Origin of the sequence: Nocardiopsis yanglingensis, assembly GCF_045809185.1 — a bacterium.
Taxonomy (GTDB): Bacteria; Pseudomonadota; Gammaproteobacteria; order Xanthomonadales; family Xanthomonadaceae; genus Stenotrophomonas; species Stenotrophomonas yanglingensis.
In genome coordinates, this window is record NZ_JBJNRH010000009.1 from 111,465 (window position 1) to 169,135 (window position 57,671).

The 57,671-nt window shown below is 66.8% G+C and carries 45 protein-coding genes and 1 riboswitch (1 of these 46 only partly in view); of the genes, 23 read left to right on the forward strand and 22 right to left on the reverse strand.

Going from position 1 to position 57,671, the window contains the following annotated elements; genetic code table 11:
* Positions 1-468: 468 nt before the first annotated feature.
* From ACJ7C5_RS13520 to ACJ7C5_RS13530, 3 genes are all read right to left on the reverse strand, one after another.
* Positions 469-936 carry a hotdog fold domain-containing protein gene (locus ACJ7C5_RS13520; protein WP_412704191.1) on the reverse strand — a complete coding sequence of 156 codons (468 nt, stop codon included), beginning with the start codon at positions 934-936 and terminating at the stop codon, positions 469-471.
* Positions 937-1,011: 75 nt separating this feature from the next.
* Positions 1,012-3,489 carry an acyl-CoA dehydrogenase gene (locus tag ACJ7C5_RS13525; RefSeq protein ID WP_093999689.1) on the reverse strand — a complete coding sequence of 826 codons (2,478 nt, stop codon included), beginning with the start codon at positions 3,487-3,489 and terminating at the stop codon, positions 1,012-1,014.
* Positions 3,486-4,403 carry an alpha/beta fold hydrolase gene (locus ACJ7C5_RS13530; protein WP_412704192.1) on the reverse strand — a complete coding sequence of 306 codons (918 nt, stop codon included), beginning with the start codon at positions 4,401-4,403 and terminating at the stop codon, positions 3,486-3,488. Before ACJ7C5_RS13530 ends, ACJ7C5_RS13525 begins: the two co-directional genes overlap by 4 nt.
* 153 nt (positions 4,404-4,556) lie before the next feature.
* Here ACJ7C5_RS13530 and ACJ7C5_RS13535 point away from each other — a divergent pair, with 153 nt between their 5' ends.
* Positions 4,557-5,159, forward strand: coding sequence for a TetR/AcrR family transcriptional regulator (locus tag ACJ7C5_RS13535; protein WP_006464233.1), 603 nt, complete (start codon positions 4,557-4,559; stop codon positions 5,157-5,159).
* A gap of 149 nt (positions 5,160-5,308) precedes the next feature.
* Here the strand turns inward: ACJ7C5_RS13535 and ACJ7C5_RS13540 are convergent, their stop codons facing one another.
* The 3 genes from ACJ7C5_RS13540 to hslO all read right to left on the reverse strand — a co-directional run bounded on the left by ACJ7C5_RS13540 (position 5,309) and on the right by hslO (position 10,459).
* Positions 5,309-8,203, reverse strand: coding sequence for a TonB-dependent receptor domain-containing protein (locus tag ACJ7C5_RS13540; protein WP_412704193.1), 2,895 nt, complete (start codon positions 8,201-8,203; stop codon positions 5,309-5,311).
* 397 nt (positions 8,204-8,600) lie between these two features.
* Complete coding sequence (locus tag ACJ7C5_RS13545) at positions 8,601-9,449, reverse strand: XOO1806 family protein (RefSeq protein WP_088026828.1); 849 nt, start codon at positions 9,447-9,449, stop codon at positions 8,601-8,603.
* A gap of 116 nt (positions 9,450-9,565) precedes the next feature.
* Positions 9,566-10,459 carry an Hsp33 family molecular chaperone HslO gene (gene hslO, locus ACJ7C5_RS13550; protein WP_093999692.1) on the reverse strand — a complete coding sequence of 298 codons (894 nt, stop codon included), beginning with the start codon at positions 10,457-10,459 and terminating at the stop codon, positions 9,566-9,568.
* Positions 10,460-10,536: 77 nt separating this feature from the next.
* Between hslO and mtgA the strand changes: the two genes are divergently transcribed.
* From mtgA to ACJ7C5_RS13565, 3 genes are read left to right on the forward strand one after another with little or no spacing between them, the layout of a single operon-like run.
* Positions 10,537-11,286, forward strand: a complete 750-nt coding sequence (gene mtgA, locus ACJ7C5_RS13555) for a monofunctional biosynthetic peptidoglycan transglycosylase (RefSeq protein ID WP_088026826.1) — start codon at positions 10,537-10,539, stop codon at positions 11,284-11,286.
* 48 nt (positions 11,287-11,334) lie between these two features.
* The gene (locus ACJ7C5_RS13560) at positions 11,335-12,354 is read left to right on the forward strand and encodes a glycosyltransferase family 2 protein (RefSeq protein WP_093999693.1); all 1,020 of its coding nucleotides are present in this window, start codon (positions 11,335-11,337) and stop codon (positions 12,352-12,354) included.
* Positions 12,314-12,745: a CBS domain-containing protein gene (locus ACJ7C5_RS13565; RefSeq protein ID WP_088026824.1), complete on the forward strand. Its 432-nt coding sequence runs from the start codon at positions 12,314-12,316 to the stop codon at positions 12,743-12,745. The genes ACJ7C5_RS13560 and ACJ7C5_RS13565 overlap by 41 nt, the downstream gene beginning before the upstream one ends.
* 492 nt (positions 12,746-13,237) lie before the next feature.
* Here ACJ7C5_RS13565 and ACJ7C5_RS13570 read toward each other — a convergent pair whose 3' ends face one another.
* From ACJ7C5_RS13570 to ACJ7C5_RS13585, 4 genes are all read right to left on the reverse strand, one after another.
* Positions 13,238-15,211: an AsmA family protein gene (locus tag ACJ7C5_RS13570; RefSeq protein ID WP_412704194.1), complete on the reverse strand. Its 1,974-nt coding sequence runs from the start codon at positions 15,209-15,211 to the stop codon at positions 13,238-13,240.
* Between the two features lie 75 nt (positions 15,212-15,286).
* A complete protein-coding gene (gene trhA, locus ACJ7C5_RS13575; RefSeq protein ID WP_005410682.1) occupies positions 15,287-15,925 on the reverse strand; it encodes a PAQR family membrane homeostasis protein TrhA in 639 nt (212 codons plus the stop codon).
* A gap of 212 nt (positions 15,926-16,137) precedes the next feature.
* Positions 16,138-17,742, reverse strand: a complete 1,605-nt coding sequence (locus ACJ7C5_RS13580; RefSeq protein ID WP_097049596.1) for a peptide chain release factor 3 — start codon at positions 17,740-17,742, stop codon at positions 16,138-16,140.
* Between the two features lie 66 nt (positions 17,743-17,808).
* Positions 17,809-18,693 (reverse strand): M23 family metallopeptidase, encoded by an 885-nt coding sequence (locus tag ACJ7C5_RS13585; RefSeq protein WP_412704195.1) that lies wholly within the window; start codon positions 18,691-18,693, stop codon positions 17,809-17,811.
* Between the two features lie 149 nt (positions 18,694-18,842).
* A riboswitch (SAM riboswitch) is annotated at positions 18,843-18,961 on the forward strand.
* Between the two features lie 76 nt (positions 18,962-19,037).
* Between ACJ7C5_RS13585 and metX the strand changes: the two genes are divergently transcribed.
* The 3 genes from metX to ACJ7C5_RS13600 are packed head-to-tail and all read left to right on the forward strand — an operon-like array spanning position 19,038 to position 22,365.
* Positions 19,038-20,069, forward strand: a complete 1,032-nt coding sequence (metX, locus tag ACJ7C5_RS13590) for a homoserine O-succinyltransferase MetX (protein WP_412704196.1) — start codon at positions 19,038-19,040, stop codon at positions 20,067-20,069.
* On the forward strand, positions 20,066-21,301 hold the full coding sequence (locus ACJ7C5_RS13595; protein WP_412704197.1) for an O-succinylhomoserine (thiol)-lyase: 1,236 nt from the start codon (positions 20,066-20,068) through the stop codon (positions 21,299-21,301). The genes metX and ACJ7C5_RS13595 overlap by 4 nt, the downstream gene beginning before the upstream one ends.
* Entirely contained in the window at positions 21,298-22,365 is a 1,068-nt protein-coding gene (locus tag ACJ7C5_RS13600) for a homoserine dehydrogenase family protein (protein ID WP_412704198.1), read from the forward strand. The genes ACJ7C5_RS13595 and ACJ7C5_RS13600 overlap by 4 nt, the downstream gene beginning before the upstream one ends.
* A 102-nt stretch (positions 22,366-22,467) precedes the next feature.
* Here the strand turns inward: ACJ7C5_RS13600 and ACJ7C5_RS13605 are convergent, their stop codons facing one another.
* Entirely contained in the window at positions 22,468-23,463 is a 996-nt protein-coding gene (locus ACJ7C5_RS13605; RefSeq protein WP_412704199.1) for an alpha/beta fold hydrolase, read from the reverse strand.
* Positions 23,464-23,556: 93 nt separating this feature from the next.
* A complete protein-coding gene (locus ACJ7C5_RS13610) occupies positions 23,557-24,939 on the reverse strand; it encodes an L-serine ammonia-lyase (RefSeq protein ID WP_093999701.1) in 1,383 nt (460 codons plus the stop codon).
* Positions 24,940-25,039: 100 nt separating this feature from the next.
* Here ACJ7C5_RS13610 and ACJ7C5_RS13615 point away from each other — a divergent pair, with 100 nt between their 5' ends.
* Entirely contained in the window at positions 25,040-25,270 is a 231-nt protein-coding gene (locus ACJ7C5_RS13615; RefSeq protein WP_088028444.1) for a glutaredoxin family protein, read from the forward strand.
* 72 nt (positions 25,271-25,342) lie between these two features.
* Here the strand turns inward: ACJ7C5_RS13615 and ACJ7C5_RS13620 are convergent, their stop codons facing one another.
* From ACJ7C5_RS13620 to ACJ7C5_RS13630, 3 genes are read right to left on the reverse strand one after another with little or no spacing between them, the layout of a single operon-like run.
* Positions 25,343-25,915, reverse strand: coding sequence for a YceI family protein (locus ACJ7C5_RS13620; protein WP_088026817.1), 573 nt, complete (start codon positions 25,913-25,915; stop codon positions 25,343-25,345).
* Between the two features lie 3 nt (positions 25,916-25,918).
* Positions 25,919-26,491: a cytochrome b gene (locus tag ACJ7C5_RS13625; protein ID WP_093999702.1), complete on the reverse strand. Its 573-nt coding sequence runs from the start codon at positions 26,489-26,491 to the stop codon at positions 25,919-25,921.
* A 10-nt stretch (positions 26,492-26,501) separates the two neighbouring features.
* Positions 26,502-27,134 (reverse strand): YceI family protein, encoded by a 633-nt coding sequence (locus ACJ7C5_RS13630; RefSeq protein ID WP_110713196.1) that lies wholly within the window; start codon positions 27,132-27,134, stop codon positions 26,502-26,504.
* Between the two features lie 165 nt (positions 27,135-27,299).
* Here ACJ7C5_RS13630 and ACJ7C5_RS13635 point away from each other — a divergent pair, with 165 nt between their 5' ends.
* Together ACJ7C5_RS13635 and ACJ7C5_RS13640 are read left to right on the forward strand one after the other, a co-directional pair.
* Positions 27,300-30,845, forward strand: a complete 3,546-nt coding sequence (locus ACJ7C5_RS13635; RefSeq protein WP_412704200.1) for a hybrid sensor histidine kinase/response regulator — start codon at positions 27,300-27,302, stop codon at positions 30,843-30,845.
* A gap of 95 nt (positions 30,846-30,940) precedes the next feature.
* Positions 30,941-34,468: a hybrid sensor histidine kinase/response regulator gene (locus ACJ7C5_RS13640; RefSeq protein ID WP_412704201.1), complete on the forward strand. Its 3,528-nt coding sequence runs from the start codon at positions 30,941-30,943 to the stop codon at positions 34,466-34,468.
* Between the two features lie 509 nt (positions 34,469-34,977).
* Here the strand turns inward: ACJ7C5_RS13640 and mdtD are convergent.
* From mdtD to ACJ7C5_RS13665, 5 genes are all read right to left on the reverse strand, one after another.
* On the reverse strand, positions 34,978-36,387 hold the full coding sequence (gene mdtD / locus ACJ7C5_RS13645) for a multidrug transporter subunit MdtD (RefSeq protein ID WP_010482759.1): 1,410 nt from the start codon (positions 36,385-36,387) through the stop codon (positions 34,978-34,980).
* Between the two features lie 92 nt (positions 36,388-36,479).
* The gene (gene hemE, locus ACJ7C5_RS13650) at positions 36,480-37,553 is read right to left on the reverse strand and encodes a uroporphyrinogen decarboxylase (RefSeq protein WP_412704202.1); all 1,074 of its coding nucleotides are present in this window, start codon (positions 37,551-37,553) and stop codon (positions 36,480-36,482) included.
* 35 nt (positions 37,554-37,588) lie between these two features.
* Positions 37,589-37,828 carry a WGR domain-containing protein gene (locus tag ACJ7C5_RS13655; protein ID WP_032127800.1) on the reverse strand — a complete coding sequence of 80 codons (240 nt, stop codon included), beginning with the start codon at positions 37,826-37,828 and terminating at the stop codon, positions 37,589-37,591.
* A 122-nt stretch (positions 37,829-37,950) separates the two neighbouring features.
* On the reverse strand, positions 37,951-39,063 hold the full coding sequence (gene aroB / locus ACJ7C5_RS13660; protein WP_412704203.1) for a 3-dehydroquinate synthase: 1,113 nt from the start codon (positions 39,061-39,063) through the stop codon (positions 37,951-37,953).
* On the reverse strand, positions 39,060-39,602 hold the full coding sequence (locus ACJ7C5_RS13665) for a shikimate kinase (RefSeq protein ID WP_412704204.1): 543 nt from the start codon (positions 39,600-39,602) through the stop codon (positions 39,060-39,062). Before ACJ7C5_RS13665 ends, aroB begins: the two co-directional genes overlap by 4 nt.
* Positions 39,603-39,700: 98 nt before the next feature.
* Here ACJ7C5_RS13665 and ACJ7C5_RS13670 point away from each other — a divergent pair, with 98 nt between their 5' ends.
* Positions 39,701-39,904, forward strand: a complete 204-nt coding sequence (locus ACJ7C5_RS13670) for a dodecin family protein (protein ID WP_032127803.1) — start codon at positions 39,701-39,703, stop codon at positions 39,902-39,904.
* Positions 39,905-39,910: 6 nt separating this feature from the next.
* On the opposite strand, the gene ACJ7C5_RS13675 is transcribed toward ACJ7C5_RS13670, so the two are convergent.
* On the reverse strand, positions 39,911-40,711 hold the full coding sequence (locus ACJ7C5_RS13675; protein ID WP_412704205.1) for a hypothetical protein: 801 nt from the start codon (positions 40,709-40,711) through the stop codon (positions 39,911-39,913).
* Positions 40,712-40,778: 67 nt separating this feature from the next.
* On the opposite strand from ACJ7C5_RS13675, the gene pdxH reads away from it, so the two are divergent.
* The 3 genes from pdxH to ACJ7C5_RS13690 all read left to right on the forward strand — a co-directional run bounded on the left by pdxH (position 40,779) and on the right by ACJ7C5_RS13690 (position 42,370).
* Positions 40,779-41,378: a pyridoxamine 5'-phosphate oxidase gene (gene pdxH / locus ACJ7C5_RS13680; RefSeq protein WP_412704206.1), complete on the forward strand. Its 600-nt coding sequence runs from the start codon at positions 40,779-40,781 to the stop codon at positions 41,376-41,378.
* A 9-nt stretch (positions 41,379-41,387) separates the two neighbouring features.
* Positions 41,388-41,747, forward strand: coding sequence for a YqfO family protein (locus ACJ7C5_RS13685; protein ID WP_093999710.1), 360 nt, complete (start codon positions 41,388-41,390; stop codon positions 41,745-41,747).
* 161 nt (positions 41,748-41,908) lie between these two features.
* Positions 41,909-42,370, forward strand: coding sequence for a DoxX family protein (locus ACJ7C5_RS13690; protein ID WP_088026807.1), 462 nt, complete (start codon positions 41,909-41,911; stop codon positions 42,368-42,370).
* Between the two features lie 90 nt (positions 42,371-42,460).
* Here ACJ7C5_RS13690 and prpR read toward each other — a convergent pair whose 3' ends face one another.
* On the reverse strand, positions 42,461-44,044 hold the full coding sequence (prpR, locus tag ACJ7C5_RS13695) for a propionate catabolism operon regulatory protein PrpR (protein ID WP_412704207.1): 1,584 nt from the start codon (positions 44,042-44,044) through the stop codon (positions 42,461-42,463).
* Between the two features lie 153 nt (positions 44,045-44,197).
* Between prpR and prpB the strand changes: the two genes are divergently transcribed.
* The 9 genes from prpB to pbpC form a co-directional block, all read left to right on the forward strand.
* Entirely contained in the window at positions 44,198-45,091 is an 894-nt protein-coding gene (gene prpB / locus ACJ7C5_RS13700; protein ID WP_412704208.1) for a methylisocitrate lyase, read from the forward strand.
* Positions 45,092-45,127: 36 nt separating this feature from the next.
* On the forward strand, positions 45,128-46,285 hold the full coding sequence (prpC, locus tag ACJ7C5_RS13705; RefSeq protein WP_010482770.1) for a bifunctional 2-methylcitrate synthase/citrate synthase: 1,158 nt from the start codon (positions 45,128-45,130) through the stop codon (positions 46,283-46,285).
* Between the two features lie 97 nt (positions 46,286-46,382).
* Positions 46,383-49,001, forward strand: a complete 2,619-nt coding sequence (gene acnD, locus ACJ7C5_RS13710) for a Fe/S-dependent 2-methylisocitrate dehydratase AcnD (protein WP_097049347.1) — start codon at positions 46,383-46,385, stop codon at positions 48,999-49,001.
* Between the two features lie 100 nt (positions 49,002-49,101).
* Positions 49,102-49,359 (forward strand): type II toxin-antitoxin system ParD family antitoxin, encoded by a 258-nt coding sequence (locus ACJ7C5_RS13715; RefSeq protein ID WP_097049348.1) that lies wholly within the window; start codon positions 49,102-49,104, stop codon positions 49,357-49,359.
* Positions 49,346-49,672, forward strand: coding sequence for a type II toxin-antitoxin system RelE/ParE family toxin (locus ACJ7C5_RS13720; protein ID WP_006384132.1), 327 nt, complete (start codon positions 49,346-49,348; stop codon positions 49,670-49,672). Before ACJ7C5_RS13715 ends, ACJ7C5_RS13720 begins: the two co-directional genes overlap by 14 nt.
* A 23-nt stretch (positions 49,673-49,695) precedes the next feature.
* Complete coding sequence (gene prpF / locus ACJ7C5_RS13725; protein WP_412704209.1) at positions 49,696-50,874, forward strand: 2-methylaconitate cis-trans isomerase PrpF; 1,179 nt, start codon at positions 49,696-49,698, stop codon at positions 50,872-50,874.
* Positions 50,875-51,026: 152 nt separating this feature from the next.
* Complete coding sequence (locus tag ACJ7C5_RS13730) at positions 51,027-52,487, forward strand: bifunctional 2-methylcitrate dehydratase/aconitate hydratase (RefSeq protein WP_412704210.1); 1,461 nt, start codon at positions 51,027-51,029, stop codon at positions 52,485-52,487.
* A 178-nt stretch (positions 52,488-52,665) separates the two neighbouring features.
* Positions 52,666-57,573 (forward strand): alpha-2-macroglobulin family protein, encoded by a 4,908-nt coding sequence (locus tag ACJ7C5_RS13735; protein ID WP_412704211.1) that lies wholly within the window; start codon positions 52,666-52,668, stop codon positions 57,571-57,573.
* A 49-nt stretch (positions 57,574-57,622) separates the two neighbouring features.
* Positions 57,623-57,671: the 5' portion of a penicillin-binding protein 1C gene (gene pbpC, locus ACJ7C5_RS13740; protein WP_412704212.1), read on the forward strand. Its footprint extends 2,333 nt past the window's final position; the window shows 49 of its 2,382 coding nt (coding positions 1-49); it begins with the start codon at positions 57,623-57,625; the stop codon falls past the right edge of the window.

A 57,671-nucleotide genomic window follows, 5' to 3' on the forward strand; every position in this document is an offset into this window, starting at 1 on the left:
GGGTGGGGGGGGGGGGGGGGGGGGGGGGGGGGGGGGGGGGGGGCCCCCCCATGTCCGGGGGGTGGGGGGGGGGGGGCCCCCCCCTCCCCGCCCCCCCCCCCCCCCCCCCCCCCCCCCCGACCCCTGACAGGTTCCGCGCGCGGCCAGCCCACGGAGAAGAAAAAGAAGATCAAGAGCAACAGCGGGTCGCTGCGCTCGTGGGTTCTGCGCGCATGAAAAAAGCGGCCGATGGGCCGCTTTTGCTTTTGCTCTTCTTTTTCTCTTCCGTGGGTGGACGCCGCAGGAATGTGTCCGTGGCCGGGCAGGTGGGCTGCGCAGGGGCGTGAGCCGCATGGATGAGGCGACCGAGCTTACAGGGATGTACTTGCAGCGGCCCCTGCGCGGTCTACCTGCCCGGCCAGACCGATCAGTCGAGCAAGCTCGACTCTACCCGTCCACCCACGAGGGGCTGCGCCGTTCGCAGGAACACTACTTCGCCGGCGACATCCACATGTCGATGACCGCGCTGAACACCTCGGTGCCCGCACGGTCGCGCACGCTCACCGTCACCGGCAGCGCATAGCCCTCGGCCGCGACGACAATCGGCTGCGCCGGCAACGCCACCGCCCGCAGCGTGCCACGCGCCTTGGCCAGGTACTGCACCTGCATTCCCTTCGGGATCCAGCGCATGCCCTTCGGCAGCGAGGCATCGACCATCAGCCCGGCGGTCAGCTCGGCCAGGTTGCACATCGCGATCGCGTGCACCGTGCCGATGTGGTTGCGCACCTTGCGGCGGTCGGCCAGCGTGCCTTCACAGCGGCCGTGTTCCAGGCGGGTGATGCGCGGCGCGATGCTGGCGAAGTAGGGGGCCTTGAAGCACACCGCGCGCGAGAACAGCCAGTTGCCGGCGGGCCAGCGCTGCAGGCGGTGGTAAAGCGAGAGCAGGGGCGTGGACATGAGGGGTGTTCCGGTCGGCGGATAAAGCGACGGCGGGCCGAGGCCCGCCGTCGAGGCAACGCGTGTCGCGGGCGATCAGGCGGCCTGCGAGTGCGGGTCCTTGTGCTGGCGGTCGTAGTAGCTGGCCGCGCGCAGTTCGTGGGTGTCGAAGTCGTCCACGGTGATGGTGTCCAGGGTCAGCGTACGCAGCTCTTCCAGCAGGCTGCGCTCGTCCTGGGTAATCACGCCTTCGGCCACGGCTTCGTCCAGCTGACTGTTGAAGTCCAGCGCTTCGATGCCCTTGCTCTTCAGTGCCTTCAGGAACTTGCGCTCCACCGGCTCGGCCATGATCGCCTTGCTCAGGTAGCTGTTGATGCGGCCGCCCGGGTTGTTCTCGCACGGGGTCAGGAACACGCCGCTGGCCAGGCGGTCGCGGGCTTCATTCGGCGCCATCAGCAGGGCGGCGACGCGGCGGCTCAGGCGATCGCCCGGGGCCTCGGCACGACGGCCCAGCGGGAAGATCAGCGCCCACATCAGCCAGCCGATCGGACGGATCGGGAAGTTGCGCAGCGCGGCCGACAGCGACTCTTCGATCTTGTGCACGCTGTCATGGAAGGCCCAGGCCAGCAGCGGCTGGTCGGCCTGCGGCGCGCCTTCGTCGTGGTAGCGCTTGAGCATGGCGCTGGTCATGTAGACGTGGCTCAGCACATCGCCCAGGCGGCCGGACAGCGATTCCTTGAACTTCAGCTTGCCACCGAGGGTCATCATCGAGATGTCGGCCATCAGCGCCAGGTTGGCCGAGTAACGGTCCAGCTTGCGGAAGTAACGGCGGGTGTAGGCGTCGCCCGGGGCGGCGCCGAAGCGTGCACCGGTCAGGCCGAACCAGAACGAACGCACGGCATTGGAGATGCCGAAGCGGATGTGGCCGAACAGGCTGCGGTCGAAGTCCTGCAGGCCGGCACGGGTATCCGGGTCCTGCGCGGCCTTCATTTCCTTCAGCACCCACGGGTGGCAGAGGATTGCACCCTGGCCGAAGATCAGCAGGCTGCGGGTCATGATGTTGGCGCCTTCCACGGTGATCGCGATCGGCGCGGCCTGCCAGCTGCGACCGGCGAAGTTGCGCGGCCCCAGGATGATGCCCTTGCCGCCGATCACGTCCATCATGTCCGAGATCACTTCACGGCTCATGTTGGTGCAGTGGTACTTGGCAATGGCGGACGGCACCGACGGCACATCGCCACGGTCCACCGCAGCGGCGGTGGCCTGCGACAGCGCGCTGATCTTGTAGGCCTTGCCACCGATGCGGGCCAGCGCTTCTTCCACGCCCTCGAAGCGACCGACCGACAGGCCGAACTGCTTGCGGATGCGCGCATAGGCGCCGGTCACTGCGGCACCGGCCTTGGCACCGCCGCTGGCGGTGGACGGCAGGGTGATCGAGCGGCCCACGGCCAGGCACTCGTTGAGCATGTTCCAGCCCTTGCCGGCCATGGCAGCGCCACCGATCAGCTGGGTCAGCGGAATGAACACGTCCTTGCCGCGGATCGGACCGTTCTGGAAGGTCGAGTTCAGCGGGAAGTGGCGACGGCCGATTTCAACGCCGGCGGTGTCGCGCGGCAGCAGGCCCAGGGTGATGCCGATGTCGCGGGTATCGCCGATCAGGCCATCCGGGTCGTACATGCGGAAGGCCAGGCCGATCAGCGAAGCAACCGGGGCCAGGGTGATGTAGCGCTTGTCGAAGGTCAGCTTGACGCCGAGCACCTGCTCGCCGTTCCACTCGCCCTTGCAGACGATGCCGTAGTCCGGAATGGAGGTGGCGTCGGAGCCGGCGAACGGACCGGTCAGGCCGAAGCACGGCACTTCGCGGCCATCGGCCAGGCGCGGCAGGTACTGGTCCTTCTGTTCCTGGGTGCCGTAATGCACCAGCAGTTCACCCGGGCCCAGCGAGTTGGGCACACCGACGGTGGAGCTGACCACCGAAGACACCGACGCCAGCTTCTGGATCACCTTGTGGTGGGCCAGCGCGGAGAAGCCCAGGCCGCCATATTCCTTCGGGATGATCATGCCGAAGAACTTGTTCTTCTTGATGAAGGCCCACAGCTCCGGCGGCAGGTCAGCGTGGACGTGGGTGATTTCCCAGTCGTTGACCATCGTGCACAGCTCTTCCACCGGGCCATCGAGGAAGGCCTGTTCTTCGGCGGTCAGCTGCGGCTTCGGGTAATTGAGCAGGATGTTCCAGTCCGGATCACCGGTGAACAGTTCGCCCTCGAAACCGACCGAACCGGTTTCCAGCGCAATGCGCTCGGTCTGCGACAGCGGCGGCAGCACCTTGCGGAACACCTTCATCATCGGGCCGGTCAGCAGCGGCTTGCGGATGAACGGCAGCAGCAGCGGCACGGCGATCACCGCCAGCACGGCGGCCGCGACGATCGTGGCGGTCTGGTTGACGTAGGGAATGAACCAGCAGGCGGCCAGCAGGGCCACGCTGATCAGCGTCCAGGTAACCAGCCGCATGCGGTGGTAGGCGACGAACGCGCCTGCCAGCAGCAGGGCGAGGAAGGGAAGAACGATGCTCATGAGCGTGCTCCGGTGACGTGCTCGTTTGTGGCGGACGAAGCCGCAGCATCCGCTGCGGGCAACACGTCCAGATAGTCCAACACAGTAGCGGTAAAGGCGTCGTTGTCATCGCCGGCGACCATATGCGTGGCCTGCGGCAGCTGTACATGGCGCGCGTGCGGCGCCAACGCCAGGAATTCGGCCACGGTCTGTGGCGTGACCAGGTCACTGCGACCGCCGCTGACCAGCAGCAGCGGGCACTTCACCTGGCGTGCGGCCTCGGCCAGTGCGTCCTGGTGCTGTTCGCTGTCGCGGGCCAGTTCGGCTACCAGGCGCGGGTCCCAGTGCCAGCGCCAGCGGCCGTGGCCGTCCTCGCGCAGCAGCGCACGCAGCGACTGCTCGGATTTGCGCGGACGGTGCGGCATGTAGGCCGAGATCACGTCGGCGGCCTGGGTCAGCGACGCGAAGCCGTCGGGATGGGCGGTCATGAAGGCCAGGATGCGTTCGACACCGGCGGTATCCCAGCGCGGGGTGATGTCGACCAGCACCATCGCCGAGAACAGACCCGGCCAGCGCGACTCGGCCAACAGGCCGAACAGGCCGCCCATCGATGCCGCGACCAGCACCGGCGGGCGCGGCTGTTCACCGGCCAGCACGATCAGGTCATCGGCGAACTGTTCGCCGTGATAGGGCAGGTCGGCGGCATTCCAGTCCGAGTCGCCGTGGCCACGCGCATCGTAGGCCAGGGTCTGCAGACCCGCTGCAGACAGGGCGCGGGCGGTGGCAATCCAGGCGTGGCGGGTCTGGCCGAAACCATGTGCGAACAGCACCCGGCCGCGCCGGCCATGGTCGCTGGCGGTGGCTGCCAGGCGGGCGCCATGGGCGGCGTCCAGGCGCAGGTCATGGAACGCAACGGGAGGTGGGGACGTAACCATACTTGCTAGTATGGATTGCTTCGAGGGGAAGTCAATACTGCACGGTATGGTGCGCTGCGGAACGCGCCTGGATGGACCGCCCCGGGGGCCCTGCGACGGTTTCGACCGCAACCGCGTACTGCAACGAACCCCGGCGTATGGTTAAATCAGCGCATGAATCAACCTGACGCTTCCGCCGGCGAACCGCGCGCCGGCCGCAACAGCCGCCTGAGCGCCGAAGACTGGGCCCAGGCGGCCCTCGACCTGATTGCTGAACAAGGCGTAGGCGCCGTCGCGGTGGAGCCGCTGGCACGGCGGCTGGGCGTGACCAAGGGCAGTTTCTACTGGCATTTCCCTTCGCGCGACGCCTTGCTGCAGGCCGCACTGGAACGCTGGGAACTGTTCGAACAGGAACAGGTGTTCGGCAGCCTGGAAGACGTGCCGGATCCGCGTGTGCGCCTTCGCCAGCTGTTCCAGATGGTGGCGCATGAAGTGCAGCCGCACATCATCTACAGCGAGCTGCTGAAGGCGCTGGACCACCCGATGGTGCGCCCGGTGATCGACCGGGTGTCGCAGCGCCGCCTCGACTATCTGATCGCCTCGTTCCGCCAGGCCGGACTCAGTTCGACCGATGCACGCCATCGCGCGCGCCTGGCCTACGCGGCCTATGTCGGCTTCCTGCAGCTGTCGCTGCAGTTGCAGCAACCCAAGCAGGCGCGCGAGGATTTCGAGGCCTACGTCGAGCACCTGATCGAGACGCTGATTCCGAACGGCTGAGTCCGCCGCGCGGGAGCGTGCGAAAGGCCGCAGCCCTGCTGCGGCCTTTTTGTTTTGTGTTGCCGTGATGGCGTGCGCCGGTCCTGCAACAGAAACGGGGCCCCGAAGGGCCCCGTACTGTCGTTCTGCTGCTTACACCGGTGCTTCCATCAGAAGCGCTGGCGGTACTCCATGTACATGTAACGCCCCGGGGTGTCGTACTGGTAGTCGAAGGAGTTGGCGAAGGCCTGCGTGGCCACCGGCGGTTCCTTGTCGAATACGTTGGTCAGACCGACCGAGACGGTGCCGTTCCACGGCAGGTTATAGCGGACCTGCAGGTCGTGGTAGGTGGTGGCGGCCAGGTGGTTTTCCGGGTCCGGACGGCCTTCCAGGCCGATCTTGTCCGGGTTGCTGCACAACTCAGCCACGCCCGGGAACTTGCAGTTCTCGTTCAGGCCCGAGAAGTAACGCACGGTCCAGCTCACACCGAAATCACCATAGGTCCAGTTGGCGGTCAGGTTCGAGCGGATGCGCCAAATCGGGGAGTCGCGGGTGTAGCCGCCGACTTCGGACGGATCCCATTCCGATTCCGGGGTGGCCTTGGTGCGGTACTTGCTCATGTAGACGCTGTCCCACACGAACGAGAACGAACCATAGCGGGTATCCGGCAGCTGGTAACGCATGGTCAGGTCGTAACCTTCCACTTCCAGCTCACCCAGGTTCTGCAGGTAGCGGGCCATGTAGGTGATCTGGCCGAGGGCATTGCGGGTCAGGCCCGAGTTGCCCAGCACGTCACACCAGCCGGCGTTGCCCTGCACATAGCACTGCTCGAGCATGTAGTCGGCGGTCGGGCGGCTGATCACGTCCTTGATGTTGATCTTCCACCAGTCCAGCGACACGTCGAAGCCGCGCATGAAGCTGGGGCTGTAGACGATGCCCAGGCTCTTGGAGGTCGAGGTTTCCGGGCTCAGCTCCTGGTTCGACTTCCACTCGAACGGCCATGCGGTCTGGCCGCCGTAGCCCTCGCGCTGCTGGTAGCTGGCGGGAATGCCTGCCGCCGCGCAACGGGAGGCAACGGCGGCATTGCCGATGTACGGGCTGCCGATCGAGCACGGATCTCCATAGCTGTCGTAGGCCTCACCGGCACCACCGAACAGGTTGGAAATGGACGGAGCACGGAAGCCCTCGGCCCAGTTGCCGCGGACCATCAGGTCTTCGATCGGCTTCCACTTGAATCCGAACTTGCTGTTCAGCGTCGAACCGAAGTTGCTGTAGTCCGAACGACGGGTGGCGGCGCTGAGTTCCAGCGACTTGGCGCCCGGCAGGTCCTTCAGCAGCGGCACGGCCACTTCCAGGTAGACGTCGGTCAGGTCGTAGGCACCGGAGGTCGGCTTGCGGCCATTGCCCGAGCTCAGACCGGCCGACACGAACGCGTCAGGCATGTCGTAGCCCGATTCCTTGCGCCTTTCCACACCGGCGGCGAAGCCCATCATGCCGCCCGGCAGTTCGACGATGTCGCCGGACAGGTTGGCGGTGAACGACTTGGACTTGTTCTGGAACTTGTCCTTGGCGTTGAACAGGATGTAGTCCAGCTGGTCCTGCGGCATGGTGCCGGCGCTGGTAAACGGGTTGAACGGTACGCAGCCGGCGATGACAGCACCCGGCGCACCGCACTTGACCACGCCGTCGGTGTCCAGGAAGGACGCACCGGTGGCCTGGTACAGGTTGCCCATGTTCACGTCGCCAACCTGGGTGTCGACCTGGTCGGAGACGTTGTAGGCGGCACCGGCATCCCAGTTGAAGTAGCGGCCGGCCACTTCGAACGAACCTTCAAGGCCACCATACCAATGGAAGGTCTTGACGTCCTGTTCGTAGTAACGGTCCTGTTCGACCAGGCGGCGGTTCCAGTTCAGTTCGCGCGGATTGTCGGTCAGGCGGGTCGGGTTGTAATAGCTGTCGGCCGACAGGCCCTGGTTGCCACCGAGGTAGCTGCCCGCGCTCAGCGGGTAGCCGGCCAGCTGCTGGGCCGACAGACGCTGGTTGTACAGCGCGTCGGTGCGCAGGGAGATCGAATCAGTCAGGTCGTAACGCCCCTGGATGTAGATCGACTTGCGCTCCTGCGGCGTGCGCAGGTAGTTGTCCTTTGCGTAGTTGTAGGCGTCGGCGCTGCTGAAGTCGTGGTAGTTGTTGATGTCGGTGCCGGCGGCACCCGGGTTGATCACGCGGCGGTTGAGCCCGGCACGTGCAGCAGTTGCCGGGTCGTCGCTGCCTGCCAGGTCGCTCCACGCATCGTAATCGTCGGTACCGACGTCATCGATGGTCAGGTCCCAGTAGCCGCCCGACGAGGTCTGACCGCTGTACTGCGAAGCGCCCAGGCCGTACACCGGATCGCGCGAGATCTTGCGCGCGCCGGCCATGACGGCCTTTTCCTTCACGTAGCTGGCGCCGAACACCAGGCTGCTGCGGTCATTGCTGCTGCCCAGGGTCAGGTCCAGTGCCTGGCGCTCGCCGTCACCCTTGCTGAACTGGCCGTAGTAGACGTGCGCTTCGCCACCGTTGAAGTTGTCGCGCGTGATGATGTTGACCACGCCGGCGATGGCATCCGAACCGTAGATCGAGGAGGCGCCGTCCTTCAGGACTTCAATGCGCTCGACGATGGCGGTCGGGATGGTGTTCAGATCGACGGTGCCGTCGAGGGCCTGCACCCAGCGACGACCGTTGACCAGCACCAGGGTGCGCGAGGAACCCAGGTTACGCAGGTCGACACCGGCCGAACCGTCGCCACCGTTGTTGAACTGGGTGTTGATGGCTGCACCGTTGGTGGCGATCTGCTGCAGCACTTCGGCAACGTTGGTACGGCCGGTCTGCTGGATCGTTTCGCGTGACAGGGTCAGGACCGGCTGCTGGGTTTCCAGGTCAACCGAACGGATGCGCGAACCGGTGACCTGGATGCGATCCAGGTTGGTCGCACCCGTGGCCTCCTGGGCCTGGGCGGTCGCGATGGAGGCACCGGCGACCAGCGCGATGACAACCGCATCGCGCAGCGTGTTGGACTTCAAATTCATTGGCTCTCTCTCTCCAAGAAGTCTTGGCTGGGGTGATTGCCTGCGTGCGGAGCGAAAAAAGTCGCTCCAAAAAACGCGAGGCTGAACCGATAGTAACGGCGCCCCTTGGAAAATTAAAGCTGCGTTAATTCTGGATGTGGTTCATCTTCACATCACAATGAGGCCATATAATTCAATTACTTACGGAGTAAGTTTGGCGCATTTACGTGATCACAGCCTCATTTTGCGATCATATCCGTTTCTGTTGATGCATTTCGTTGTGTTTCGGTGTGTATCAAATCGGGCGTGTGTGCCGTCTTCGTGGTACCTGCAGAAACCCGTGGTACCTGCAGAAACAGGAAGGGCGCCCGAAGGCGCCCTGTGTTGGTTGCAGTGATGCTGCTCGACACCGAGCCGATTACAGATCCTGCTCGTAGCGGACATACGGCACGGTGCCGTCGTCATTGCTTTCATTGCGAGGCGAGAACGGATTCTTGCCGCGGCTGATCACGTTTTCCGCGCCCACGGTGAGCTGGCCGGACCACGGGGTACGCCAGGTCAGGCCGATACCCAGGCCTTCCCACTTGCCGGGCTTGCCCGGCACGTCGACCACGCGACCGATGATGCTGCCGGTGAAGTTGCCGTAGCCGGCACCGATGCTCAGGCTCTTGCTGTCCCAGCGGTCGACCAGGGCCGGCGAAGCGTCGGCCAGCGGTACCAGGCGGGCCTTGGCATAGGTACCGGCGATGGAAACGAAGCCTTCGCGGCCGATGTTCTTCTGCGCGAACACGGTCAGGTCGTTCTGCTCGGCGCGCAGCGACGGCGTCTTGTTTGGTCCGGACAGCCATGCCGGCAGGGTTTCACGGCCGGTACCGGCCGTGATGCCCAGGCGGCTGTTGCCGCGGTTCAGCGCGGCGGTGCCGCTGAAGCGACGGCTGTTGAGGTCATCCTCGTCGCCGAGGCTGGCCAGCATGCAGTGACTGGCCAGGCCGCTCATGCTGGTTCCGCTGCTGCTGTTGCAGAGCAGGCCCAGCGAATCGCCCGACGACAGGCCGAAGGCCGCGTCCAGCGAGTTGCGGCCGAAGTGCCAGCGGGCGCCAGCCGCCTGTTCGCCGGTGGGCTCCAGATACAGCAGGGCTTCGACCTTGCCGCTGCCCTTGTTCCACACCGGCAGCACGGTACGGGTGTCCTTGCTCTGCGCATGCACGCCCGTGATCGCGCCAAGGGCGATCATCAGGGCCAGCGGTAGACGCAGGAAGGTACGCATCGGACCAGTTCAGACAGGGACGGACAACGGAAGTTCCCGCGGAGACGGGAACTTGATCCTAGGGTGTTTATGAATTCTTAACAAGCCTTGATCCCCCCAGATGCAAGACAAGCCGTTTACTGAAGCCGTTCAGGTGCCGGCACAGTCCCCTCGGCACCGTGGAACAGTATGCCGAACTCCGTCAAAGGAAAGTGATACTCGCGCCCGCAGAATTCGCAACGGACCTCGACCGCTCCAGTGGATTCGGCTGCGGCGCGGGCCTCGTCCTCCCCCAGCGACTGCAGCATCGACGCGACCCGTTCACGGGAGCAGGAGCAGGCGAAGGACAGCGGCTTGTCGCCCATCAGCGCCGGCTTCTCCTCGTGGAACAGGCGATGCAGCAGCTGCTCGGCCGGAGTGGCCAGCAGTTCGGCCTTGCCCAGGGTTTCGAACAAGGCGCTGGCGCGCGCCCAGCCATCCTCGTCTCCCTCGTCGCCCGGCAGCTTCTGCAGCAGCAGGCCGGCGGCACCGTTGCGGTCGGCGGCCAGCAGCAGGCGGGTCGGCAGCTGCTCGGACTGGCGGAAGTAATCCTCGAAGGCCTCGTCCAGCTCCGGCGCGGTCAGCGCGACCAGGCTCTGGTAGCGCTGCGGCTCGCGCGGGTCCAGCCCCGGGTTTTCGATGGTGATCGCGAGCAGGGCGTCATCGCCCAGGCTGGACAGGTCACGCGGCGCATCGGCGCCCTCGCTGAGCTGGGCGATGCCGCGCAGGGTACCGGCGGCGGTGCACTCGGCGAACAGGGTACGCAGGGCGGTGCTGCTGCGCAGTTGGATCGACAGACGGCCATCGATCTTGGTGTGGCCGGTGAACAGCGCCGAGGCCACGCAGGCCTCGCCGAGCAGTTCAGCGGCCGTATCCGGGTACGCGGCGTGGGACAGGATTTCCTGCCAGGTGGCCTGCAGGCGCACATGGACACCACGGACGCCAGCGTCGGGGAGCAGGAAGCGGATCAGGGAATCGGAGTTGGCGGTCATCGGCTCATATCGCGCGTAAACGAGGGCGGTTGCCGGATAATGCGCCGACAACCAGACAGAAGAAGGATGCACCAGTAATGGGGGCAGGGGGAGAGCAGCACAAGGTGGAGGCCGGGGCGGACGTCCCGCGCCGCAGGCGCTGGCGCTGGAAACGGCTGCTGTGGCTGCCGGTGCTGCTGGCGGCCTTCAGCTGCGTGCAGGTGCTGGTGCTGCGGTTCATCGATCCTCCGGTGTCCACGGTCATGCTGTGGCGCTATGGCGAGGCGCTGGGCGAGGCTGACTGGTCGTATCGCCTGCATTACCAGTGGCGCGACCTGGACCAGATGGCACCGAGCCTGCCGATCTCGCTGGTGGCGGCCGAAGACCAGCGCTTCCCCGAACACAACGGCTTCGACCTTCAGGCCATCGAAAAGGCCCGCGACCACAATGCCAAGGGCGGGCGCCTGCGGGGTGCCAGCACGATCAGCCAGCAGGTGGCCAAGAACCTGTTCCTCTGGCAGGGCCGCAGCTGGATCCGCAAGGGCCTGGAGGTCTGGTACACGGTGCTGATCGAAGCGCTGTGGCCGAAGGAACGCATCCTGGAGGTGTACGCCAACATCGCCGAGTTCGGTGATGGCGTGTATGGGGCGCAAGCAGCGGCGCAGACGTTCTGGGGCAAGGACGCGGCGCGCCTGAGCCCGGCCGAGAGCGCGCGGCTGGCGGCGGTGCTGCCGGCACCGCGGCGCTACAACGCGGCAAAACCAGGGCCGTACGTACAGCGGCGCGCGGCGTGGATCCAGCGGCAGGCACGGCAGCTGGGCGGGGCCGCGTACCTGTCGGAAGAATGAGGGCCCACGACGCCTGATCTGCGGGCGGCGGCAACGTACAATCCGGGCATGACCCGCGAACGGCTTACCTTTGTCATCGCCGCCTACAACGAGGCCCTGGCACTGCCGTTGCTGCATCCGCGGTTGTGTGCCGTGCTGGACGGCATGCCCGATATCGAAGGCCACATCCTCTATGTGGATGACGGCAGCCATGACAGCACCTGGGACGTGATCGCCCGCCTGGCCCAGTCCGATGCACGGGTTTCCGCGCTGAAGCTGTCGCGCAACTTCGGCAAGGAAGCCGCGCTGACCGCCGGCCTGGACCTGGTGCGCGACGGAGCGGCGATGATCCTTGACGCCGACGGCCAGGATCCGCCGGAGCTGGTACCGGAATTCGTCGCGCGCTGGCGCGAGGGCCATGACAACGTCTATGGCACGCGCATGGCCCGCGATGGTGAGGCCTGGATCAAGCGCGCCACCGCGGCGGTGTTCTACCGGGTGATGGGGCGTCTGTCGCGCACGCCGATCCCGGCCGATACCGGTGATTTCCGCCTGCTGTCGCCACGTGCGTTGAGTGCGCTGCGCGAGATGCGCGAGCGCCACCGTTTCATGAAGGGGCTTTTCAGCTGGGTCGGTTTCAAGCGGATCGCGGTGCCCTATCACCGTCACGCGCGAGTGGCCGGCACCAGCAAGTTCAGTCTGTGGCGGCTGTGGAACTTCGCGCTGGAGGGCATTACCGGCTTCTCCACCGTGCCGCTGCGGGCGGCGACCTACCTGGGACTGGCGACGGCGGCGGTGGCCTTCGTCTTTGGCGTATGGGTGATCGTGAAGGCGGCGCTGTATGGCGACCGGGTGGCGGGCTGGCCGACGATGATGGCGGTGATCCTGTTCCTGGGTGGGGTGCAGCTGATCGCGCTGGGCCTGATCGGTGAGTACCTGGGGAGGCTGTACGAAGAGTCCAAGCAGCGGCCGCTGTACCTGGTTGACGCGTGGCTAGCATCCGCCGTGGCAGACTCGGCACTGCAACCCACCCTCGGAGGGCAGGTAGATGACGACGGTACGGCAACTGTTGGACGGCAAGTCTCCTGAAGTACACGCGGTCGCGCCGGATGCGGCGGTGATCGATGCGATCCGGTTGATGGCGGAAAAGGGCATCGGTGCGGTGCTGGTGATGGACGGGCCGCGGCTCGTCGGCATCCTGTCCGAGCGCGATTACGCGCGCAAGATCGTGCTGCGCGATCGCTCGTCACGCGATACGGCGGTGGCAGAGATCATGACGGCGCAGGTGGTGACGGTGGCGCCGGGCGAGCAGGTGGAGCATTGCCTGCAGCTGGTGACCGACTATCGCATCCGCCATCTGCCGGTGGTGGAGGGCGCGCAGGTGCTGGGGGTGATCTCCATCGGCGACCTGGTGAAGTCGGTGATCGATGCGCAGCGCAGGGAGCTGGATCAGCTGCAGCAGTACATCGTGGCGGGGTGAGGTGTTCGCTGGCGGGCCTGCGGCCCGCCGGCCCGCTTTTTGAAGCTCAAAGCCAAAGCCAAAGCCAAAGCAGCGCCTATCTGATACGTCGGGAGGCGGAGGGCATGGCCGTGCAGGACACGCCGTAAACCCATCCGTGGGGGCTCGATGGCGCCATCCATGGCGCCAACGGTCCTGCACGCCCATGCCCTCAGCCTCTGGATACATTGCCGCGAGCGCGGTGAGCTTTGTCGCAGGCGATCTGCCTTTGGTAGCTGCCAACCTTGGTTGGCAACAGCTTTTGAATTTGCTTTTTTCTTTTGACTTTGAATTTCCGCTCTCGTTCCGCGCGCAGGAAACTGTCAGGAGTGGGACGGGTGGGTCAGGCAGGACCGTTGGCGCCATGGATGGCGCCATCGAGCCCCCATGGACGGGTTTACGGCGTGTCCTGACTGGCCCACCCGTCCCACTCACACCAGGATCAACAGAGGCGCCGCGAACAACGCTGTAAACCTACTTCGCATACTGCCCCCCGCAGTCGGCATCCTTCCCCGGCCCCAGTTCGATGGTCGCCAGCAACGCCGCCGGTGGGGCAATGCTGCCCAGCGCCAGGGCCACCGCGCCACGAATCCCCAACGCCTTGAAGTCCGGGCGGAACGAGGGATCCTTGAAGGTGCCGGAGATGTGCAGCGGCGAGCGCAGTACCAGGATGCTCTTGTCCTTCGGGCGTGGCTTCAACAGCAGATCCAGGGTCTCGTCGCGCAGGCTGACCGTGCCCTCGCCGATGAGGATCGTATCGGTGGTGTCCACCGCCAGCGCCTGGCTGCTCATCAGACCGTCGCGCACGCCGAAGTCGGCGAAGGCGCAGCGCAGGGGGATCTGCTTGTCACCGGTCACCAGGAATTTCAGCGACTCGGTGATGTCCAACCCGGCCAGCTCCATCACCAGGTTGCCGACATGGCCACGGCCCATCGCCAGGCCGACCTTGCCGCTGCTGCTGCCGAGCATTGCGGCGATCGAATTGCCGCGGCCGCTCAGGTCCACTTCGCCGCCGATGCCGCCCTTGGCCTGTTCAGCCAGTTTTGCGTCCGGGAACAACTGGCCCAGCTGCACGCCGCGCACGCTGGCCTTCAGCGCGGTGCTGATCTGCGGATGGCGCGCGTCCATGCGGATCGTGCTGCGGATGTCGCCACCGGCCACGCCGAAGTTCAGCGGGTCCAGCCGCAGCACGCCGTCATCCAGCAGCAGGTGCGCGTCCATGTCGTCCAGCGGCAGTGATGGCGCGTTGATGCGATGGGCCTTCCAGCGCACGTCGGCATCCATCGCGCGCAGCTTGCCGAGGTTGTAGGGCGTGTCGGGCAGCACGCGTGCACGGGCAGCAACCCGTGCGGCCTCGGCCTTCTGTTCTGCGTTGGCGGTTTCGCCGCCGCCGGTTCTTGGTGGGGCACCGACGAAGCCGGCCAGATCATCGAAGTCCAGCCGTTTGGATTCCAGCGTGGCGGTCAGCCGTGGTCGCGCGCCGCCCACCTCAAACTGCAGATTGCCACCGAGGTCGCTGTCGCCGACCTTGCCGGTGAAGGCGTCGTAGCGCCAGATGTTGTGGTCGCGCTTGAGCCGCCCGTTCAAGGCATAAGGGGGCGACGGCGGAATGGCAATGCCAAGCAGCGGGTAGAGATCGGCCAGGTCCTGGCCGCTGAGCGCGAACTGCAGATCGAACACGCGCAGCTGGAAGGGATTGGTCAATGTGCCACTGGCTACCGCGCGGGTGGCACCTGCACGACCATCAAGATGGATGCGGAACGGGTGGTCGCTGTCGGTCAGCTCCAGCGGTGATTCGGTGCCGCCACGCAGGGTGAATGGATTGCCCTGCCAGTGTCCCTTGCCCTGTACCAGCAGCGGTGGCGCCGCATCGGCCTGCTTCGGCTGCCCGCTGCGCACGTCCACGCGGATATCGGTGCGGCCGAGCGCGTCGAGGAACTGCAGGCGACCGTCATCGATGTGCAACCGTTTGAGCTGGGGGCTGGTCCCGCCGGTGCTGTTGCCGAGGAAATCCCAGTTGCCCGGGTCGCCCTTGCGCGGCGCGGTTTCCAGCAGCACGTCCGGCCGGGTCAGGCGCACTTCGGGCAGCTGCACGCTGCCGCGCAGCAGGGGCCACACCCGTACGTCGATCTCGACGCGGTCTGCGGTGGCCATATCGGGTTGTTTCGCCCAGCTGGCATTGGCGAAGGTGATCGCATCGGCGCGGATCGTACTGGTACGGCCGAGGTCGACATCCAGGTGGCCGATGTGCAGTGCGCGGCCGGTGCGTGCCTGCACCGCGCGTTCCACCGGCCCCTTGAACCAGTTCCAGTCCCACAACGCGATCAGCAGCAGGATCGCGGCCAGCAGGAAGATCAGGATCGTGAGCCAGCGCCGGCCTCGTGGGCCGGGGCGGCGGAGGCGCCAGCGGGTCGTGCGCTTTGCGGCAGGGGAGGCGGCAGCATTCACGCTGCCATGGTTGCCCCTTCATCGTGGACGGGGCGCGAAGCGTCCATGTGCGCGGTGTGCACAACCCGCGCGCCGTTACAGCACCTGCATGGTCACAGCGACGAAGTGGCAGACGCTGCCACCGATCACGAACAGGTGCCAGATCGCGTGCGAGTACGGGATCGATTCGCGGTGATAGAAATAGGTGCCCAGCGTGTACGACAGGCCACCGGCGAACAGCCAGGTGAGGGTGCCGCCATCGATCGAGGCCCACATCGGCTTGATCGCCACGACCACCAACCAGCCCATGGCGATGTAGATCACCGTTGAGAGCACCTTGAAGCGGCCGGTGTAGAACAGCTTGAACACCACGCCGCCCAGCGCAAGCGCCCAGATCGCGGTGAACAGGCCCCAGCCCCACGGGCCGCGCAGGCCGATCAGGGTGAACGGGGTATAGGTACCCGCGATCAGTACATAGATCGCGCAGTGGTCGAACACCTTCAACCGGCCCTTGGCGACCGGATGCTGGATGGCGTGATACAGGGTGGAGGCGGTGTACAGCAGCAACAGCGCGATACCGAATACGATCGCGCTGGCCAGCTGCCAGCCGTCGCCGTAGATCGCCGCCAGGGTGATCAGCACCGCGCTGGCTGCCAGGGCGAACACCGCGCCCAGGCCATGGGTCAGGGCGCTGGCGATTTCTTCACGGATCGAAGCAATGGACGTCGTGGACATGGGCATGGGCATCGTTCACGGGGAGGGGGACCCGCGTCCCCCTATCATCGCCGCGATGGGCGACATGTGCACGCCCGTCACCGTATGGTGGGTGAATCCCTGCGTTGCGCCGATGAACCCGTGATCGGTAGATCCACGCCATGCGTGGATGAAGCCCCGGCAGCGCCGGGGTCAGAGCCCTTTCCTGCGGAAAGGGATCCGACCCGCTGGCATCAGCCCACCGAAACGGTATGCGCCGCTTCGCGGGTGGCCGAGAAGCGCACGTCCGGCGAGCGTTCCTGGGCCAGCTGCAGGTTGACCCGGGTCGGTGCCAGGTAGACCAGGTGTCCGGCCGCATCCAGTGCCAGGTTCAGCGCGTTCTTCTCGCGGAACTCTTCCAGCTTCTTTTCGTTGCTGCAGTGGACCCAGCGTGCGGTGCTGACGCTGACCTGCTCGAAGGTGGCTTCCACGCCGTACTCGTCCTTCAGGCGGTAGGCGGCCACGTCGAACTGCAGCACACCGACCGCACCCAGGATCAGATCGTTGCTGGTCAGCGGGCGAAAGAACTGGGTCGCACCTTCTTCGGACAGCTGGGCCAGGCCCTTCTGCAGCTGCTTGAGCTTGAGCGGATCACGCAGGCGTGCGCGACGGAACAGTTCCGGGGCGAAGTTGGGGATGCCCGTGAAGGTGACCGCTTCGCCTTCGGTGAAGGTATCGCCGATGGAAATGGTGCCGTGGTTGTGGATGCCGATCACATCGCCCGGCCACGCCTCGGCGGCGATTTCACGGTCGCTGGCCATGAAGGTCAGCGCGTTGGCCAGCTTCATTTCCTTGCCGGTGCGCACGTGGAAGGTCTTCATGCCAGCGCTGAAGCGGCCCGAGCAGACGCGCATGAACGCCACGCGGTCACGGTGCTGCGGGTCCATGTTGGCCTGGATCTTGAACACGAAGCCGGTCAGCTTGTTCTCTTCCGGTGCGATCTCGCGGCCGGTGGTGGAACGCGCCTGCGGCGACGGGGCATGCTCGACGAAGAAGTCCAGCAGCGGCTGCACACCGAAGTTGTTCACGCCCGAGCCGAAGAACACCGGGGTCTGCTTGCCGGCGCGGTAGGCGTCCAGGTCGAACGGGTGGCTGGCGCCCTGCACCAGTTCCAGTTCGTCGCGCAGGTCGGCCAGCATCTGCGCACCGATCTTCTCGGCCAGGCCGGGGGCATCGATGGACGGGAAGATGGTCGAATCCTGGCGGGTGAAGTTGCGGCCCGGTTCGTACAGGTGCACTTCGCCGGTCAGCAGGTGCACCACGCCCTTCAGGCGCTGGCCCATGCCGATCGGCCAGGTCACCGGCGCGCACTGGATGCCGAGCACGGTTTCCACTTCATCCAACAGTTCGATCGGGTCCTTGCCCTCGCGGTCGAGCTTGTTGATGAAGGTCATGATCGGGGTGTCGCGCAGGCGGCAGACTTCCATCAGCTTGATGGTGCGCTCTTCCACGCCCTTGGCCACGTCGATCACCATCAGCGCCGAGTCCACCGCGGTCAGCACGCGGTAGGTGTCCTCGCCGAAGTCGGCGTGGCCGGGGGTGTCGAGCAGGTTGACGATCTTGCCTTCGTACGGGAACTGCATCACCGAGGAGGTCACGGAGATGCCGCGCTCCTTTTCCAGCGCCATCCAGTCGGAGGTGGCGTGGCGGGCGGCCTTGCGGCCCTTCACCGAACCGGCCATCTGGATCGCGCCTCCGAACAGCAGCAGCTTTTCGGTCAGCGTGGTCTTGCCGGCGTCAGGGTGGGAGATGATGGCGAAGGTGCGGCGACGCGACGCTTCGTTGGCGACTTCGGACATGGCAGTGGCGCCCGCCCGGGGCGCTTTTCAAAGAGATAAGCGCCCGATTATACCGGCCGGGGCCGTTCAGCGCCCGATGCCGCCGTCGGCCTCGCCCTGGCGGGCGAACTGCAGCTGGCCCTGCTCGGCGAAGATGCGTGCCGGCACCGAGCGCAGGCCCATGCCGCGGTTGACCTGCACCACGAAGTGCAGGTGCGGCGCGCTGCTGAATCCGCTGTTGCCGGACAGGCCGATGGGCTGCCCGGCCCCCACCGCCTGGCCGCGACGCACGCGCATGCCGCCGGCCTGCAGGTGGCCGTACAGCGCCATGCTGCCGTCGCTGTGCAGCACGCGGATGAAGTTGGCGCGGGTACCATCACGTTCGCGGTCCTGGCCGTTGCCACGGAAGCCATCCTGGATCTGCATCACCGTACCCTCGCGCGCGGCCAGCACCAGCGTGCCCTCCGGCAGTGCGAAGTCCACCGCGTCGCGGTTCTCCTCGTCATCGTGGCTGAACCGGCCCTGCGGCGCCTGGTCCACGCGCGGACGGGCCGCATCGAACGGCAGGCGATAGGCGACATCCTCGGCCTGTGCGGCCGGATTGCCCGGCACCGATTGCAGGCGCAGGTCCAGCGTGCGGCCATCGAGCGGGGCGGGCAGGTGGCCGACCACCAGGCTGCTGTCGCCCTGGATCAGCGATTGCACTGGCAGCCCTTCGACCGGGCGTCCGGGTGCAGCGCGCAGTTCGATCTGCAGCGGTCCTGCCAGCCCATTGTCGATCCGGGCCTGCCATTGCGTGCCGACCGGCTGCAGGCGCAGCCGGGCCATGGGGGCGGCGCCCTCGGCACTGCCAGCCTGGGTGGTTGGGGTGGCGGGGGAAACCAATCCCCAGCCCTGGCGCCAGTCACCGGCGCTGGCCGTCATGCTCGCCAGCAGGGACATCAGCAGGCAGGTCAGGGGCAGGCGCAGCATCTGTGGTTCCAGTGGATAGGGACCGCCGGGACTGTAGCCGATCCTGAACAGGACGACCGCGACCGCCTTCGCATAGTTGCGTTGAAAATATTCATCGCTTTATCCGCATGAAGGGATTGACAGTGCCGGAAAGGGCTGGCATCGTGGCTCCACCATCGAGACCGGCAGAGGGACAGGCCCTTTGAAGCCGGGGCAGCCCGCGGACGCGAAAGCGTCTGCGTAGGTGCCAAATCCTGCGGGGACCGTGGCGTCCACCGAAAGATGGTTCGAACCATGCACCGCACGTGCATCTCGAACGCGGGCCCGCGAAGGCTCGATGGCCGATTCCCCAACCGGATCCCGCCATGAGCTTCGCCGCCAGTACCGCCATTCGCCCCGAACCCTTTATTCCCGTCAGCGTGCCGGTCGAAGACCGCGTGCATGCCGAGCGCGGTGAGTTCGCCGCGGTGCTGTCGATGCGTCACGCCGGCCCCAGCCCGGTGCGCCTGCGTTATGAGTGGGTCGGCCCGGCCAGTGCGCCGGTGGTGGTGCTGGCCGGTGGCATTTCCGCCCATCGCCATGTGGCGTCCAATGCACAGTTCAGCGAGAAAGGCTGGGCCGAAGACCTGGTCGGCAGCGGGCGCGCGCTGGATCCGCAGCAGCTGCGCGTACTGGCCTTCGACTTCATCGGCGCCGACGGTGCACTGGATGTGCCGATCGATACCGCCGACCAGGCCGATGCACTGGCGCTGCTGCTGGACCACCTCGGCATTCGCGCGCTGAAGGCCTTCGTCGGCTATTCGTATGGCGCGCTGGTCGGCCAGCAGTTCGCGATCCGTCATCGGGCCCGCGTGCGCCAGCTGGTGCTGGCCAGCGGCGCGCATCGTCCGCATCCGTATGCCGCCGCCTGGCGTGCCTTGCAGCGCCGCGCAGTCGCGCTGGGCCAGCTGCAGTGCGGTGAAGACCACGGGCTGGCGTTGGCCCGGCAGTTCGCCATGCTCAGCTACCGCACGCCGGAAGAATTCGGCGAGCGCTTCGACGCCGCGCCGGAAGTGATCAACGGCCGCGTGCGCGTAGCCGCCGAAGACTATCTCGACGCTGCCGGTGCGCAGTACGTCGCGCGCACGCCGGTGACCGCCTACCTGCGCCTGTCCGAATCGATCGACCTGCACCGTGTGGACCCTGCCGCGATCCTGCCACCCACCGTGGTGGTCGCGGTGGAGGGTGACCGCCTGGTGCCGCTGGCCGACCTGGTCGGCCTGGTCGAAGGGCTGGGCCCGCGCGGCAGCCTGCGCGTGCTGCGCTCGCCCTATGGCCACGACGCCTTCCTCAAAGAAACCGATCGCATCGACGCGATCCTCGCCACCGCCTTCCGCACTTCTGGAGAGTCCGCATGAGCCTGCACGCCAACGAGCCGTCCTGTAGCCGCACCACTGCCGCCGTCCGTGCCGGCATCGATCGGGATACCGCGCATGGCGCGGTCACGCCGCCGATCGTGCTGTCGTCGAACTTCAGCTTTGAAGGCTTCGGCAACAAGCGCCAGTACGACTACACGCGCAGTGGCAACCCGACCCGCGACCTGCTGGGCGAGGCGTTGGCGGAACTGGAGGGCGGCGCCGGTGGCGTCATCACTGCGACCGGCATGGGCGCGATCAACCTGGTGCTGAACGCGCTGCTGCAGCCGGGCGATACCCTGGTGGTGCCGCACGATGCGTACGGTGGCAGCTGGCGCCTGTTCAATGCGCTGGCGAAGAAGGGCCACTTCGAGCTGGTCACCGCCGACCTGACCGATCCGCGTGCACTGGCACAGGCGCTGGCCACCCAGCCGAAGCTGGTGCTGGTGGAAACCCCGTCCAACCCGCTGCTGCGCATCACCGACCTGCGCTTCGTCATCGATGCCGCACACAAGGCCGGTGCACTGGTGGTGGTCGACAACACCTTCCTGTCGCCGGCGCTGCAGCAACCGCTGTCGTTCGGTGCCGACCTGGTGCTGCATTCCACCACCAAGTACATCAACGGCCACAGCGATGTGGTCGGCGGTGCGGTGGTCGCGCGCGATCCGGCACTGCACGAGCAGCTGGTGTGGTGGGGCAATGCGCTGGGCCTGACCGGTTCGCCGTTCGATGCCTTCCTGACCCTGCGCGGCCTGCGCACGCTGGACGCGCGCCTGCGCGTGCACCAGGAGAACACCGCGTCGATCGTTGCCCTGCTGGACCAGCATCCGGCGGTCGGCGCGGTGTACTACCCGGGCCTGGCCGATCACCCCGGCCATGCCATCGCCGCACGCCAGCAGAGTGGTTTCGGTGCGATGCTGTCGTTCGAACTCGCGCACTGCGCCGGTGATGATCCGCACGCGGCGGTGCGTGCGTTTGTCGATGGCCTGCGGTGCTTCACCCTGGCCGAATCGCTGGGCGGCGTCGAAAGCCTGATCGCGCATCCGGCCACCATGACCCATGCAGCGATGACGGCCGGAGCACGCGCGGCGGCCGGCATCAGCGAAGGGCTGCTGCGCCTGTCGGTCGGCATCGAGGCCGAGCGTGACCTGCTGGCCGATCTCGGTGCCGCGCTGCAGCGCGCCGAAGCCGTGATCGATGCAGCCGCGCGTCGCAAACAGGTGGTGGACGCATGAGCGCACTGGCCGCTGAAATTCCTGCGCTTGGCGTGGGACGACTGGCGCTGCTTGGCACCGGCACGGTGGGCTCGGCCTTCGTGCAGCGCTACCAGGCGTTGCAGGCACGTGGGCTGGAACTGCCCAGCGTGCAGTGGTTGGCCAATTCGCGCACCGCGCTGGCGATCGACTGCGATCTGGCGCTGCCGCTGGAGCTGGCACGGCGCGCACCGCGTGACGGCCTCAGCTCGCCGCCGTGGGCCAGCGCCGAAGGACTGGAGCGTGGTGATGTGGTGGTCGATGCCACCGCCAGCGAAGACGTCGCCGCGCGTCACGTGCAGTGGCTGGCGCGCGGCGTGCACGTGGTGACCGCCAACAAGCTGGGCCGTGGTGCGCAGCTGGCTCGTGCGCAGGCCATTGCGGAAAGCTGTGCCGACAGTGGCGCGCGTTATGGCGACAGCGCGACGGTGGGCGCGGGCCTGCCGCTGTTGAGCAGCCTGCGCGCGCTGGTGGCCGGTGGCGATCACATCCATGCCATCGAGGGCGTGCTGTCCGGTTCGCTGGCGTGGCTGTTCCATCGCTATGACGGCCAGTCGCCGTTCTCGGCGGCGGTGCGGGAAGCACTGGCGGCGGGCTACACCGAACCGGACCCGCGCCTGGACCTGTCCGGCGAGGACGTGCGTCGCAAGCTGCTGATACTGGCGCGCAGCAGCGGGCTGGCGCTGGATGCTTCGCAGGTGCAGGTGGATTCACTGGTACCTGAAGCGCTGGCAGCGTTGCCGCTGGAGGACGCAGTGGCTGCACTGGAGCAGCTGGATGCGCCGCTGCAGGCGCGTTGGCAGCAGGCACGCGACAACGGCCATGTGTTGCGTTTCGTTGGCCGCGTTGATGACAACGGTGCGCAGGTAGGCCTGCGCGAGCTGCCGGCCGATCATCCGCTGGCACAGGGCGCGGGCACCGACAACCGGGTAGCGATCCACAGCGATCGCTATCAGCGCCAGCCGTTGTTGATCCAGGGGCCAGGTGCGGGCGCGGAAGTCACCGCGGCTGCGTTGCTGGATGACGTGCTGCGGATCGTAAGTTGATCGCATCGCTTGTGTAGAGCCGAGCCCATGCTCGGCTGCTCCTGGCGTCGTTCCATCCTGCCGGAGGAGCCGAGCATGGGCTCGGCTACACGGGGCCGTCGGTCAGCGCGACTTCAACGCCTTCAACAATGCGCTGTTGAACTGCTTCGGATCCTGCACCTGTGGCGAATGGCCCAGTTCGGCGAACTCGACCAGCGTCGCGCCCGGAATCGCCGCCGCCGCCGCTTTGCCGAGTGCGGGATAGTTGCCCAGCGTCGCCTTTACTGCAGGCGGCGCCAGGTCACGGCCGATCGCGGTGCGGTCTTTCTGGCCGATGAACAGCGTGGTCGGCACCTGCAGGTTCTTCAGTTCGTAGACCACCGGCTGGTTGAACACCATGTCCGAGGCCAGCGCCTGGCTCCATGCAACGGCCTGCTTGCCCGGGCCTTCGTACATGCCCGACTGCATCCGCGCCCACGGTTCGTAGGCCGGCTTCCATTTGCCGTCGTAGTACACCTCCAACTGGTAGCGGCGGATGCTGTCATAGCTGATGTTCATTTCGCCGGCGTACCACGCGTCCACGCTGCGCCACGGAACACCCAGCGCCTTCCAGTCCTCCAGCCCGATCGGGTTGACCAGCGACAGGCTGCGCAGGTCCTGCGGGAACATCAGCGCGTAGCGCACCGCCAGCATGCCACCCATCGAGTGCCCGACCAGGTGCACCGGTACATCACCCAGCTGCAGTTGCTGCAACAGGGCATGGGTGTTGGCGGCCAGCTGCGCGAACGAGTACTGGTAACGTTCGGGCTTGCTGGATTTGCAGAAGCCCACCTGGTCCGGGGCGATCACCCGGTAGCCGGCGGCGACCAGCGGCTTGATCGATTCCTTCCAGGTGGCAGCACAGAAGTTCTTGCCGTGCAGCAGCACCACCACGCCGATGGGCGCCTTCTTCGGCGCGATGTCCAGGTACGCCATCTCCAGTGGCTGCCGTTGCGACTCCAGCGCGAAGGTCTTCACCGGATAGCCGTAGTCGAAACCCTCCAGCCGTGGCCCGTAGGTAGGCGCGGCGAGGGCGGACAGCGGCAGGCAGGCAAGCAGGGCGGCAGTGATCACGCGCATGGGGCAATCCGGGGCGAGGGAGCCCCGAGCCTAACCGGAACGCGGTGACGATGTTGTCCGATGTAGAGCCGAGAATGGGCTCGGCTCTACAACTCAGCACTCGATGACGTTCACCGCCAGGCCACCGCGGCTGGTTTCCTTGTACTTGTCCTGCATGTCGCGGCCGGTATCGCGCATGGTCTTGATCACCTTGTCCAGCGACACCTTGTGCTTGCCGTCGCCACGCATCGCCATGCGCGAGGCATTGATCGCCTTCACCGCACCCATTGCGTTGCGTTCGATGCAGGGGATCTGCACCAGGCCACCGATCGGGTCGCAGGTCAGGCCGAGGTTGTGTTCCATGCCGATTTCCGCGGCATTCTCGATCTGGCTGGGATTGCCACCCAGCGCCGCGACCAGGCCACCGGCCGCCATCGAACAGGCCACGCCCACTTCGCCCTGGCAGCCCACTTCGGCACCGGAAATCGAAGCGTTTTCCTTGTACAGGATGCCGATCGCTGCCGAGGTCAACAGGAAGTCGAATACGCGCTGCTCGTTGGCGCCGGGGCAGAAACGGTCGAAGTAATGCAGCACCGCCGGCAGCACGCCGGCCGCACCGTTGGTCGGCGCGGTCACCACACGGCCACCGGCGGCGTTCTCTTCGTTCACCGCCAGCGCGTACAGGTTGACCCAGTCCAGCGTGGTCAGCGGGTCGCGCATTGCTGCTTCCGGCTTCGACGACAGCTCGCGGTACAGCGCCGGTGCACGACGGCCGACCTTCAGGCCACCCGGCAGCACGCCTTCCTCGCGGATGCCGCGTGTCACGCACGACTGCATCGCGCTCCAGATCTCGCGCAGGTTGGCGCGGATCTCGTCTTCGCTGCGCCAGCATTTCTCGTTCTCGAACATCAGCTGGGCAATGCTCAGGCCGCTGCGCGCAGTCTGCGCCAGCAGCTCGTCGCCGCTCTTGAACGGGTAGGGCAGCGGGGTTTCGTCGGGCACGATGCGGTCATCGGCCGCGTCGTCCTGGTTGACCACGAAGCCACCACCGACGGAGTAGTAATCGCGGGTGGCGATCACTTCGTCCTCGGCGTTGTACGCGGTGAAGCGCATGCCGTTGGTGTGGTACGGCAGCTTCTGGCGCTTGTTCATGCCGAGGTCGCGCTTCTCGTCGAAGGCGATCTCGTGCTGGCCCATCAGCTGGATGCGCTTGCTGCTGCGGATGCGCTCCAGGGTGGCCGGGATGATGTCCGGGTCGATCAGGTTCGGCCGCTGCCCTTCCAGGCCCAGCAGGATCGCCTTGTCGGTGCCATGGCCACGGCCGGTCAGCGCCAGCGAGCCGTAGACATCGGCACGGATGCGCGCGACCTCGTGCAGGCGGCCCGGATCGAGCAGCCAACGGTGGATGAATCGCTCGGCGGCCTTCATCGGCCCGACGGTGTGCGAGGAGCTCGGGCCAATGCCGATCTTGAAAACGTCGAACGTGCTGACAGCCATGGTTGCCGTACTGCGGGTACCGGAAGAGACCGCTATTCTAGCGGTTCACGCCGCACTTCCATGGCTGCGGCGCAGCATTTCCGCCAAGGAGACCCATCCGGTGTTGACTCTGTTCCAGCGTGACGACTGCCACCTGTGCGACATGGCCCTGGCCGAGCTGGCCAAGGCCAGGGCGCCGGAGTTCGAATCGGTGTTCCTGGATGACCAGCCGGCGCTGGAATCGCGCTACGGCGCGCGGGTGCCGGTGCTGCGCGATGAGGCGGGGCAGCGCGAACTGGACTGGCCGTTCGATGCGGCCACCGTGCAGGCCTGGCTGGCCGTCGATCGGTAGTGCCGGCAGCTGGCCGGCAGCTGCCCGGATCGGTGAGGTTGCCGGCCAGCGGCCGGCACTACCGGGATCGTCTTATTTCGCGTCGAACTTCACGATCGTGCTGATCGCGGTTTCGTCCGGAATGGTCTTGGTGTCGGCCCAATCACCGCCGCCGACGCCGAAGTCCAGGCGCTTGACCGTGGCCTTGCCGGTCAGCACTGGCTGGGTGCCCGGCTTCCAGGTGAAGGTGAGGGTGACCGGCTTGCTGACGCCGCGCAGTTCCAGGGTGCCATCGGCGGCGAACTGGTCGTTGCCCACCGCACGGAAGCCCTTGGCGGTGTAGCGCGCAGTGGCGAACTTGCCGACGTTGAAGAAGTCGGCGGTCTGCAGGGTCGAATCGCGGTCGCTGTTGCCACTCTTGGCACCGGCAAGCGGGATCACCACGTCCAGCGAACCGGCGGCCGGGTTGGCCGGGTCGAAGCTGAGCTTGGTGGCGAAGCCCGGGAAGCTGCCGGTGAACACTTCACCGTCGTACTTGGTGGCGAACACCAGGATCGAACCGGCGCCGGGAGCCTGCGCGTAGTCGGCGGCGAGCGCCGGAGCGGTGGCCAGCATGCCGGCCAGGGCGGCGGCCACGGCGGCCGGGGTGGTCAGTTTCAGATTCATCGGTCAGTCCTTCTGAGGGGAGGCGAGCCAGCCACGCGGCAACATGCGGGACAAGGTCGCATCGCGCTGGAACAGGTGGTGGTAGAAGGCGGCACCGGCATGAGCCAGCACCACCGCGATCAACAGCCAGAAGCCGTATTCGTGGATGGCGTGGGAGACCGCAACGACCTGCGGGTCCGGGCCGCTCAGCTTGGGCACATCAACCAGGCCGAACCAGCGGAACGGGCGCAGGCCACTGGCCGAGTCGTACAGCCAGCCCGACAGCGGAATGGCGAACATCAGCACATACAACAGCACGTGGGTGGCGCTGGCGATGCGTTCCTGCCAGCTGGGCACGCCCGGCACCGGCTTGGGGGCGCCGGCGTACAGGCGCCAGCCGAGGCGGAACAGCACCAGCGCCAGTACGGTAATGCCGATCGACTTGTGTGCGGTGTAGACCCAGAAGTACTTGGGGGTCCTGGGCAGTTCGCCCATGGTCAGGCCGACCACGCCCAGGGCGAGGATCAGCAGTGCGATCAACCAATGCAGGATCTGGCTGACACTCCCCCAGGCGGCGGGGGTGTTCTTGGCGGTCATGAAAGGTCCTCTAGCGGGCCGTCTTGGGGTCGGAGTGCGGAACGGGAGCGGGAGTTCCCGGGGCGTCGCTGCGGTCGAGGGTGGCTTCAGCCTCGATCCTCAGCTGTACTGCATCACCGATGACGCCCGGCCAGGCGGTGATGCCGAACGCGCGCCGGCTCAGCGTGGTGCTGGCGGAAAAACCGGCGGTGCGTCGGAACGGGGGGAGGGGGTAGCGCTTGATGGCATTGAGGGTCACGTCCAGGGTGACTTCCTGGCTGACGCCGCGCAGGGTCAGGGTGCCGATCACGTGCGCACGCTTGGCATCGATCGGTTCGACCCGGCTGGAGACGAAGCGTGCGCTGGGGAAACGCTCGCCGTCGAGCAGGCTGCGGGCCAGCGTGGCCTGGTTCCATTTGGCGTCACCAAGGTCCAATCGCGATACGGGGACCTCGACGTCCAGCGTGGCTTCGCGCCAGTTGTCGGGATCGAACTGCAGGCGCCCCTCACTGCCGGAGACCGTGCCCATTGCCTGCGAGTAACCCGCGTGGTCGATGGTGAACAGCACACGCGTATGCACCGGATCGAGGCGATAGGTATCTGCATCCGCCCAGGCGGGAGCGGTGGCGAGCAGCATCGGCAGCAGGGCCAGGCAGGGACGCATCGATGGCGGGCTCCGGAAGGGGGACGCTGTGATCATACGCACAGGCCCCTGCCAACGATGCGTGCATGGCTGCAACAGTTCGTGGTGGGTCCACCGGTGGAAACAGGCTGTTGCAGCCATGAACCCAGCCCTGTGTGACAATCGGACCAGGACAGGGGGTTCAGGATGACGAGCGGCTGGCGCCTGTGGTGCCGAGGCATCGTGGGCATGGGGCTGTTGCTGATGGCGTTGGCCACTGCAGCTGCGGCCCCGGACATGGCAGAAACACCGCGCCTGCGCCGTTTCGGTGCCGCCGAAGGCATGCCCTCGCGGATGGTGCTGGCGCTGGCCGAGGATCGCCAGGGGCATATCTGGGCGGCTACCGACGGCGGCCTGGTGCGCTATGACGGTGGCACCCTGCGGGTCTGGGAGCACGATCCGGAACAGCCGGGTTCGCTGCCCGGCAATGAGATCGAAACGCTGCTGGTCGATCCACTGGACCGTATCTGGGTCGGTATCAACGGCAAGGGCGTGGCTCGCCTGGATGCCGACCGCGAGCGGTTCAAGACCTTCGATGCGGTCAATGGCCCGTGCCTGGGCCAGTTCTGGACGCTGGCCTACGCCGAGGATGCGCTTTGGATCGGCACCAGCAGTCATGGGGTCTGCCGGTTCGGAGAGGACGGCAGCCTGCACTTCTTCAAGCACGACCCGGCCCGTCAGGACGGCCTGCCCAGCAACACCATCTACAGCAGCCTGGTTGACGCGCAGGGGCGCCTGTGGATCGGCACCGAGAGCGGGGTGGCGCGCTGGAACGGCCGTGGGTTCGAGTCCGTAGCACCGCGTGAGCTGGGCGCGTTGAGCGTGCTGCGGATGAGCCGTGATCCGGATGGCTCGATCTGGATCGGCAGCCAGAACGACGGGCTGTACCGCATCGATGCGCAGGACCGGGTCAGCCGTCCGCGCTGGAGCGACAGCGCCCGCCTGCGTTCGGCGCTGGTGCTGGCCGATCGCCAGGGAGGCTACTGGGCGGGCACGTCCGACGGTCTGCTGCGCGGCGACGCCAGCGCACTGCGGCGGCTCGAGGGCGACCGCGGCAGCGGCTTCCTCACTGCCCAGAGCGGCGTGCTCGACCTGCTGCAGGACCACGAGGGCGGATTGTGGGTGGCGCTGCTGACCCAGGGCCTGGCCTACCTGCCGCCGGACTGGCGCCGGTTTTCGATCTGGAACCAGCTTGACGGCAAGCCGCTGGACAGCCAGTACCTGCTGAGTGCAGCCAGCGATGGCCGGAATTACTACGTCGGCTCGGCGCATGGCGTGTACCAGTTGGACGAGCAGGGAGCGCTGAAGCTGTTGGCCAGTGATCGCGAGATCGGCAGCGGGGCGGTGTGGTCGGTGCTGCCGCGGCCGGATGGGCGCCTGTGGCTGGGGCGTGCCGGTCGTATCAGCGTGTATGACCCGGCGACACGCGCGCTGCATGACTGGCACATCGACGGTGGCGCCGACCTGCGCCAGCGCATCGACCTGATGCGCCAGGCACCCGATGGAACGATCTGGCTTTCGGTGATGAACCTGGGCCTGCAGCAGCGCAGTGCCGATGGCCGTGTGCTGCGCAGCTATCCGCTGGACGATTTCCGCAAGGCGGCCGATTCGCCTATCGAGCAGATCCGTTTCGACGCCCAGGGCAAGGTCTGGGTGATGGGAGACCTGGGCATCTGGCGCGAGCAGGCCGGGCGTTTCGAGGCGGTGCCGGGGGTCTCGCGTGGTCTGATCTACGATCTGGTGTGGGTTGATCCGCAACAGCTGTGGCTGGCCCGCCAGGGCGCACTCGAGCGCTACCAGTGGGATGGCATGAGCCTGCGCCTGATCCAGCGCATTGATGGAAGCGCTGGTGTGCCGCCGGTCAGCATGGGTGGCCTGGCGCTGGCCGAAGACGGCCGCCTGTGGGCGACCACGCCGCGCGGTTTGCTGCGCTGGGATCCCAAGGCACGACGCCTGCAGCTGTTCAATGAACGCGATGGCCTGCCCGACGCCGAATTCACCAGCAGGCCGCCGGCGGTGAATGCCGATGGTCGAGTGCTCGCGGTGGCCCAGACCGGCCTGGTGGTCTTCGATGTGAATGCTGCCGATGCCGTGTTACCGCCGTCGTCGCTGGTGATCGCCGAGGTTCGCGTGCGGCGCGATGATGCCCGCGGATGGCAACCGCTGCCGACCACCGGCACACTGCTGCTGGGGCCGGATGATCGTGATCTGCAGATCAATGCTCGACTTCTGTCGTACGCCAATCCGCAGGGCAACCGTTACCGCTTCCGGGTGCGGGGCTACGACCAGAACTGGGTGGAGCAGGGCGGTGACGGCCAGCGCACGCTGTCGCGGCTGCCGACCGGCAGCTACGTCATTGAAGTGCAGGCAGCCACCGCCAGTGGCGCATGGACGCCTTCGCAGCATCTGCAGGTGAAGGTGCTGCCGCCCTGGTGGCGCAGCGGCATGGCGATCTTCGGCTACATCCTGATCGGCTCGCTGCTGCTGCTCACCCTGGTGTGGTCGATCCGTGCGCGCCTGCGCCGCCGCCAGCAATGGCAGTTGACCGTGCACAAGCAGGAACTGGCCGAACAGGCCTCGCAGGCCAAGAGCCGGTTCCTGGCCACGCTGGGCCATGAGGTGCGTACGCCGATGACCGGCGTGCTTGGCATGAGCGAGCTGCTGCTGGCCACGCCGCTGGACCCCGTGCAGCGCAGCTATGCCGGGTCGATCCAGCAGGCCGGCAGCCATCTGCTGCGCCTGGTGAACGATGCGCTGGACCTCGCGCGCATCGAGGCCGGTCGATTGGAACTGGACCTGCACCCGTTCGACCTGGTGGGCCTGCTCGACCAGGTACAGGCACTGATGCAGCCGATGGCGACGCAGCGCAAGCTGGATTTCCAGCGTGGCGAAGACCCGCCGGGACCGATCAGTGTCAGCGGCGACGAAATGCGGGTGCGGCAGATCCTGCTCAATCTGCTGGGCAATGCGATCAAGTTCACCGAACGCGGGCATGTCGGCCTGGCCGTGTGCCTGGAGGAGAACGGCGGTGGCCTTTGCTTCGAGGTGCACGACAGTGGCCCGGGCATCAATGCCGAGCAGCAGGATCGCCTGTTCCACCGCTTCGAACAGGCTGATGGCCCGCGTACGGCATCGCGCTACGGCGGCAGCGGGCTGGGCCTGGCGATCTGCCAGGAGCTGGCCGTGGCGATGGGCGGGCGCATCGAAGTGGACAGCCAACCGGGCAAGGGCGCGCGCTTCCGGGTACGGTTGCCGCTGCCCTGGACCCGGCAGGCCGCCGTCGCAGCGGGCGACGTTCCGGCGCAGCCGGTCCTGCCGCCGCTGCGCATCCTGCTGGTCGAGGACGATGTCACCGTGGCCGAGGTCATCGCAGGTCTGTTGCGCAGCCGCGGTCATGACGTGGTGCACGTTCTGCATGGTCTGGGCGCGCTGTCGGAGATCGCCACCGATGGCTTTGACGCGGGCCTGCTCGATCTCGATCTGCCGGCGCTGGACGGCACCGCCATCGCCCGCCAACTGCGTGCCCTGGGGTACGAGCTGCCATTGGTCGCGGTGACTGCGCGTTCCGATGCCTATGCCGAATCGCAGGTTCTGGCTGCGGGCTTCGATGGCTTCCTGCGCAAACCGGTCACCGGCGACATGCTGGTAGCCGCGATCGCCCAGGCCCGCGCAAAACGACAGATAGCAACGTGAAAGCGTCGGCGCCGGGCGTGAACGGCGCTACTTTCGGTTTACCATGCCGACGCCCGCAGCGCGGGAATCATCAGGGCAGCGTGAGGAGGCAATCGGTGGTGTATCTGCGGGCGGCGATGCTGCTGCTGGTCCTGCTGTGCTGCCTGTCACCCGCTGCCGCGCAGCCGGTGCCGCCAAGCCCGCGCCAGGTGACGGTGTTCGACGGCCTGCCGTCCAATACCGTCAATCGGATGGCCGAAGATCGCTACGGCTACCTGTGGATCGCCACCAACGATGGCCTGGCCCGCTACGACGGGCGCAACTACCGGATCTGGCGTTCGGAGGACGGCCTGCGCGACAACCGCATCTGGACGGTGCTGGTCGATGCGCGCAACCAGCTCTGGATCGGTACCGAGAATGCAGGCCTGGTGCGGATGTCGGCCGATCGCCGCCAACTGCATTTCTACGACCGCAGCAGCCAGCCGTTGATGGGCACCAACACGGTCTGGAGCCTGGCGACCACGCCGGACGGTTCGATCTGGTTCGGAACCCACGAGGGCGGGTTGTACCGCCTGGACAACCAGGACCGCCTGCAGCGTTTCCTGCCGGAAGCCAACAATCCGCGCAGCCTGCCGGCGACATCGGTTCCGTATCTGGCGACCCTGGCTGACGGCAGTCTGTGGGTTGGTACCAAGCACGGCGTTGCGCGCTGGACCGGCACCGATTTCGAACGCATCGGCACCGACGTCATCCCCAGCCTCCTGATCAATGGCCTGACCGCCGAGCCCGACGGCAGTCTGTGGATCAGCACGATGGCCGGAGCCATCGTGCGCCGCCCCGATGGTCGCTTCGAAGCGCCGCCGTGGAAGCTGCCCGAGGGTGAGCAGGTGCTGGGCATGATGCTGCGCGATGAACAGGCCGGGTACTGGCTGGACACCCGCACAGGCCTCGGCCGTGCAGTCGACGGCCAGTACCAGACCGTGCCGTTGTACAGCGCGGTGGCACGCGGCCCGGTACGACCAAACTGGACCGGCGCCTACGAGGACCGTGAAGGCGGCATCTGGTTGGCCAGCACCAACGCCGGGCTGTGGCATCTGCTGCCCCGCTGGTGGCAGTTCTCGGTGCTGTCGCGGCTGGAGGACGACCCCAGCTCGCTGCGCAACGCTTTCGTGCTGGGCACCAGCCCATCCAGCAATGGCGGCATCTGGACGGTAGGTAGCCATGGTGCGCTGGACCGCTTCGACCCGAACACCGGCAAGGTCGAGCAGCACCGCACCTGGGTGAACGGAATGCACTGGCTGACATCGGTGCGCGAGGACCGCCGCGGACAGGTCTGGATCGGCTCGAATGATGCCCTGCTGCGTTACGACCCGAAGCGGCGCGATCTGCGTCGCTGGGGCCGTGATGCCGGTGCCGATGCAACCATGGAAGGCGTCATCGAATCGATGACGACCTGTGATGGCGACAGCCTCTGGCTGATGCTGTCTTCGGGCCTGCAGCAGCGCGACCTCGATGGGCGCCTGCGTCGTCAGCTGAACAATGGCCAGCGTGGTCTGCAGCAGGGGCAGCTCAATCTTGATGTGGAATGCGGGCCGCAGGACCATGTGTGGCTGGCCAGCAGCCGCGGCCTGCTGCAGTGGCTGCCGGAAAGCGAGCGCTTCCAGCCGGTGCCGGGGGCTCCGGCGACCGCGATCCATGACTTGCACGTCGGGCGTGATGGCCAGGTCTGGCTGTCCGAAGATGGGCGCCTGTCGCGCTATCGCTGGAGCCAGGGGCGGCTGGAACGGCAGACCGTGGTCGGCGCCGAGCAGGGCTACCCGGCGATCTCGGCGTCCGGGCTGGTGGTCGATGCGCAGGGTGTGGCCTGGGCGACCAGCGCGCGCGGCCTGGTGCGGGTCGGTGCCGATGGCCAGAGCGTGCGCCTGTATGGCGTGCACGATGGCCTGCCCAGCCAGGAGTTCCGCGAGCACACGCTGGTGATGTCGGGGGACGGCCATCTGGTAGCCGGCACGCCGGCCGGCGTGGTGGTGTTCGACCCGGAACAGGTGCGGCCCTCGGTACGGCGCGCGCCGCTGGTGATCGAACGGGTCGAAGTCCGCCGCAACGAACAGGTGCTCGACCTGACCCATGACACACCGTTGCAGATCGCCGATGGCGACCGTGACCTGCGCATCGTTGCGCGGTTGCTGTCGTTCGCCGATTCGGCCTCCAACAGCTACCGTTACCGGCTGGCCGGCTATGACCCCGATTGGGTGGAAGTGGGGCCCGCTGGCGAGCGTCTTTTCTCGCGCCTGGCCCCGGGCAGCTATCGCCTGGAAGTCCAGGCGCGCTCGGCCGACCACGTCTGGTCGCGGGTGCAGAGCCTGGAGTTCCGCGTGCAGCCGCCGTGGTGGCGAAGTTTGTCCGGGTTGCTGGTACTGGCTTCCATCGCGCTGCTGCTGACCAGTTGGTTTGCCTGGCTGTACCGCCGCCGCCTGCAGCGTCGCCACGCCTATCAACTGGCATTGCACAAGCAGGAGCTGGCCGAGCAGGCGTCGGCGGCCAAGACCCGTTTCCTCGCCAATCTTGGCCACGAGATACGTACGCCGATGACGGGTGTGCTCGGTATGAGCGAACTGCTGTTGGCCTCGCCGCTGGATCCACAGCAGCGCGGTTATACGCAGTCGATCCGTCACGCTGGCGAACATCTGCTGCACTTGGTCAACGATGCGCTGGACCTGGCACGTATCGAGTCCGGGCGACTGGAGCTGCAGTCCAAGCCGTTCGCGCTGAGCTGCCTGCTGCAGGATCTGGCGGCGCTGATGGGGCCGCTGGCTGCACAGAAGGGCCTGCGCTTCACCCTCGACAACCAGCTGCCGCCTGGCCTGCAGGCCACTGGCGACTCGATGCGGGTGCGGCAGATCCTGCTCAACCTGCTCTCGAACGCGGTGAAGTTCACCAGCCGCGGCACCATCACCCTGCATGCGCGCAGCGACGCTGAGCTGCGCGCGCTGCATTTCGAAGTACGCGACACCGGTCCGGGCATCAGTCAGGAACAGCAGCAGCGTCTCTTCCGCCGCTTCGAGCAGGCCGACGGCGCCCGCACTGCCGCACAGTACGGCGGCAGCGGCCTGGGCCTGGCGATCTGCCGCGAACTGGCGCATGCGATGCAGGGACGGATCCAGGTGGAGAGTCAGCTCGGTCGCGGCACCTGCTTCGGTGTGACGTTGCCGTTGCCGATGGTGGTCGATGCCAATGCCGAAGCAGATGGCGAAACGCACCGCGAGGACGCAGCCAACATGCCGCCACTGAGGGTCCTGCTGGTGGAGGACGATGCGACCGTGGCCGACGTGGTGCGCGGGCTGCTGAGTGCGCGCGGGCACGAGGTGGTGCATGCGGGTCATGCGCTGGCCGCGCTGCGCGAGATCAGTGCCGGTGATTTCGACGTCGGCCTGCTGGATCTTGACCTGCCGGGCCTGAGCGGCTTCGAACTGGCCCAGCACCTGCGCAACCAGGGCTACATGCTGCCGCTGCTGGCAGTGACCGCGCGCACCGATCCGGACCTGCAGCAGCAGGTGGAAGCGGCCGGCATCGGTGGCTTCCTGCGCAAGCCGGTGACCGGTGAGCTGCTGGTGGAAGCGATCGCCCGGGTGATGGGCAGGTAGGGGTTCGGCAGGGCCTGCGGCCCTGCACCCGCTACACGCAACGGCAACAGCTGAAGCAACAGCCGAAGCAAAAGCTAGCTTCCTGTGGGATGGCGGGGTGGATCCGGTTGCGGGAGACGCCGTAAACCCGTCCATGGGGGCTTGGCCGCGGCATCCATGCCGCGGACACTCCCGCAACCGGACCCACTCCGCCTTCGACAGAATCCTGCGATCTGCGGTAGATCCACGCCATGCGTGGATGCGTTTCGATTTCAATTCGAAATATTCGATTTCGATGAGATTCATCCACGCATGGCGTGGATCTACCCGATTGCGGAAATCTGTCAGAGGTGGGGCGGTGTCGGAGTGCGGGGTGTCAGCCGCATGGATGCGGCTGCCAAGCCTACAAGGACGTACTTGCGGCGTCCCCGCACTCCGACACCGCCCCGCCACCCCACGGAATGCCAGCTGTTGCTGTTGCCCTGGCTTGAAGCCTCTGCAGGTGCAGGGCGCAGCCCTGCCGAACCCCCTTACTCCGCGACGTGCTCGACCTGCCGCGGTTCGGGCTTGGTATCAGGCAGCTGCCAGAAGATCATCGTCGAGGTCAGGGTGATCGCGCCCACGCACAGGAACGTGGCATGCAGCGCGGCGGTGGCGCTGTTGCTGTCCAGGTGATTGCCGAACGCGGCCAGCAGACTGCCGGCTGCAGCGGCACCGAAACCGGCGGCGAGCATCATCACCATCGACAGCAGGCTGTTGCCGGAACTGGCGAACTCGCGGTCCAGATCACGCAGCGTCACGGTGTTCATCACGGTGAACTGCAGCGAATTGACCGCACCGAAGAACGCCAGCTGCAGCAGGCGCCAGGCAAGGTGCTGGCCCGGTGTCATCAGGATGAAGCTGGCCATCGCCAGGCCCACCAGCACGGTGTTGACCATCAGCACGCGGCGGTAGCCGTAGCGCTCGACCAGCTTCACCGCCAGCTTCTTCGACACCATGCCGGCCGCCGCCACCGGTACCATCATCAGGCCGGCGTTCATCGGGCCCAGGCCCAGGCCGACCTGCAGCAGCAGCGGGATCAGCATCGGCATGGCGCTGCTGCCGATACGCGAGAACAGGTTGCCGAGGATGCCGATGCGGTAGCTGGGCACACGGAACAGGGCCAGCGAGAACAAGGGAGCGGTGGAGTTGGCCGCGTGCAGCCAGTAGCCCACCAGCGCAGCCAGGCCGGCCACGGTCATCAGCATCACCAGCGCATGTGGCGTACCGAGCCCGGAGATGCCGTCCAGCGCCAGTGACAGCACCACCATCGCGAAGGCCAGCATGATGTAGCCACGCAGGTCGAAACGGGTGCGATGGCTGGCGTAGTGGTCGGGCATGATCTTCATCGCGGCGATGAAACCGATCACGCCGATCGGCAGGTTGATCAGGAACACCCAGTGCCACGACGCGATCTCGACCAGCCAGCCGCCCAGCGTCGGGCCGATCAACGGGCCGACCAGCGCGGGGATGGCAATGAAGCTCATCGCGCGCAGGAAATCCTCGCGCGGCACCGAACGCATCACCGCCAGGCGACCGACCGGCAGCAGCATCGCACCGCCGATGCCCTGCAGCACGCGCGCACCAACCAGCTGGTGAAGGTGCTGAGCGAGCGCGCAGGCCAGCGAGCCGAGGGTGAACAGGATGATCGCCACCAGGAAGGTGCGGCGGGTGCCGTAGCGGTCGGCGATCCAGCCGGAGGCGGGGATGAAGGTAGCCACCGCCAGCGCATAGCTGAACACCACTGACTGCATCTGCAGCGGGCTTTCGCCCAGGCTGGCCGCCATCGCCGGCAAGGCCGTGTTGACGATGGTCGAGTCCAGCATCTGCATGAAAATCGCCAACGAAACCAGCCACAGCAGGGGGCGCTGGCGGTTGTAGGTCGATGGCGATGTGGACATGGGGTGCGGCCGGTGCAGCGTGGGGGAGGCCATGATCGCGCACTGCGGGTCACGGCGCGATCAACATCGCGCCGCAACCCCAAGCGCAGTGTTCAGCGCTGGCTGTGCGCGTGCACCGCGTCGACCAGCACCTGCACATGCGCCGGGTCCATGTCCGGCGACATGCCGTGGCCAAGATTGAACACATGGCCCTCGCGCGAACCACCGTTGCCGGCGGCATAGGTGTCGAGCACGCGTGCTGCGGCCGCGGCGATCGCATCCGGCGAGGCGTACAGCGTGGTCGGGTCGAGGTTGCCCTGCAGGGCAACGCGGCCACCGGTGCGGCGCATCGCTTCGTCCAGGTCCAGCGTCCAGTCCAGGCCCAGCGCATCGGCGCCGGTCTGCGACAGCGCTTCCAGGTGCAGGCCGGTGCCCTTGCCGAACAGGATCAGCGGCGTGCGCTCGCTGCCTTCGCCGCGCTCCAGGCCCTCGGCGATGCGCTGCAGGTAACGCAGCGAGAACTCGCGGTACATGGCCGGCGACAGCACGCCACCCCAGGTGTCGAACACCTGCAGCGCCTGCGCACCGGCCGCGCGCTGCGCGCCGAGGTAGGCAATCACCGCTTCAGTGGTGACCTCCAGCAGGCGGTGCAGGGCCTGCGGGTGGTTCAGTGCCATCGCCTTGATGCGCGCGAAATCCTTGCTGCCGCCGCCTTCCACCATGTAGCAGGCCAGTGTCCACGGGCTGCCGGAGAAGCCGATCAGCGGTACCTGGCCGTCCAGCTCGCGGCGGATCAGGCGCACCGCGTCCATCACATAGCCCAGGTCCTGTTCCATGTCCGGCACCGCCAGTTTGGCGATGGCCGCCTCATCACGTACGGGATGGCGGAACTTCGGGCCTTCGCCTTCGACGAAGTACAGCTCCAGGCCCATCGCATCGGGAATGGTGAGGATGTCCGAGAACAGGATGGCCGCGTCGAGCGGGAACCGGCGCAGCGGCTGCAGCGTGACCTCGCAGGCGATCTCCGGGGTCTTGGCCATGGCCAGGAAACTGCCGGCCTTGGCCCGGGTCGCGCGGTATTCCGGCAGATAGCGACCGGCCTGGCGCATCAGCCAGACGGGGGTGAAGTCCACCGGTTCGCGGCGCAGGGCGCGTAGCAGGCGATCATTGCGGAGAGGGCTGGTCACGATGGGCATTCCTTGGACGAAAGTTGGCAGCGGCGTCAGTCGCCGTGCGAAAGGATCTGGAAGCCACGATGCAGTTCGGCATCGCGGGCCTTCTCGAAAGCATGGCGAGCTTCGTCGGCCTGCAGGAACAGCTCGCGCCGCAGCTGCGAACGGCTGCCGACGCGACCGCTCTCGCGCAGCAGTTCCCAGCCGCCGAACAGATCCGGCTGCAGGCTCAGGCGCAGGAAGCGCGGTGCCTGCGCACCGGCGTCGGGATGTTGCAGGTAGACGTGCATGGCGCCGATTGTAGCGGGGCCAGGGTGACCCCGGCCGCAACGCGGTCGTGTCGGCCGCTGGCCGGCAGCCCCATGAAACCTCCCCGGTAGCGCCGGGCCATGCCCGGCGAACGCGGAGACGATCAGCCCGCGCCCAGCACCTTCAGCACCGCCGCTTCATCCACGTCCGGCACCACTTCAGCGCGGCCCATGCCACGCCACAGCACCAGGCGCAGGCGGCCGGCCACGTTCTTCTTGTCCAGCCGCATGCGGCCGAGCAGGGCCTGCGGGTCCAGCCCGGCCGGGATCGCCACCGGCAGGCCGAGGCGTTCCAGCAGCGCCTGCAGGCGCGCACGGTCGGCATCGTCGGCCAGACCCAGGTCGGTGGACAGCTTTGCCGCCAGCACCATGCCCACCGCCACCGCTTCGCCGTGGTTCAACGCATCGCGGCCCGGGGCCGAATAGCCCTGTTCGGTCTCGATGGCATGGCCGAAGGTGTGGCCGAGGTTGAGCAGGGCACGCTCGCCCTTCTCGAACGGATCGCGTTCGACGATGGCGGCCTTGTGCCGGCAGCTGCGCGCGATGGCTTCGGCCAGCACTGCATCCTCGCCGGCCAGCAGCGCATCGGCGTGCTGCTGCAGCCATTCGAAGAACACCGCGTCGCCGAGTGCACCGTATTTCACCACTTCGGCCAGGCCGGCGCGCAGCTCGCGCGGCGGCAGGGTGGCCAGCACGCGGGTATCGGCGATGACCGCGCGCGGCGGATGGAATGCGCCTACCAGGTTCTTGCCGGCTGGAATGTCGACCGCTGTCTTGCCACCGACCGACGAATCGACCATCGCCAGCAGGGTGGTCGGCAACTGCACGCAGTCCACGCCACGCATCCAGCAGGCCGCGGCAAAACCGGCGAGATCACCGACCACGCCACCGCCGAGGGCGAACACGCAGGCGTCGCGGGTGGCGCCGAGCGCGGCCAGCGCTTCGATCGCACGGCCGAATTCGGCCAGGGTCTTGGAGGCTTCGCCCGCGGCCAGCACATGCTCGCCGACGATCAGGTCGGGGCGTGCGGCCAACAGCGTCTGCTTCACGGCGTCCAGATAGCGTGGGGCCACTTCGCTGTCGCTGAGCAGCAGCACGTGGCGGCCGCGAACATGCGAGGCCAGCGCGGCGCCGTCGGCCTGGGCACCGGCGCCGATGGTGATGGAGTAGGGGCGGTCGCCGCCAACGGCGACCTGCAGCAGGGCGGGGGAAGTCATGCGGTCAGGTCCTGGCGCTGCCATTGCGTAGCCAGCTTGACCACCAGGTGGGCGGTCGCGTCGGCAGCGGTATACGGGTCGGTATCGAGGGTGAGGTCGGCCAGTTCGCGGTACAGCGGGTCGCGGTGTGCGGCCAGATCGTGCAGCACCTGCTCGCGGTCCGGGCGCTGCAGCAGCGGCCGGCCCTTGTCACGGGCCAGGCGTTCCAGCTGCGCGGCCACGCTGACCCGCAGGTAGACCACGAAGCCACGCTGGGCGATCAGTGCACGGTTTTCGGGATCCAGCACCGCGCCGCCACCGGTGGAGACCAACTGGCCGCGGCCTTCCAGCACGCGGGCCAGAGCCTCGCGTTCATGGCTGCGGAAGCCGGCTTCGCCGGAGTGCTCGAAGAGGGTCGGAATGCTGGCGCCGGCGGCATCGACGATGGCCTGGTCGACATCGACGAAGTCCAGCGTGAAGCGCTCGGCCAGGCGGCGGCCGATGCAGGTTTTGCCGGCGCCCATCGGGCCGATCAGGATCAGGTTCGGAGCAGGATTCATGCTCTCTGATGCTAACACCTCCGTGCCCCGGCCTTTACGTTCTTCACGTCAGGGTAGGCGTTCCTGCGGGGTCTCCCGCGCCAGTCGGAGTACAGGCCATGACGGTCGCCAAGGTCATCGAAATCACCGCCTCCTCGCCCCAAAGCGTGGAAGACGCCGTGCGCAGCGGGCTGAAGAAGGTCTCCGAGACGGTCAAGGGCATCCAGGGCGCCTGGGTGAACGAGACCAAGGTAGTCACCAATGGCAGTGGCGAGATCACCGAATGGCGGGTCAACCTGCGGGTGACCTTCCTGGTGGAATAGGCGCGCTCAGCGCACGTCCTGTACCTGTCGCTGGCCGTCCAGCACCACCATGTGGTCGGCCAGGGCGGGCAGGGCGCGCAGTGCCTGCCGGCTGACCCGCTCGTAGTACTGCACGAAGCGCTCCAGCTGTGGCCGGCTCATGCCGTGCCGGCCCGGCTGCGCGGCCTGCAGGTTCTGCTCCTGCTGCCAGCGCCAGCGTGGTACCACCGAGAAATCCGGCGGCTGCAGGAACCACAGGCGGTCGCAGCGCTGCCACAACGCCGGGTAGTCGCGGGCCAGCGCCTGGTTGCACCAGCGACGCCAGCGGCCATCGGTGTCGGCCTCGCGTTCCAGCGCGTTCAACGGGCTGTCCAGTTCGTTGTCATCCTGCGCCGGTGTGCCGAGGAACCAGCCTTCGAACACCAGCAGGTCCAATGGCTGCTGCAGCTGCGGCCACTGAGCCTCAGGCAGGCGCTCGTCGGCCAGCTTGTCGAATCGTGGCATCGCGAAGGGCTGGCGTGCGGCCACCGCGTCCAGCACGCCGTGGGCCAGCGGCAGGTCGTGGGTGCCGGGCGGGCCGCGGGTGATCAGCAGCGGATGCACTTGGCGGGCCAGTCGCTGGCGCTGCGCACGGGTGAGGTAGACGTCATCGATCGACAGCGTGGCCGCGTTCAGGCCGCGTGACTGGGCGCGCGCCACCACCTGCGCAGCCAGCGTCGATTTGCCGCTCCCCTGCAGGCCGCTGATCGCCAATACTGGAACTGCTGCACCGCTGCCCAGCGCATCGTCCAGCGCCTGTTCGGCCAATGTTGCGGGGAATCCTTTCACCTGGGGCATATACGCAGCAGCGGCCATGCAGCCACAATAGCCCAATCCGTGTGAGAAGAACGCAATCATGAGCGACCTGTACGCCGAAGCCCTGTCCACGTTTGCCGGCCTGTTCGACGAGGCCAAACAGAGCCGCGAGGTCGAGCCGAATGCGATGACCGTGGCCACCGCCGATACACAGGGCCGTCCCTCGGCGCGTACCGTGCTGCTGAAGGCCTTCGACGAGCGCGGCTTCGTCTTCTACACCCACCTGGACAGCCACAAGGGCCAGGAACTGCAGGCCAATCCACAGGCCGCACTGCTGTTCCTGTGGCGCAGCCTGCGCGAGGCTGGCATCCAGGTGCGCATCGAAGGCCGTGTCGAACAGGTGGCAGACGCCGAGGCCGATGCCTATTTCGCCAGCCGCCCGCGCATGAGCCAGATCGGCGCGTGGGCCTCGCAGCAGTCGAAGACGCTGGCAACCCGCGAGGAATTCGACGCCCGCGTGGCCGAAATCGAAGCCCGCTTCGAGGGCAAGGACGTACCGCGCCCGGACGGCTGGAGCGGCCTGCGCGTGGTACCTGACCGCATGGAGTTCTGGTACGGCGCGCAATTCCGCCTGCATGAGCGCTGGTGCTATGAAGCCGGTGCCGAAGGGCGCTGGAGCAAGCGGCTGCTGTATCCGTAAGGTTGCCCGATGCAACGCCTGCCGCTGTACCGCGTGGTGGTGTTCGTGCCGTCGGCAGCACTGGATGCGGTGAAGCAGGGCATCCTGGCCGTGGACGCACTGTCGGCCGGTGACTACGAGCACGGGATGTGGTGGTCGGCGCCGGGGTTCGAGCAGTTCCGCCCGCGCGTGGGTGCGTCGCCCGTGCAGGGTGAGGCGGGTCGCACTGAGGTGGTCGACAGCGTGCGCCTGGAATTCTGCCTGCCTCGGAATGCGCAGCGGCTGCAGCGCATCTTCGAACAGGGCATCGTGCCGCATCACCCGTGGCAGGTGCCGGTGGTGCAGGTGGAGGAAATCGAGCTGCTGCTGGCCGACGGGCGGCTGTTGTAGAGCCGAGCCATGCTCGGCTGCTTTTGCTCTGGCGCGTAAAGCAGTCGAGCATGGCTCGACTCTACAAGAGCGGATTGTCGCATTCGGACCCATGCGCTTCATCTGCGGGCAGGCAACCAACCGGCACACTCCAACGAATGCCCTCGATTTCCGGAGTCGCCATGCCCTCCTGGCGTTGCCTGTTTGCCGTGCCTCCACCGCGCCGCGGCGTGGAAGCCTTCCTGCTGCTGCTTGCCCGCATCGTCGCCGGCGTGATGTTCTGTGTGTCCGGCTGGAACAAGGTGTTCACCGATGCGGGACGCGAGCGCATGGTGCATACGCTGGTCGATGCGGGCATTCCGTTCCCGGTGTTCAGTGCGCCGGTGCTCGGTGTGATCGAATGGGTCGCCGGCGGCCTGCTGGTGCTGGGCCTGTTGAGTCGCCCCTCGGCGCTGCTGCTGGCGGGCATCTGTGCGGTGGCCGCAATGACCGATGGCATCGCGCGCATTCCTGCGGGATTGAGCGTGCCCGATTGGCTGAGCTGGTTCTTCTACCTGAGCGAAGTGCCGCTTGGGGTGCTGCTGCTATGGGTTGCCGCGATAGGGAGCGGTCGGTTCGCCATCGAGGCGCGTTGGGCGCGCTGACGGCACGCACTCTGTAGAGCCGAGCCCATGCTCGGCTGCTTTTTGTAGTCGAGCATGGCTCGACTCTACAGAAGGCATGCAAGCTCGATGCTACAAATTCTCCGCGCGCAGCCAGCGCCATAGCGTGGTGCGTGATACGCCCAGTGTCTGCGCCATGCCTTCGCGGTCATTGCGGTGTTCCTGCAGCAGTGCTTCCAGCTGCGCGCGCGGCGGACGCTTGCCGTTGCTTTCCAGCGGCAGCGCGGCGGCAGCTTCATTCACAAGCTCCGGCGCCAACTGCAGCAGTCGCGCAGCATCCATCAGGCCTTCACCCGGCTGCCAGTGGATGCGCAGGCGATCCACCAGATTACGCAGCTCACGCACGTTGCCAGGCCAACTAGCGGCAGTCAGCACCGCCAGCGCATCCTCATCCAGTGGCGCATCGATGCCACGCAGCTGGCGGAAGAAGTGCTGCGCCAGCAGTGGGATGTCACTGCGCCGTGCACGCAGCGAGGGCAGGGCGATGCGCAGCGCGGCCAGGCGGTAATACAGGTCGCGCCGGAAGCTGCCGGCTGCCGCGCGCTGCTCCAGCGACTGCAGGGTCGCGGCCACCACGCGCAGGTCCACCGGGGTCGGTTCGGTGGCACCCACGCGCAGCACTTCGCGCTCTTCCAGCACGCGCAGCAGGCGGGTCTGCAGCGGCAGCGGCAGTTCGCCGATTTCGTCCAGGAACAGGGTGCCGCCATCTGCTGCCTCGACCAGGCCGACACGGCCGCCACGGCGCGCGCCGGTGAAGGCGCCATCGCTGTAGCCGAACAGCTCCGCTTCCAGCAGCGATTCACTGATCGCGCCGCAGTTCAGCGCCACGAAGCGTCCGCGACGACCACTGGCGGCGTGCAGCTGGCGCGCCACCAGTTCCTTGCCGGTGCCGGTTTCGCCGCTGACCAGCACGGTGCTGTCATGTGGGGCGTAGAGCGCGATCTGCGCGCGCACCTGCGCCATCGCGTCGCTGTCGCCGAGCAGTTCATGCGCGTCGGCACGCGCTGCCGGGCGCCGGCGTGGGGCAGGTCGGTTGCTGCTGGAACGGGCCAGGGTCTGGGTCAATTCCAGCGCATGTTCGAACGCCTGCCGCACCGAGTCAGCCGAATACAGCAGCACCCCGGGCAGGCCGGCCTGCTCGGCATGGTCGATGGCCATGCCGGTGCCGACGATCACTTCGATACCGTTGGCGCGCAGGTCGGCGATGCAGTCGCGAGCGTCCTCGCGGGTGACGAAGCGGCGATGCTCGATGTCCAGTCCGAAGCTCTGCTGGAAGTTGCTGAACACCGGCACGTCGCTGGCGTGGGTGACCAGGCCGATGCGGCTGGCGATGCGGCGGGCACGGGCCAGCGCTTCCATCAGGTCGAAGCCGTTAGCCTGGATCGGCACCAGCGGCAGCTCCAGCCGGCCGCGCAGCCAGGCCGCGTTGGAGCCACCGGCGATCACCACGTCGCAATGCTCGCGGCGCAGGCGCTGGCCGATCACATCCACCGCTTCCTCGAAGCCGAGATTGATCTGTTCGATGCGCGCGCGGCGGTCGAACTCGGGAATGACGTCGCCGAGCAGGCCGGTCAGCCGCGAGACGCTCACCGTCCAGATTACCGGTCGGCCGGGGTCGGCATCGGCATGGCGCAGGGGTGAGCGGGGCAGATACATGGCGGCGGGTCCGGGCGGGGTGTTTCATGATACATCTGTTTCAATGTTTCATTTGTTTCGCTGCTGCATGCCGGTCATCCCCGTGAAATCAACTGCTTGCAGCTTGGCATGGTGCTTGCGCCTACCCATCCGTTCTTCAACCTGGATTGCCGCATGACTGCTTCCGCCCCTTTCTCCGCCGGTGCCCGTTTCCGTGAGGCGCTGGCTGCCGAATCGCCGCTGCAGGTGATCGGCGCGATCAACGCCAACCACGCCCTGCTGGCCAAGCGCGCCGGCTTCCGTGCCATCTACCTGTCCGGCGGCGGTGTTGCCGCGGGCTCGCTGGGCCTGCCGGACCTGGGCATCAACACCCTGGAAGACGTGCTGATCGACGTGCGCCGCATCACCGATGTCTGCGACCTGCCGCTGATGGTCGACATCGACACCGGCTTCGGCCCGAGTGCGTTCAACATCGCGCGCACCGTGAAGTCGCTGATCAAGGCCGGCGCGGCGGCCTGCCACATCGAGGACCAGGTTGGCGCCAAGCGCTGCGGTCACCGTCCGGGTAAGGAAATCGTTTCGCAGGGTGAAATGGTCGACCGCGTGAAGGCTGCCGCCGATGCCAAGACCGATCCGGACTTCTTCCTGATCGCGCGTACCGATGCCATCCAGGTGGACGGTGTGGACAAGGCCATCGAGCGCGCCATTGCCTGTGTCGAGGCCGGTGCCGATGGCATCTTCGCCGAGGCCGCCTACGATCTGGACACCTACCGCCGCTTCGTCGACGCGGTGAAGGTGCCGGTGCTGGCCAATATCACCGAGTTCGGTGCCACCCCGCTGTTCAGCCGCGATGAACTGGCTTCGGCCGGCGTTGCCATCCAGCTGTTCCCGCTGTCGGCGTTCCGTGCCGCCAACAAGGCCGCCGAGAACGTCTACCAGGCGGTGCGCCGTGATGGCCACCAGCGCAATGTGGTGGAGACCATGCAGACCCGCGAGGAACTCTACGACCGCATCGGCTACCACGCGTTCGAGCAGCAGCTCGATGCACTGTTCGCCGCCAAGAAATAAGCAGTACCCTGCACCATCAAGTTTTCGGAGGGAAACATGAACGATACGACCGCAACCCCGACCTTCAAGCCGAAGAAGTCCGTCGCCCTGTCCGGCACCGCTGCCGGCAACACCGCGCTGTGCAGCGTGGGCCGTAGTGGCAACGACCTGCACTACCGTGGCTACGACATCCTGGACCTGGCCAACACCAGCGAGTTCGAGGAAATCGCCTACCTGCTGGTGCACGGCAAGCTGCCGACCCGCGCCGAGCTGGTTTCGTACAAGGCCAAGCTGAAGTCGCTGCGTGGCATCCCGGCCGCGGTGAAGGCGGCGCTGGAAGAACTGCCGCCGTCGGCGCACCCGATGGACGTGATGCGCACTGGCGTGTCCGTGCTCGGCTGCGTGGCGCCGGAGAAGGATGACCACAACCATCCGGGCGCGCGCGACATCGCCGACAAGCTGATGGCCTGCCTCGGCTCGATGCTGCTGTACTGGTACCACTGGAGCCACAACGGCCGCGCCATCGACGTGGAAACCGACGATGACTCGATCGGTGGCCACTTCCTGCACCTGCTGCACGGCGAGAAGCCGCAGGAGTCGTGGGTGAAGGCGATGCACACCTCGCTGATCCTGTACGCGGAACACGAGTTCAACGCCTCGACCTTCACCTGCCGCGTCATCGCCGGTACCGGCAGCGACATGTACAGCGCGATCTGCGGTGGCATCGGCGCGCTGCGCGGCCCGAAGCACGGCGGTGCCAACGAAGTGGCATTCGAAGTGCAGAAGCGTTACGACACCCCGGATGAGGCCGAGGAAGACATCAAGGCCCGCGTCGAGCGCAAGGAAGTGGTGATTGGTTTCGGCCACCCGGTCTACACCGTTTCCGATCCGCGCAACAAGGTGATCAAGGACGTGGCCCGCGAGCTGTCCGAAGAACAGTCCAGCATGAAGATGTACGACATCGCCGAGCGCCTGGAATCGGTGATGTGGGACATCAAGAAGATGTTCCCGAACCTGGACTGGTTCAGCGCCGTCAGCTACCACATGATGGGCGTGCCGACCGCGATGTTCACCCCGCTGTTCGTGATCGCCCGCACCGCCGGCTGGAGCGCGCACATCGTCGAGCAGCGCATCGACGGCAAGATCATCCGCCCGAGCGCCAACTACATCGGTCCGGAAGACCGCGACTTCGTCGCCATCGACAAGCGCGTCTGATCCACCTGCTGTACCCATCCGGCCGGCCGCGTGCCGGCCGGATGCTTTCGCCGCCGCACCGCCGGCACCCGGCCCGCCTCAAGCACTCCGCCAGCCCATGAATACCGATTACCGCAAGAACCTCCCCGGCAGCGCGCTGGATTATTTCGACGCGCGTGCCGCTGTCGATGCGATCCAGCCCGGCGCCTACGCCACCCTGCCGTACACCTCGCGCGTGCTGGCCGAGAACCTGGTGCGCCGCTGCGATCCGGCCACGCTCAGCGATTCGCTGAAGCAGCTGATCGAGCGCCGTCGCGATCTGGATTTCCCGTGGTTCCCGGCCCGCGTTGTGTGCCACGACATCCTCGGCCAGACCGCGCTGGTTGATCTGGCGGGGTTGCGTGATGCGATCGCCGACAAGGGCGGTGACCCGGCCAAGGTCAATCCGGTGGTGCCGGTGCAGCTGATCGTCGATCACTCGCTGGCGGTGGAGTGCGGTGGTTTCGATCCGCAGGCGTTCGAGAAGAACCGCGCGATCGAAGATCGTCGCAATGAAGACCGTTTCCACTTCATCGACTGGACCAAGCTGGCCTTCGAGAACGTGGACGTGATTCCGCCAGGCAACGGCATCATGCACCAGATCAACCTGGAGAAGATGTCGCCGGTGGTCTACGTGCAGGACGGTGTTGCGTTCCCCGATACCTGCGTGGGCACCGACAGCCACACCCCGCACGTGGACGCGCTGGGCGTGATCGCGATCGGCGTTGGCGGCCTGGAAGCGGAGAACGTGATGCTCGGCCGCGCGTCGTGGATGCGCCTGCCTGATACCGTCGGCGTCGAACTGAGTGGCCGCCCGCAGCCGGGCATCACTGCCACCGACGTGGTGCTGGCCCTGACCGAGTTCCTGCGCAAGGAACGCGTGGTCGGTGCCTGGCTTGAATTCTTCGGCGAGGGTGCCGCGGCACTGACCATCGGCGACCGCGCCACCATCTCCAACATGTGCCCCGAGTACGGTGCCACCGCCGCGATGTTCTACATCGACGCACAGACCACCGATTACCTGCGCCTGACCGGCCGCGAGGAGTCGCAGGTAGCGCTGGTGGAAAACTACGCACGCACCACCGGCCTGTGGGCCGATGACCTGGCCACAGCGCAGTACGAGCGCGTGCTGCGCTTCGACCTGTCCAGCGTGGTGCGCAACATGGCTGGCCCGTCCAACCCGCACAAGCGCGTGGCCACCGCCGAGCTGGCCGAGCGCGGCATCGCCGACGAAGCCAAGCTGGAGGCCGGCAAGGCCGAGCAGGCGCAGGGCCTGATGCCCGATGGCGCGGTGATCATCGCTGCCATCACCAGCTGCACCAATACCTCCAACCCGCGCAACGTGATTGCCGCCGCACTGCTGGCGCGCAACGCCAACGCACGTGGCCTGCAGCGCAAGCCGTGGGTGAAGTCGTCGCTGGCACCGGGTTCGAAGGCCGTGCAGCTGTACCTGGAAGAGTCCGGCCTGCTGCCGGACCTGGAGCAGCTCGGCTTCGGCATCGTCGCCTTCGCCTGCACTACCTGCAACGGCATGAGCGGTGCGCTGGACCCGAAGATCCAGCAGGAAATCATCGACCGTGACCTGTACGCCACGGCTGTGCTGTCGGGCAACCGCAACTTCGATGGCCGCATCCATCCATACGCCAAGCAGGCCTTCCTGGCCTCGCCGCCACTGGTGATCGCCTACGCCATCGCCGGCACCGTCCGCTTCGATATCGAGAAGGACGTGCTGGGCGTGGATGTCGACGGCAATGAGGTGCGCCTGAAGGACATCTGGCCGAGCGACGCCGAGATCGACGCGGTAGTGAAGGCCTCGGTGAAGCCCGAGCAGTTCCGCAAGGTCTACAACCCGATGTTCAACGTGCGCGTGGAGAACGGTGCTCCGGTCAGCCCGCTGTACGACTGGCGCCCGCAGAGCACCTACATCCGCCGCCCGCCGTACTGGGAGGGCGCGCTGGCCGGTGAGCGCACGCTGGCAGGCATGCGCGCGCTGGCGGTGCTGCCGGACAACATCACCACCGACCACCTGTCGCCGTCCAATGCGATCCTGGCGTCCAGCGCCGCCGGCGAATACCTGGCGAAGATGGGCCTGCCCGAAGAGGACTTCAATTCCTACGCAACCCACCGCGGTGACCACCTGACCGCGCAGCGCGCAACGTTCGCCAATCCGAAGCTGTTCAACGAGATGGTGCGCAACGACGATGGCAGCGTGAAGCAGGGCTCGCTGGCGCGCGTGGAGCCGGAAGGCAAGGTCATGCGCATGTGGGAAGCGATCGAGACCTACATGGACCGCAAGCAGCCGCTGATCATCATCGCTGGCGCCGACTACGGCCAGGGCAGCTCGCGTGACTGGGCCGCCAAGGGCGTGCGCCTGGCCGGCGTGGAAGCGATCGTGGCCGAAGGCTTTGAGCGTATCCACCGCACCAACCTGATCGGCATGGGCGTGCTGCCGCTGGAGTTCAAGCCGGGCACCACCCGCCTGACCCTGGGCATCGACGGCACCGAGACCTTCGACGTGGTCGGCGAGCGCACCCCGCGTGCCGAGCTGACCCTGGTCATCCACCGCCGCGACGGCCAGGACGTGATCGTGCCGGTCACCTGCCGCCTGGACAGCGACGAGGAAGTGGCGATCTACGAAGCCGGCGGCGTGCTGCAGCGCTTCGCCCAGGACTTCCTGGAAGGCGCCAAGGTGGCGTGATGCCGGATTGAATGCCTGCCCCCGGAGGCCGGGGGCGGGCTTGTCCGACACCAGGGCAGGGCGCACACTGACTTGGCAAAAACTGCCAAAGGAGAGTTTCATGGCCACCATGAACATTTCGCTGACCGATCCGCTCAAGCAGTTCGTGGACGAGGAAGTGCGCGAAGGCGGCTACTCCAGCACATCGGACTATGTGCGTGACCTGATCCGCCAGCGCCAGCGCAGCAAGGCTGAAGAGCGGCTCAAGCAGCTGATTGCCGAGGGGCTGGCGTCGGGGCCTGCCGTTCCGGTGACTGCGGCCACATTCGAGCGGATGCGTCGCGAACTGACCGAAAGGATGGAGCGTGAAGGCGATTGAATGGAGGCCCCGGGCCGAGACAGACGCAGCCGACGCCGCGCTGTGGTACGCACGACAGGGAGGGCTGGCACTGGGCCAGCGCTTTCTTGCCGAGCTGGAGGCCACGCTTCAACGTATTGCGATGTTCCCTGCGTCAGGTTCCGTCCGCCATGCCGACCTCGCCGCACAGTTGCCGGCACTCTTGCGCTTCATGCAGGTTCCGGGCTTTGAACGCTATCTCGTCTACTACCTCGATCTGCCGGACCGCGTGGACGTCATGCGAGTGTGGTGCGTTGATCGTGGCCTTGACGCACTGATGCAAGACATTTCCTGAAATCCAAACGCTTGGATCCGACGATGAATTTTCTTCCGCAACTCCGTATTCCCGCCACCTACATGCGCGGCGGCACCAGCAAGGGCGTGTTCTTCCGCCTGCAGGACCTGCCCGAGGCCGCGCAGGTGCCCGGCGCCACGCGCGATGCGCTGCTGATGCGCGTGATCGGTTCGCCCGATCCGTATGGCAAGCAGACTGACGGCATGGGCGGTGCAACGTCCAGCACCAGCAAGTGCGTGATCATCTCCAGCTCTTCTGTGCCTGACCACGATGTGGACTACCTGTATGGCCAGGTGTCGATCGACACAGCCTTCGTCGACTGGAGCGGCAACTGCGGCAATCTCAGCACTGCGGTGGGTCCGTTCGCAATCGCCAACGGTCTGATCGATCCGGCCCGGGTACCGCGTGACGGCCTGTGCACCGTACGCATCTGGCAGGCCAACATCGGCAAGACCATCATCGCCCACGTGCCGATGCGCGATGGCGAAGTGCAGGAGATCGGCGATTTCGAGCTGGACGGCGTGACCTTCCCGGCGGCCGAGATCCAGCTGGAATTCATCGATCCGTCCGATGACGGCGATGCGGGTGCGATGTTCCCGACCGGCAATCTGGTCGATACCCTGGAAGTGCCCGGCGTGGGCAGCTTCGAGGTGACCATGATCACCGCTGGCATCCCGACGATCTTCCTCAACGCTGCCGATCTGGGCTACAGCGGCACCGAGCTGCAGCCGGCGATCAACGAAGACAAGGCCGCGCTGCAGAAATTCGAGACCATCCGCGCCTACGGCGCCTTGCGCATGGGTCTGATCAAGAACCTGGAAGACGCGGCGACCCGCCAGCACACGCCTAAGGTGGCGTTCGTTGCACCGGCGCAGGACTATGTGTCATCCAGCGGCAAGGCCATTCCGGCCTCGGCCATCGACCTGCATGCGCGCGCATTGTCGATGGGCAAGCTGCACCACGCGATGATGGGTACCGCCGCCGTGGCGATCGGCACCGCAGCAGCGATCCCGGGCACCCTGGTCAATCGGGCGGCCGGTGGTGGTGAACGCGAGGCAGTGACCTTCGGTCATCCTTCCGGCACGCTGCGCGTGGGCGCGCAGGCCGGCCTCGTTGACGGCCAGTGGACGGTGACCAAGGCGATCATGAGCCGCAGCGCCCGCGTGCTGATGGAAGGCAAGGTGCGGGTGCCGGCCGAGTAACCGGCAGGTCGGCGCTGGCATCACACGCTTCGGTAGATGCCAACCTTGGTTGGCATGGCATTGGCGCCGCCCGGGCGATGTCCAGCGCCAACCAAGGTTGGCGACTACCGGGATGCGCGGCCTGACCTGCCTTTCTGAAGAGGAGATCGACGATGTCCTACAACCACACCCCATCCAACGAGCGTGCAGCGTGGGATGCGCTGCTGGTAGACATCGTCGACTACGTGCGCGATGCACGCATCGACTCACCGCTGGCGTTCCAGACCGCGCACCACTGCCTGCTCGACACGCTGGGCTGTGGCCTGGAGGCGCTGTCCTTCCCGGCCTGCAGCAAGCTGCTCGGTCCACTGGTGCCGGGCATCAGCGTGGTCAACGGCGCACGCGTGCCGGGTACGCACTACGTGCTGGACCCGGTGCAGGCGGCCTTCAACCTGGGCGCGATGGTGCGCTGGCTGGATTTCAACGACACCTGGCTGGCGGCCGAATGGGGCCATCCGTCGGACAACCTGGGCGGCATCCTTGCCGTCTGCGATTGGCTGGGTCGCAACGCGCAGGCCCTGCGCCGCCCGCCGCCGACCCTGCATGACGTGCTGCTGGCGATGATCAAGGCACACGAGATCCAGGGCGTGCTGGCCCTGCAGAATTCCTTCAACCGGGTCGGGCTGGACCACGTGGTGCTGGTCAAGGTGGCCACCACCGCGGTGGTCGCGCAGTTGCTCGGTCTGGATCGCGAACGCATGCTCAACGCGCTGTCGCTGGCCTGGGTCGATGGCCAGGCGCTGCGCACTTACCGGCATGCGCCCAACACCGGCTCGCGCAAGAGCTGGGCGGCCGGCGACGCCACCAGCCGTGGTGTACGCCTGGCGCTGATGGCGGCCAGCGGCGAGATGGGCTATCCCAGCGTGCTGAGCGCGCCGACCTGGGGCTTCGAGGCGGTGTCCATGCATGGCCAGAGGCTGACGTTGGGGCGACCGCTGGGCAGCTACGTGATGGAGAACGTGCTGTTCAAGATCAGCTACCCGGCCGAGTTCCACGGCCAGACCGCGGTGGAGGCAGCGATCGCGCTGCACCAGCAGCTGCGCGCGATGGGGCGGCGGGTCGAGGACATCGCGCACATCGCGATCCGCACCCAGGAAGCCTGCATCCGCATCATCGACAAGCAGGGGCCGCTGCACAACCCGGCCGACCGCGACCACTGCGTGCAGTACATGGTCGCCATCGCGCTGCTGCATGGGCGGCTGGTGGCCGAGGACTATGAGGACGACGTAGCCGCCGATCCGCGTATCGATGCGCTACGCGCGAAGATGACCTGCCATGAAGACCCGCAACTCAGCGCCGATTATCTGGACCCGAACAAGCGCAGCATCGCCAACGGCCTGAGCGTACGCTTCGCTGATGGCACCGAGCTGCCGGAGGTGTTGGTGGAATACCCGCTCGGCCACGCTCGACGCCGCGAGGAAGGCATTCCACTGCTGATGGACAAGTTCCGGCGGCACCTGGCCCACCGCTTCCCGACCGCCCAGCAGCAGCGCATCCTTGCCGCATCGCTGGACCCGGTGGCGCTGGCGGCGATGCCGGTGACCGACTACGTGGACCTGTACCTGCCGGGGTAGGGGCGCTCTGGCAGATGCCAACCTTGGTTGGCACGGGCCCAACGCCCACCAAGGTTGGCGACTACCGGGACCCCCGGGCCTGGTCCGGCGCTACCGTTCCGATGCATTCCTGCCGAATTCGCGTCAACACCTTGACGCGGCCTGCCTATAATGGCCGCCTCGATCAAGGAGTGACGACATGAGCGGTCCGGCACGGCGGAAGCGGTGGGGATGGGCGGCGGCGATACTGGCAGGAGGCCTGTTGCTGGGCCTGGCCGGCTGCCGCAACGACAGCGGGCAGCTGCCCAAGGCCAGTGGTGAAGCCATCACCACCAAGGCCGAGCAGGTGAAGGAGTTCACCCTGCTGCGTGCCTACCCGGACCAGAAGAATGACGGCCTGTCGCTGGCGCTGGAGTTCTCGCGCCCACTGGTCGGCACCCAGGATTTCGACAAGCTGGTGCGCTTCGAAGAGAAGGTCGGCACCGACGACAGCAGCTGGACGCTGTCCGATGACGGCCTGACCCTGCGTTACCCGTTCGTCGAGGCCGGCAAGGAGTTCAGCCTGGTGGTCTCGCCGGACCTGCTGGCCGCCGACGGCAGCCGCCTGGGCAAGGAACTGAAGCAGAAGGTGTTCAGCGGCGAGCTGAAGCCGGTGGTGGGCTTCGCCTCGCAGGGCAGCGTGCTGCCGGCCAAGGACAGCCGCGGCCTGCCGGTGGTGTCGGTGAACGTGCCCGAGGTCGACGTCGAGTTCCTGCGCGTGCGCGAGAAGGACCTGCCGACCTTCTTCAGCCAGTACCAGCGCGGTGGCCGCCGCGGCAGCTGGGAGTTGAGCAGCGACTACGAGCGCAGCCCGATCAACAAGCTGGCCGAGCCGGTCTACGTCAACCGCTTCATTCTTGGCGGCAAGAAGAACGAGCGGGTGCTGACCTACCTGCCGACCCAGGACATCAAGGAGCTGCAGGAGCCGGGCCTGTACTTCGCCCTGCTCAAGCGCACCGGCGACTACGAAGGCGAGTTCGATACCGCGTTCTTCTCGGTCAGCGACATCGGCCTGCATACCCGCGCCTACAAGGACAAGCTGTTCGTGCACACCGCCGGCCTCAAGGACGGTGCGCCGCTGAAGAGCATCGATCTGCGCGTGCTCGACGCCAAGGGTGAGGTGGTGCTGAAGGGCAGCACCGACGGCAATGGCAATGCGCTGCTGAACTACACCCTGGATGCCACCCACGTGCTGGTTGCCAGCACGGGCAAGGACACCAGCTTCCTGCCGTTCAACCAGCCGGCGCTGGACCTGAGCGAATTTGCCGTGGCCGGTCGTGACAATGCCTGGTTCGACGTTTACGCCTGGTCCGGCCGTGACCTGTACCGCCCGGGCGAGACCGTGCGCCTGTCTGCGCTGCTGCGCGACAACGACGGCAAGCCAGTCAAGGCACAGCCGGTGTTCCTGCGCCTGAAGCAGCCCGACGGCAAGACCTTCCGCGAGACCCGCCTGCAGCCGGGCGAGCAGGGCTACATCAACTTCGAGCAGGTGATCCCCGCCGAGGCGCCGACCGGGCGCTGGCAGGTCGAGTTCCGCACCGATCCGGCCAGCAAGGAAGCGATCCAGGGCATGACCCTGCGCATCGAGGAGTTCCTGCCCGAGCGCATGAAGCTGGACCTGGACAGCGCGCAGAAGACGCTGAAGCCGGGCGAGGACCTGCGCCTGCAGGCCAATGGTGCCTACCTGTACGGTGCGCCGGCCGACGGCAACCGTTTCACTGCGCGCATGGCGGTGGCCGCCGAACAGCAGCCGGTCGAGGGCCTGCCGGGCTACTTCTTCGGTGACCCGACCCTGCAGCTGCCGCGCGAAGCCAAGGACGTGATCGACACCACGCTGCCGGGCAACGGCCAGCTGCGTGAGGACGTTGCGTTGCCGGAAGAGGCGGCCAAGGCCAAGGCACCGATCGCCGTGGTGCTGTCCGGCAGCCTGTATGAAACCGGTGGCCGCACGGTCACCCGTACCCTGAAGCGGGTGATGTGGCCGGCCAATGCGCTGGTCGGCGTGCGCCCGCTGTTCAACCCCGACGACGGCGCCGACTCCAACGGCAATGCGCGCTTCGAACTGATGCGTGTGGACGCCGCCGGCACGCCGCAGCCGGCCAAGGGCCTGAAGATCACCCTGGTGCGCGAGCTGCGCGACTACCACTGGACCTTCAACGACAACCGCTGGGACTACGACTACACCCGCCGCTTCGAGAACAAGGAAACCCGCACCGTCGATGCCGGCAGCAGTGCGGTCGCCTTCGATTTCCCGGTGGAGTGGGGCGAGTACCGGGTGGACGTGTTCGATCCGTCCACCGGTCTGACCAGCCGTTATCCGTTCCGCGCCGGCTGGAGCTGGGGCGATGACAACCGTGGCCTGGATGCACGGCCGGACAAGGTCAAGCTGGGCCTGGACAAGACCGGCTACAAGGCCGGCGACACGCTTGAGGTGACGGTGACCCCGCCGCATGCCGGCAAGGGCATCCTGATGGTCGAAACCGACCGCATGCTGTACGTGCAGGACATCGAGGCCAAGCCGGGTTCGACCTTCAAGATTCCGGTCACCGCCGACTGGGAGCGCCACGACGTCTACATCACCGCACTGGTGTTCCGTGGCGGCAGTGCGCCTAGCAAGATCACCCCGGCCCGTGCGGTGGGCGTGGTGCACGTGCCGATGGACCGCAAGGGCCGCACCGTGGCGGTCGGCCTGGCCGCGCCCAAGCAGATGCGCCCCGAGCAGGACCTGCCGGTGACGGTCAGCGCACCGCAGCTGGCCGGCAAGATGGCGCACGTCACCGTTTCGGCGGTGGACGTGGGCATCCTCAACATCACCCGCTTCCCGGTGCCCGATGCCGGTGCGCACTTCTTCGCCCAGCGTCGCCTCGGCATCGATGCCTACGACATCTACAGCCGGGTGATCGAGAGCTTTGACGGCGGTGCCGGCAAGCTGAAGTTCGGTGGCGACATGGCGCTGCAGGCGTTGCCGCAGGCCAAGCGCCCGACCGCGCGCGTGCAGACCGTGGACCTGTTCTCCGGCCCGGTGCAGCTCGATGCCAAGGGCATCGCCCGCATCCGCCTGAAGGTGCCGGACTTCAACGGTACCCTTCGGGTGTCGGCGCTGGTCTACAGCGATGACCAGTACGGCAAGCGCGATGTGGAAACCATCGTGCGCGCGCCGATCCTGGCCGAAGCCAGCATGCCGCGCGTGCTGGCCCCGGGCGACCGCAGCACGGTGACCCTGGACGTGCAGAACTTCACCGGCAAGCCCGGGCAGTTCAACGTGAAGGTGGAAACCGAAGGCCCGTTGAACCTGGGCGAGGGCAGCCGCAGCGTGCAGTTGAATGCCGATGCCAAGACCACGCTGAGCTTCCCCTTGTCGGCACGCGAAGGCCACAGCGTGGCCAAGGTGCGGGTGCGGGTGGATGGCAATGGATTCAAGGCCGATCGCCGCTACGACCTGCCGGTGCGTGCGGCGTGGCCGCAGGTGCTGCGTTCGCAGGTGCGCACGCTCGATCCGCTGGCCGCGGTCAGCCTCGACAACAGCCTGACCGATGGCCTGATGGCCGAGTCGGTGAATGCCCGCCTGCTGGTCAGCCCGTTGCCGCCGATTCCGTTCGCCAGTGCGCTGCAGGGTGCGTTGAACTACCCCTACGGGTGTGCCGAGCAGACCACCAGCAAGGGCTATGCCGCGCTGATCCTGGACCAGGCGACATCATCGATGCTCGGTGCCGACGGCCTGGATGCCAAGACCCGCCGCGAGCGCATGGAAGGTGCGTTCGGCCGCCTGGCGTCGATGCAGGTGGCCAACGGCAACTTCTCGATGTGGGGTGACGACGGCTACGTGAACCCGTGGCTGACGCCTTACATCACCGAGTTCCTGCTCGATGCCAAGGACGCCGGCTTCGCGGTGCCCGACAACGTGCTGCAGAAGGCACTGAACCGGCTCAGCGAAGATCTGCTGTCCGGCGGCAACCAGTTCTACGGCCAGGACGACCGCGAGAAGCTGAAGTTCGCCAATCAGGCGTATTCGGGGTACGTACTGGCCCGGGTCAACCGTGCGCCGCTGGGTACGCTGCGCACGCTGTACGACAACGAGCGCAGCAAGGCGGTCGGCGGCCTGTCGCTGGTCCATCTGGGCGTGGCGCTGTCGCTGCAGGGCGACGCCAAGCGCGGCCAGGCGGCGCTGGCTGCGGCCTTCGCCAAGTCCAGCAGCGAACGCCCGTCGTACTTCGGTGACTACGGCAGCGCCATCCGTGATGACGCGCTGATGATCGCGCTGACCCACGAAAACAAGCTGGCCAAGCCGGCCTGGGATGCACGTGCGGTTGATCTGGGCCGTGGCCTGGATGCGCGCCGTAATGCGGGCTGGATGTGGCTGAGCACGCAGGAACAGGTGGCGATTGCCCGCCTCGGCAAGGCGCTCGCCGCCAATCAGAAGGCGCTGGTGGCCGGTGAGCTGGTGATCGGCGGCAACACCGAAGCCATCGGCGAGCGCAAGCTGTTCGGCCGCAACTTCAGCGCCAGCGAGCTGGCCAGCGGTGTGCGCTTCACTCCGCAGGGGCAGCCGCCGATGTTCGCCAGCATCGACGTGGCCGGTATCCCGCGCAGCGCGCCGGCACCGGATAACAGCGTGCTGGGCGTCGAGCGCAGCTACTACGGCACCGATGGCAAGCCGTGGTCGCCGCGCCCGCTGAAGGAGGGCGAAGCACTGATCGTGCGCGTCACCGTCACCGCCGACACCACGATGCCGGACGCACTGCTGACCGACCTGCTGCCGGCGGGCCTGGAGATCGAGAACTTCAACCTGGGCGATGCCAAGCAGTGGGCCGACGTGGTGGTCGATGGCATCACCATCAGCGACCGCGGTGAAGCCGCCGACACCAAGCACGAGGAGTTCCGCGACGACCGTTATGTGGCCGCGCTGAAGCTCTCGCGTGGCAGCAAGGCCAACGTGTTCTATCTGGTGCGTGCGGTGACCCCGGGTACCTACTCGGTGCCGCCGCCGCTGGTGGAGGACATGTACCGGCCGCAGCTGCGCGGCGTCGGCCGCAGCAACCCGACCACGATCACGGTGGTACAGCCGTGACCGCGCGGACGGGCCGCGACGGCGCGGCCCGTCCCACTGGCAACCTGCGATGAAACGCACGATGAAGACCCGGCTGGCGGCCCTGCGCCGCCGGCTGC

Coding starts and splice junctions, on each gene's coding strand:
- ACJ7C5_RS13730 (WP_412704210.1), top strand. CDS start 51,027: ATGTCCTACAACCACACCCCATCCAACGAGCGTGCAGCGTGGGATGCG.
- ACJ7C5_RS13665 (WP_412704204.1), bottom strand. CDS start 39,602: ATGAATCCTGCTCCGAACCTGATCCTGATCGGCCCGATGGGCGCCGGC.
- hslO (WP_093999692.1), bottom strand. CDS start 10,459: ATGACCGCCAACTCCGATTCCCTGATCCGCTTCCTGCTCCCCGACGCT.
- prpC (WP_010482770.1), top strand. CDS start 45,128: ATGAACGATACGACCGCAACCCCGACCTTCAAGCCGAAGAAGTCCGTC.
- ACJ7C5_RS13530 (WP_412704192.1), bottom strand. CDS start 4,403: ATGGTTACGTCCCCACCTCCCGTTGCGTTCCATGACCTGCGCCTGGAC.
- trhA (WP_005410682.1), bottom strand. CDS start 15,925: ATGTCCACGACGTCCATTGCTTCGATCCGTGAAGAAATCGCCAGCGCC.
- mdtD (WP_010482759.1), bottom strand. CDS start 36,387: ATGTCCACATCGCCATCGACCTACAACCGCCAGCGCCCCCTGCTGTGG.
- acnD (WP_097049347.1), top strand. CDS start 46,383: ATGAATACCGATTACCGCAAGAACCTCCCCGGCAGCGCGCTGGATTAT.
- ACJ7C5_RS13600 (WP_412704198.1), top strand. CDS start 21,298: ATGAGCGCACTGGCCGCTGAAATTCCTGCGCTTGGCGTGGGACGACTG.
- ACJ7C5_RS13670 (WP_032127803.1), top strand. CDS start 39,701: ATGACGGTCGCCAAGGTCATCGAAATCACCGCCTCCTCGCCCCAAAGC.
- ACJ7C5_RS13685 (WP_093999710.1), top strand. CDS start 41,388: ATGCAACGCCTGCCGCTGTACCGCGTGGTGGTGTTCGTGCCGTCGGCA.
- prpF (WP_412704209.1), top strand. CDS start 49,696: ATGAATTTTCTTCCGCAACTCCGTATTCCCGCCACCTACATGCGCGGC.
- ACJ7C5_RS13545 (WP_088026828.1), bottom strand. CDS start 9,449: ATGCGTACCTTCCTGCGTCTACCGCTGGCCCTGATGATCGCCCTTGGC.
- ACJ7C5_RS13560 (WP_093999693.1), top strand. CDS start 11,335: ATGACCCGCGAACGGCTTACCTTTGTCATCGCCGCCTACAACGAGGCC.
- ACJ7C5_RS13655 (WP_032127800.1), bottom strand. CDS start 37,828: ATGCACGTCTACCTGCAACATCCCGACGCCGGTGCGCAGGCACCGCGC.
- ACJ7C5_RS13605 (WP_412704199.1), bottom strand. CDS start 23,463: ATGCGCGTGATCACTGCCGCCCTGCTTGCCTGCCTGCCGCTGTCCGCC.
- prpB (WP_412704208.1), top strand. CDS start 44,198: ATGACTGCTTCCGCCCCTTTCTCCGCCGGTGCCCGTTTCCGTGAGGCG.
- prpR (WP_412704207.1), bottom strand. CDS start 44,044: ATGTATCTGCCCCGCTCACCCCTGCGCCATGCCGATGCCGACCCCGGC.
- ACJ7C5_RS13690 (WP_088026807.1), top strand. CDS start 41,909: ATGCCCTCCTGGCGTTGCCTGTTTGCCGTGCCTCCACCGCGCCGCGGC.
- ACJ7C5_RS13715 (WP_097049348.1), top strand. CDS start 49,102: ATGGCCACCATGAACATTTCGCTGACCGATCCGCTCAAGCAGTTCGTG.
- aroB (WP_412704203.1), bottom strand. CDS start 39,063: ATGACTTCCCCCGCCCTGCTGCAGGTCGCCGTTGGCGGCGACCGCCCC.
- ACJ7C5_RS13535 (WP_006464233.1), top strand. CDS start 4,557: ATGAATCAACCTGACGCTTCCGCCGGCGAACCGCGCGCCGGCCGCAAC.
- ACJ7C5_RS13520 (WP_412704191.1), bottom strand. CDS start 936: ATGTCCACGCCCCTGCTCTCGCTTTACCACCGCCTGCAGCGCTGGCCC.
- ACJ7C5_RS13735 (WP_412704211.1), top strand. CDS start 52,666: ATGAGCGGTCCGGCACGGCGGAAGCGGTGGGGATGGGCGGCGGCGATA.
- ACJ7C5_RS13525 (WP_093999689.1), bottom strand. CDS start 3,489: ATGAGCATCGTTCTTCCCTTCCTCGCCCTGCTGCTGGCAGGCGCGTTC.
- ACJ7C5_RS13585 (WP_412704195.1), bottom strand. CDS start 18,693: ATGCTGCGCCTGCCCCTGACCTGCCTGCTGATGTCCCTGCTGGCGAGC.
- ACJ7C5_RS13580 (WP_097049596.1), bottom strand. CDS start 17,742: ATGTCCGAAGTCGCCAACGAAGCGTCGCGTCGCCGCACCTTCGCCATC.
- ACJ7C5_RS13565 (WP_088026824.1), top strand. CDS start 12,314: ATGACGACGGTACGGCAACTGTTGGACGGCAAGTCTCCTGAAGTACAC.
- mtgA (WP_088026826.1), top strand. CDS start 10,537: ATGGGGGCAGGGGGAGAGCAGCACAAGGTGGAGGCCGGGGCGGACGTC.
- ACJ7C5_RS13625 (WP_093999702.1), bottom strand. CDS start 26,491: ATGACCGCCAAGAACACCCCCGCCGCCTGGGGGAGTGTCAGCCAGATC.
- metX (WP_412704196.1), top strand. CDS start 19,038: ATGAGCTTCGCCGCCAGTACCGCCATTCGCCCCGAACCCTTTATTCCC.
- ACJ7C5_RS13540 (WP_412704193.1), bottom strand. CDS start 8,203: ATGAATTTGAAGTCCAACACGCTGCGCGATGCGGTTGTCATCGCGCTG.
- ACJ7C5_RS13635 (WP_412704200.1), top strand. CDS start 27,300: ATGACGAGCGGCTGGCGCCTGTGGTGCCGAGGCATCGTGGGCATGGGG.
- pdxH (WP_412704206.1), top strand. CDS start 40,779: ATGAGCGACCTGTACGCCGAAGCCCTGTCCACGTTTGCCGGCCTGTTC.
- ACJ7C5_RS13610 (WP_093999701.1), bottom strand. CDS start 24,939: ATGGCTGTCAGCACGTTCGACGTTTTCAAGATCGGCATTGGCCCGAGC.
- ACJ7C5_RS13630 (WP_110713196.1), bottom strand. CDS start 27,134: ATGCGTCCCTGCCTGGCCCTGCTGCCGATGCTGCTCGCCACCGCTCCC.
- ACJ7C5_RS13620 (WP_088026817.1), bottom strand. CDS start 25,915: ATGAATCTGAAACTGACCACCCCGGCCGCCGTGGCCGCCGCCCTGGCC.
- ACJ7C5_RS13595 (WP_412704197.1), top strand. CDS start 20,066: ATGAGCCTGCACGCCAACGAGCCGTCCTGTAGCCGCACCACTGCCGCC.